Source organism: Streptomyces sp. NBC_00536, from assembly GCF_036346295.1.
Lineage (GTDB): Bacteria > Actinomycetota > Actinomycetes > Streptomycetales > Streptomycetaceae > Streptomyces.
In genome coordinates this window covers 4,745,454-4,801,099 of the sequence record NZ_CP107819.1, presented here as the reverse complement: position 1 = coordinate 4,801,099, position 55,646 = coordinate 4,745,454, and the positions used below count along the sequence as shown (strand labels likewise).

General features: G+C 70.4%; 57 protein-coding genes and 1 pseudogene (2 of these 58 cut by a window edge). 27 read left to right on the top strand and 31 right to left on the bottom strand.

Going from position 1 to position 55,646, the window contains the following annotated elements; genetic code table 11:
• The 8 genes in view from OHS33_RS21215 to OHS33_RS21180 are tightly spaced (each overlapping or abutting the next) and all read right to left on the bottom strand, a layout consistent with a single transcriptional unit that may run on beyond the window.
• Positions 1-1,912, bottom strand: the 5' portion of a protein-coding gene (locus OHS33_RS21215) for an NADH-quinone oxidoreductase subunit 5 family protein (RefSeq protein WP_330331985.1). Its footprint begins 89 nt before the window's first position; 1,912 of the gene's 2,001 nt are visible here — the first part of the coding sequence; the start codon lies at positions 1,910-1,912; the stop codon falls past the left edge of the window.
• The gene (gene nuoK / locus OHS33_RS21210; protein WP_330331984.1) at positions 1,909-2,271 is read right to left on the bottom strand and encodes an NADH-quinone oxidoreductase subunit NuoK; all 363 of its coding nucleotides are present in this window, start codon (positions 2,269-2,271) and stop codon (positions 1,909-1,911) included. Before nuoK (OHS33_RS21210) ends, OHS33_RS21215 begins: the two co-directional genes overlap by 4 nt.
• Positions 2,271-2,894, bottom strand: coding sequence for an NADH-quinone oxidoreductase subunit J family protein (locus OHS33_RS21205; RefSeq protein WP_330331983.1), 624 nt, complete (start codon positions 2,892-2,894; stop codon positions 2,271-2,273). The genes nuoK (OHS33_RS21210) and OHS33_RS21205 overlap by 1 nt, the downstream gene beginning before the upstream one ends.
• Complete coding sequence (locus tag OHS33_RS21200; protein ID WP_330331982.1) at positions 2,891-3,490, bottom strand: NuoI/complex I 23 kDa subunit family protein; 600 nt, start codon at positions 3,488-3,490, stop codon at positions 2,891-2,893. The genes OHS33_RS21205 and OHS33_RS21200 overlap by 4 nt, the downstream gene beginning before the upstream one ends.
• The gene (locus OHS33_RS21195) at positions 3,490-4,458 is read right to left on the bottom strand and encodes a complex I subunit 1/NuoH family protein (protein WP_330331981.1); all 969 of its coding nucleotides are present in this window, start codon (positions 4,456-4,458) and stop codon (positions 3,490-3,492) included. Before OHS33_RS21195 ends, OHS33_RS21200 begins: the two co-directional genes overlap by 1 nt.
• Complete coding sequence (locus OHS33_RS21190; RefSeq protein ID WP_330331980.1) at positions 4,455-6,038, bottom strand: NADH-quinone oxidoreductase subunit C; 1,584 nt, start codon at positions 6,036-6,038, stop codon at positions 4,455-4,457. The genes OHS33_RS21195 and OHS33_RS21190 overlap by 4 nt, the downstream gene beginning before the upstream one ends.
• Complete coding sequence (locus OHS33_RS21185) at positions 6,035-6,670, bottom strand: NADH-quinone oxidoreductase subunit B (RefSeq protein ID WP_443065330.1); 636 nt, start codon at positions 6,668-6,670, stop codon at positions 6,035-6,037. The genes OHS33_RS21190 and OHS33_RS21185 overlap by 4 nt, the downstream gene beginning before the upstream one ends.
• Positions 6,661-7,050 (bottom strand): NADH-quinone oxidoreductase subunit A, encoded by a 390-nt coding sequence (locus OHS33_RS21180; protein WP_330335138.1) that lies wholly within the window; start codon positions 7,048-7,050, stop codon positions 6,661-6,663. The genes OHS33_RS21185 and OHS33_RS21180 overlap by 10 nt, the downstream gene beginning before the upstream one ends.
• A gap of 166 nt (positions 7,051-7,216) precedes the next feature.
• Between OHS33_RS21180 and OHS33_RS21175 the strand changes: the two genes are divergently transcribed.
• The 5 genes from OHS33_RS21175 (at position 7,217) to OHS33_RS21155 (ending at position 14,252) form a co-directional block, all read left to right on the top strand.
• A complete protein-coding gene (locus tag OHS33_RS21175; RefSeq protein WP_330331978.1) occupies positions 7,217-8,419 on the top strand; it encodes a sensor histidine kinase in 1,203 nt (400 codons plus the stop codon).
• Positions 8,420-8,631: 212 nt separating this feature from the next.
• Positions 8,632-9,978 carry a sensor histidine kinase gene (locus OHS33_RS21170; RefSeq protein ID WP_330331977.1) on the top strand — a complete coding sequence of 449 codons (1,347 nt, stop codon included), beginning with the start codon at positions 8,632-8,634 and terminating at the stop codon, positions 9,976-9,978.
• Positions 9,979-10,357: 379 nt separating this feature from the next.
• Positions 10,358-11,017: a response regulator transcription factor gene (locus OHS33_RS21165; protein ID WP_330335137.1), complete on the top strand. Its 660-nt coding sequence runs from the start codon at positions 10,358-10,360 to the stop codon at positions 11,015-11,017.
• A 219-nt stretch (positions 11,018-11,236) separates the two neighbouring features.
• Positions 11,237-13,180, top strand: coding sequence for a 2-oxoacid:acceptor oxidoreductase subunit alpha (locus tag OHS33_RS21160; RefSeq protein ID WP_330331976.1), 1,944 nt, complete (start codon positions 11,237-11,239; stop codon positions 13,178-13,180).
• Positions 13,173-14,252 (top strand): 2-oxoacid:ferredoxin oxidoreductase subunit beta, encoded by a 1,080-nt coding sequence (locus OHS33_RS21155; RefSeq protein WP_330331975.1) that lies wholly within the window; start codon positions 13,173-13,175, stop codon positions 14,250-14,252. Before OHS33_RS21160 ends, OHS33_RS21155 begins: the two co-directional genes overlap by 8 nt.
• 42 nt (positions 14,253-14,294) lie before the next feature.
• Here the strand turns inward: OHS33_RS21155 and OHS33_RS21150 are convergent, their stop codons facing one another.
• Positions 14,295-14,693, bottom strand: coding sequence for a winged helix-turn-helix transcriptional regulator (locus tag OHS33_RS21150; RefSeq protein ID WP_330331974.1), 399 nt, complete (start codon positions 14,691-14,693; stop codon positions 14,295-14,297).
• Between the two features lie 103 nt (positions 14,694-14,796).
• Here OHS33_RS21150 and OHS33_RS21145 point away from each other — a divergent pair, with 103 nt between their 5' ends.
• The 3 genes from OHS33_RS21145 to OHS33_RS21135 all read left to right on the top strand — a co-directional run bounded on the left by OHS33_RS21145 (position 14,797) and on the right by OHS33_RS21135 (position 18,307).
• A complete protein-coding gene (locus OHS33_RS21145) occupies positions 14,797-15,651 on the top strand; it encodes an SDR family oxidoreductase (RefSeq protein ID WP_330331973.1) in 855 nt (284 codons plus the stop codon).
• 134 nt (positions 15,652-15,785) lie between these two features.
• Positions 15,786-16,778 (top strand): EamA family transporter RarD, encoded by a 993-nt coding sequence (rarD, locus tag OHS33_RS21140; protein WP_330331972.1) that lies wholly within the window; start codon positions 15,786-15,788, stop codon positions 16,776-16,778.
• 212 nt (positions 16,779-16,990) lie between these two features.
• Entirely contained in the window at positions 16,991-18,307 is a 1,317-nt protein-coding gene (locus OHS33_RS21135) for a M28 family metallopeptidase (protein ID WP_330331971.1), read from the top strand.
• Between the two features lie 38 nt (positions 18,308-18,345).
• Here OHS33_RS21135 and OHS33_RS21130 read toward each other — a convergent pair whose 3' ends face one another.
• The 4 genes from OHS33_RS21130 to OHS33_RS21115 all read right to left on the bottom strand — a co-directional run bounded on the left by OHS33_RS21130 (position 18,346) and on the right by OHS33_RS21115 (position 21,591).
• On the bottom strand, positions 18,346-18,765 hold the full coding sequence (locus tag OHS33_RS21130; RefSeq protein WP_330331970.1) for a hypothetical protein: 420 nt from the start codon (positions 18,763-18,765) through the stop codon (positions 18,346-18,348).
• A complete protein-coding gene (locus tag OHS33_RS21125; protein WP_239516343.1) occupies positions 18,762-18,965 on the bottom strand; it encodes a ribbon-helix-helix domain-containing protein in 204 nt (67 codons plus the stop codon). Before OHS33_RS21125 ends, OHS33_RS21130 begins: the two co-directional genes overlap by 4 nt.
• 131 nt (positions 18,966-19,096) lie before the next feature.
• Positions 19,097-20,329 (bottom strand): LolA family protein, encoded by a 1,233-nt coding sequence (locus OHS33_RS21120; protein ID WP_330331969.1) that lies wholly within the window; start codon positions 20,327-20,329, stop codon positions 19,097-19,099.
• A gap of 251 nt (positions 20,330-20,580) precedes the next feature.
• Positions 20,581-21,591 carry a polyprenyl synthetase family protein gene (locus OHS33_RS21115; protein ID WP_330331968.1) on the bottom strand — a complete coding sequence of 337 codons (1,011 nt, stop codon included), beginning with the start codon at positions 21,589-21,591 and terminating at the stop codon, positions 20,581-20,583.
• Positions 21,592-21,781: 190 nt separating this feature from the next.
• Here OHS33_RS21115 and OHS33_RS21110 point away from each other — a divergent pair, with 190 nt between their 5' ends.
• On the top strand, positions 21,782-23,302 hold the full coding sequence (locus OHS33_RS21110; protein ID WP_330331967.1) for a peptide MFS transporter: 1,521 nt from the start codon (positions 21,782-21,784) through the stop codon (positions 23,300-23,302).
• A 49-nt stretch (positions 23,303-23,351) separates the two neighbouring features.
• Positions 23,352-25,361 carry a CocE/NonD family hydrolase gene (locus tag OHS33_RS21105; protein WP_330331966.1) on the top strand — a complete coding sequence of 670 codons (2,010 nt, stop codon included), beginning with the start codon at positions 23,352-23,354 and terminating at the stop codon, positions 25,359-25,361.
• A gap of 249 nt (positions 25,362-25,610) precedes the next feature.
• Here the strand turns inward: OHS33_RS21105 and OHS33_RS21100 are convergent, their stop codons facing one another.
• Positions 25,611-26,429, bottom strand: a complete 819-nt coding sequence (locus OHS33_RS21100; RefSeq protein ID WP_330331965.1) for an HAD family hydrolase — start codon at positions 26,427-26,429, stop codon at positions 25,611-25,613.
• 140 nt (positions 26,430-26,569) lie between these two features.
• Here OHS33_RS21100 and fahA point away from each other — a divergent pair, with 140 nt between their 5' ends.
• The 3 genes from fahA to OHS33_RS21085 all read left to right on the top strand — a co-directional run bounded on the left by fahA (position 26,570) and on the right by OHS33_RS21085 (position 29,184).
• Positions 26,570-27,832, top strand: a complete 1,263-nt coding sequence (fahA, locus tag OHS33_RS21095) for a fumarylacetoacetase (RefSeq protein ID WP_330331964.1) — start codon at positions 26,570-26,572, stop codon at positions 27,830-27,832.
• Between the two features lie 98 nt (positions 27,833-27,930).
• The gene (locus tag OHS33_RS21090) at positions 27,931-28,500 is read left to right on the top strand and encodes a hypothetical protein (protein WP_330331963.1); all 570 of its coding nucleotides are present in this window, start codon (positions 27,931-27,933) and stop codon (positions 28,498-28,500) included.
• 84 nt (positions 28,501-28,584) lie between these two features.
• The gene (locus tag OHS33_RS21085; RefSeq protein WP_330331962.1) at positions 28,585-29,184 is read left to right on the top strand and encodes a hypothetical protein; all 600 of its coding nucleotides are present in this window, start codon (positions 28,585-28,587) and stop codon (positions 29,182-29,184) included.
• A gap of 66 nt (positions 29,185-29,250) precedes the next feature.
• Here OHS33_RS21085 and nuoN read toward each other — a convergent pair whose 3' ends face one another.
• From nuoN to OHS33_RS21015, 14 genes are read right to left on the bottom strand one after another with little or no spacing between them, the layout of a single operon-like run.
• Positions 29,251-30,894 (bottom strand): NADH-quinone oxidoreductase subunit NuoN, encoded by a 1,644-nt coding sequence (nuoN, locus tag OHS33_RS21080; protein WP_330331961.1) that lies wholly within the window; start codon positions 30,892-30,894, stop codon positions 29,251-29,253.
• Positions 30,891-32,480, bottom strand: coding sequence for an NADH-quinone oxidoreductase subunit M (locus OHS33_RS21075; RefSeq protein WP_330331960.1), 1,590 nt, complete (start codon positions 32,478-32,480; stop codon positions 30,891-30,893). The genes nuoN and OHS33_RS21075 overlap by 4 nt, the downstream gene beginning before the upstream one ends.
• Before the next feature lies 1 nt (position 32,481).
• Positions 32,482-34,377 carry an NADH-quinone oxidoreductase subunit L gene (gene nuoL, locus OHS33_RS21070; RefSeq protein WP_330331959.1) on the bottom strand — a complete coding sequence of 632 codons (1,896 nt, stop codon included), beginning with the start codon at positions 34,375-34,377 and terminating at the stop codon, positions 32,482-32,484.
• Between the two features lie 12 nt (positions 34,378-34,389).
• Positions 34,390-34,689: an NADH-quinone oxidoreductase subunit NuoK gene (gene nuoK, locus OHS33_RS21065; RefSeq protein ID WP_007265827.1), complete on the bottom strand. Its 300-nt coding sequence runs from the start codon at positions 34,687-34,689 to the stop codon at positions 34,390-34,392.
• On the bottom strand, positions 34,686-35,531 hold the full coding sequence (locus tag OHS33_RS21060; protein ID WP_330335136.1) for an NADH-quinone oxidoreductase subunit J: 846 nt from the start codon (positions 35,529-35,531) through the stop codon (positions 34,686-34,688). Before OHS33_RS21060 ends, nuoK (OHS33_RS21065) begins: the two co-directional genes overlap by 4 nt.
• A gap of 5 nt (positions 35,532-35,536) precedes the next feature.
• Positions 35,537-36,157, bottom strand: a complete 621-nt coding sequence (gene nuoI / locus OHS33_RS21055) for an NADH-quinone oxidoreductase subunit NuoI (protein WP_330331958.1) — start codon at positions 36,155-36,157, stop codon at positions 35,537-35,539.
• Positions 36,150-37,499: an NADH-quinone oxidoreductase subunit NuoH gene (gene nuoH, locus OHS33_RS21050; RefSeq protein WP_330335135.1), complete on the bottom strand. Its 1,350-nt coding sequence runs from the start codon at positions 37,497-37,499 to the stop codon at positions 36,150-36,152. Before nuoH ends, nuoI begins: the two co-directional genes overlap by 8 nt.
• Before the next feature lie 20 nt (positions 37,500-37,519).
• A complete protein-coding gene (locus tag OHS33_RS21045; RefSeq protein WP_330331957.1) occupies positions 37,520-39,985 on the bottom strand; it encodes an NADH-quinone oxidoreductase subunit G in 2,466 nt (821 codons plus the stop codon).
• Complete coding sequence (gene nuoF, locus OHS33_RS21040) at positions 39,982-41,340, bottom strand: NADH-quinone oxidoreductase subunit NuoF (RefSeq protein WP_330331956.1); 1,359 nt, start codon at positions 41,338-41,340, stop codon at positions 39,982-39,984. The genes OHS33_RS21045 and nuoF overlap by 4 nt, the downstream gene beginning before the upstream one ends.
• Entirely contained in the window at positions 41,340-42,092 is a 753-nt protein-coding gene (gene nuoE, locus OHS33_RS21035) for an NADH-quinone oxidoreductase subunit NuoE (protein WP_330331955.1), read from the bottom strand. The genes nuoF and nuoE overlap by 1 nt, the downstream gene beginning before the upstream one ends.
• Positions 42,089-43,435 carry an NADH-quinone oxidoreductase subunit D gene (locus tag OHS33_RS21030; RefSeq protein ID WP_330331954.1) on the bottom strand — a complete coding sequence of 449 codons (1,347 nt, stop codon included), beginning with the start codon at positions 43,433-43,435 and terminating at the stop codon, positions 42,089-42,091. Before OHS33_RS21030 ends, nuoE begins: the two co-directional genes overlap by 4 nt.
• Complete coding sequence (locus OHS33_RS21025; RefSeq protein ID WP_330331953.1) at positions 43,435-44,202, bottom strand: NADH-quinone oxidoreductase subunit C; 768 nt, start codon at positions 44,200-44,202, stop codon at positions 43,435-43,437. Before OHS33_RS21025 ends, OHS33_RS21030 begins: the two co-directional genes overlap by 1 nt.
• A complete protein-coding gene (locus OHS33_RS21020; RefSeq protein ID WP_330331952.1) occupies positions 44,199-44,753 on the bottom strand; it encodes a NuoB/complex I 20 kDa subunit family protein in 555 nt (184 codons plus the stop codon). Before OHS33_RS21020 ends, OHS33_RS21025 begins: the two co-directional genes overlap by 4 nt.
• A 15-nt stretch (positions 44,754-44,768) precedes the next feature.
• On the bottom strand, positions 44,769-45,128 hold the full coding sequence (locus tag OHS33_RS21015) for an NADH-quinone oxidoreductase subunit A (protein ID WP_283452259.1): 360 nt from the start codon (positions 45,126-45,128) through the stop codon (positions 44,769-44,771).
• A gap of 756 nt (positions 45,129-45,884) precedes the next feature.
• Here OHS33_RS21015 and OHS33_RS21010 point away from each other — a divergent pair.
• The 3 genes from OHS33_RS21010 (at position 45,885) to OHS33_RS21000 (ending at position 47,598) form a co-directional block, all read left to right on the top strand.
• On the top strand, positions 45,885-46,736 hold the full coding sequence (locus OHS33_RS21010; protein ID WP_330331951.1) for a C40 family peptidase: 852 nt from the start codon (positions 45,885-45,887) through the stop codon (positions 46,734-46,736).
• Positions 46,737-47,009: 273 nt separating this feature from the next.
• A complete protein-coding gene (locus OHS33_RS21005; protein ID WP_330331950.1) occupies positions 47,010-47,387 on the top strand; it encodes a hypothetical protein in 378 nt (125 codons plus the stop codon).
• 25 nt (positions 47,388-47,412) lie between these two features.
• The gene (locus OHS33_RS21000) at positions 47,413-47,598 is read left to right on the top strand and encodes a hypothetical protein (RefSeq protein ID WP_330331949.1); all 186 of its coding nucleotides are present in this window, start codon (positions 47,413-47,415) and stop codon (positions 47,596-47,598) included.
• Between the two features lie 13 nt (positions 47,599-47,611).
• On the opposite strand, the gene OHS33_RS20995 is transcribed toward OHS33_RS21000, so the two are convergent.
• Entirely contained in the window at positions 47,612-48,073 is a 462-nt protein-coding gene (locus OHS33_RS20995) for an ATP-binding protein (RefSeq protein ID WP_330331948.1), read from the bottom strand.
• 257 nt (positions 48,074-48,330) lie between these two features.
• Here OHS33_RS20995 and OHS33_RS20990 point away from each other — a divergent pair, with 257 nt between their 5' ends.
• The 9 genes from OHS33_RS20990 (at position 48,331) to OHS33_RS20950 (ending at position 53,774) form a co-directional block, all read left to right on the top strand.
• A complete protein-coding gene (locus OHS33_RS20990) occupies positions 48,331-49,185 on the top strand; it encodes a helix-turn-helix domain-containing protein (protein ID WP_330331947.1) in 855 nt (284 codons plus the stop codon).
• 11 nt (positions 49,186-49,196) lie between these two features.
• On the top strand, positions 49,197-49,397 hold the full coding sequence (locus tag OHS33_RS20985) for a DUF397 domain-containing protein (RefSeq protein WP_330331946.1): 201 nt from the start codon (positions 49,197-49,199) through the stop codon (positions 49,395-49,397).
• A gap of 379 nt (positions 49,398-49,776) precedes the next feature.
• Positions 49,777-50,148 (top strand): hypothetical protein, encoded by a 372-nt coding sequence (locus tag OHS33_RS20980; RefSeq protein WP_330331945.1) that lies wholly within the window; start codon positions 49,777-49,779, stop codon positions 50,146-50,148.
• On the top strand, positions 50,145-51,002 hold the full coding sequence (locus OHS33_RS20975) for a hypothetical protein (protein WP_330331944.1): 858 nt from the start codon (positions 50,145-50,147) through the stop codon (positions 51,000-51,002). Before OHS33_RS20980 ends, OHS33_RS20975 begins: the two co-directional genes overlap by 4 nt.
• Positions 50,999-51,295, top strand: coding sequence for a putative ATP-grasp-modified RiPP (gene tgmA, locus OHS33_RS20970; protein WP_330331943.1), 297 nt, complete (start codon positions 50,999-51,001; stop codon positions 51,293-51,295). The genes OHS33_RS20975 and tgmA overlap by 4 nt, the downstream gene beginning before the upstream one ends.
• Positions 51,296-51,300: 5 nt before the next feature.
• The gene (locus OHS33_RS20965) at positions 51,301-51,537 is read left to right on the top strand and encodes a hypothetical protein (RefSeq protein ID WP_330331942.1); all 237 of its coding nucleotides are present in this window, start codon (positions 51,301-51,303) and stop codon (positions 51,535-51,537) included.
• Positions 51,538-52,219: 682 nt separating this feature from the next.
• The gene (locus tag OHS33_RS20960) at positions 52,220-52,366 is read left to right on the top strand and encodes a hypothetical protein (protein WP_330331941.1); all 147 of its coding nucleotides are present in this window, start codon (positions 52,220-52,222) and stop codon (positions 52,364-52,366) included.
• A 61-nt stretch (positions 52,367-52,427) separates the two neighbouring features.
• A complete protein-coding gene (locus OHS33_RS20955) occupies positions 52,428-52,847 on the top strand; it encodes a hypothetical protein (protein WP_330331940.1) in 420 nt (139 codons plus the stop codon).
• A 222-nt stretch (positions 52,848-53,069) separates the two neighbouring features.
• Positions 53,070-53,774 carry a hypothetical protein gene (locus OHS33_RS20950; protein WP_330331939.1) on the top strand — a complete coding sequence of 235 codons (705 nt, stop codon included), beginning with the start codon at positions 53,070-53,072 and terminating at the stop codon, positions 53,772-53,774.
• Positions 53,775-53,829: 55 nt separating this feature from the next.
• Here the strand turns inward: OHS33_RS20950 and OHS33_RS20945 are convergent.
• A pseudogene (locus tag OHS33_RS20945) lies at positions 53,830-53,991 on the bottom strand (transposase); the annotation flags it as partial.
• Positions 53,992-54,071: 80 nt separating this feature from the next.
• On the opposite strand from OHS33_RS20945, the gene OHS33_RS20940 reads away from it, so the two are divergent.
• Both OHS33_RS20940 and OHS33_RS20935 read left to right on the top strand, forming a co-directional pair.
• Positions 54,072-54,224 (top strand): winged helix-turn-helix domain-containing protein, encoded by a 153-nt coding sequence (locus tag OHS33_RS20940; protein ID WP_330331938.1) that lies wholly within the window; start codon positions 54,072-54,074, stop codon positions 54,222-54,224.
• 287 nt (positions 54,225-54,511) lie between these two features.
• Positions 54,512-54,958, top strand: a complete 447-nt coding sequence (locus OHS33_RS20935) for a hypothetical protein (RefSeq protein ID WP_330331937.1) — start codon at positions 54,512-54,514, stop codon at positions 54,956-54,958.
• 55 nt (positions 54,959-55,013) lie between these two features.
• Here the strand turns inward: OHS33_RS20935 and OHS33_RS20930 are convergent, their stop codons facing one another.
• Positions 55,014-55,646, bottom strand: the 3' portion of a protein-coding gene (locus OHS33_RS20930) for a geranylgeranyl reductase family protein (RefSeq protein WP_330331936.1). Its footprint extends 651 nt past the window's final position; the window shows 633 of its 1,284 coding nt (coding positions 652-1,284); its start codon lies off the right edge, out of view — the gene reads right to left on this strand; its stop codon occupies positions 55,014-55,016.

Here is a 55,646-nt window from a genome sequence, read left to right as displayed (position 1 = left end):
CGTTGCCGGTCTGGGCGCGGCGTACGAGGGTGCCGAGCAGCCGGGGGGCGCCGCCCGCGCCCCGGACGTAGGTGTCGACGACCTCGCGGTCCAGGAAGCGGACGAGGCTCGCGGCGCCCCGGACGGGGCGGACGAAGAGCACCTCGTAGACGGCGTCCAGGTGGAATCCGGCGGCCGCGTGACGGTGCAGGGGGCCGAGCAGCGCCTTGCCGGGGTCGGCGGCGGGACCGGCGGGGACGACGGGGTGGTCGTGGGTGACCTCGGCGACCTCGGGGGCCTCGGCGGCCGACTCCGCGGCGGCGGCAGCGGCGGGTACGCCCGCCCCGGCCAGGCCGGCGGCGGCCCTCGCGGTGGCGCGCTGCCACAGGCCGTAGGTGAGCAGGGCGCCGATGGCGGCCGCGCCGGTGCCGAGGATGGAGGTCGCCAGCGTCGGGGCGAGTTCCCCGCCGTCGAACCAGTCGGCGATCGGTCCGGCGGCGAGGCCGAAGCCGACCGACGGGACCGCCAGCAGCCACAGCACGCCGGTCATGGCGAACGGTTCCCGGCCGTGGTCGGGGGCGGCGGCGCCGCGGCCGCGGAAGGCCATCAGCCACAGGCGGGTGGCGTAGGCGGCGGTGAGCAGGGCGGTCAGCACACCGGCGATCAGCACGAGCCAGCCGGCGGCGCCGGGCGCCGACTCCGCGTGGCCGCGGGCGGCGCGTTCGGCGGCGACCAGCACCGTCTCCTTGGAGAAGAACCCGGCGAAGGGCGGGACGGCGGCGAGCGCGAGGAGCGCGATCGTCATCGTCCAGAAGGCGTCCGGGATGCGCTTGGCCAGGCCGTCCATCCCGGCCATCGCGGCCAGGGAGTTCGTACCGGCGGCGTGGATGATCACGCCCGCGCCGAGGAACAGCAGCGCCTTGAAGGCGCCGTGCGAGAGGAGGTGGAAGACGGCGGCCCCGCGGTCGCCGACGGCCAGGGCTCCGGTCATGTAGCCGAGCTGGCCGATCGTGGAGTAGGCCAGCACCCGCTTGATGTCGTCCTGCGCGAGGGCGGCCAGCGCGGAGCCGACCATCGTCAGGGCCGCCATCACGGCCATGACCACCAGCGCGGCCCGGGAGGCCGTGAAGACGGGCAGGAGGCGCGCGATGAAGTAGATGCCGGCGGCGACCATCGTCGCGGCGTGGATCAGCGCGGAGACGGGGGTGGGACCCGCCATCGCGTCGGGCAGCCACGTGTGCAGCGGGAACTGCGCGGACTTGCCCGCGACTCCGGCGAGCAGGAGCAGCGCGATCAGGGTCGGGTGGTCGAGTCCGCCCGCCGCGACGGCCCCGAGGATCTTGGTGATCCGGAAGGAGCCGGCGTCGGCGGCGAGCGCGAACAGGCCGATCAGGAAGGGCACGTCACCCAGCTTGGTGACGAGGAAGGCCTTGAGGGACGCGGCCCGGGCGGCCTCGGTCTCCCAGTAGTGGCCGACCAGGAAGTACGAGCAGATGCCCATGACCTCCCAGCCCACCAGCAGCACCATCAGGTCGCCGGAGTAGACGACGAGCAGCATCGCGGAGGTGAACAGCGAGACCAGGGCCGCGTAGGACGCGTAGCGCGGGTCCGTGCGCAGGTAGGCGGTGGAGAAGAGCTGGACGCAGGTGGCGACGACGCCGACGAGGACGGCCGTCAGGACGGCGAAGCCGTCCAGGTGGAGCGCCAGGTCGATCGGCACGGAGCCGGTCGGGGTCAGTTCCGTCGAGGCGTCGATGGCCTGCCCGCCGCCGTGCCGCACGGCGACGAGGACGGCCAGTACGGCGGCGGCCAGCGTCGGCAGGACGGCGAGCGGGCGGACGAATCCGGGGGCCTTGCGGCCGAAGAGCAGTCCGGCCAGCGCGCCCAGGAAGGGCAGCAGCGGGACGAGGACGGCGAGGGTCGTGGTGCTCACGCGGTGACCTCGCTCGGGTTGCTCGGGTTGTTCGGGGTGCGGGGGGTGTCCGCGGGCTCCGCGGTGTCGCGGAGCTTGTCGACGTCCGCCGTGCCGCGGTTGCGGTAGACCATCAGCACGATGGCCAGGCCGATGCCGATCTCGGCGGCCGCGACGGCGATGGTGAAGAGGGTGAGGGCCTGCCCGGCGTGCAGGGTGTCGCGCAGCCAGACGTCGAAGGCCACCAGGTTGAGGTTGACCGCGTTGAGCATCAGCTCGACGGACATCAGGACCAGGATGGCGTTGCGGCGGGCCAGTACTCCGTACAGGCCCGTGCAGAAGAGGAGCGCCGCCAGTACGGCGGGATAGGCGAGGTGCATCAGCGCTGCCGCTCCTTGTCTTCGCTGCCGGTGCCGGCGGCCGGGTCGGAGGTGCGGGACGGGTCGGACTTGCGGGACAGCACGATCGCGCCGACCAGGGCCGCCAGCAGCAGCACCGACAGCGCTTCGAAGGGCAGCACCCAGTGCTGGAAGAGGAACTCGCCCGACACCTTGGTGGAGCCCTGGGCCGGACCGTCGAGGTCGATCCAGGTGGTGCGGAAGGCGTCGACGACCACCCACACGAGGGACGCGGCGGCGGCCACGGCGACCGCGAGCGCGACCCAGCGGTTGCCGGAGTCGGCGTCCGGGGAGCGCCCGATGGGGGCCTTGGTGAGCATCAGCCCGAAGAGCAGGAGGACGACCACGGAACCGACGTAGATCAGGACCTGGACCCAGGCGATGAACTCGGCGGTCAGCAGCAGGTACTCGATCGCGACCCCGCCGAGGGCGACGACCAGCCACAGGGCGGCGTGCACCAGCTGCTTCGTGGTGACCGTGATGAGGGCCGCGCCGAGGGTGGCGAGGCCGACCAGGACGAAGGCGATCTCGACGCCGGTCGGGGAGAGGAAACCGGGTCCGGCCGTGGTGGCGGTGGCGGCGGCCAGGGTGGCGGCGGGGCTCACGCGTCTGCCTCCGTGCTGTTCCCGGGGGCGGTCCCGGTGGCGGTCTCAGCGGCCGCTGCCGTGGCTGCCGCGGCAGCGGCTTCGGCCTTCTCGACGGCCTTGCGGGCGGCGGCGATCTCCTTGGGCTCCTCGGCGGCCGGGTCGAGCGCGGGCGGGGCCGGCACGGTCCACATCCACTCGCGCAGCTTGTCGCGCTCGTGGGTGAGTTCGAGGATGTCCGTTTCCGCGTACTCGAACTCCGGCGACCAGAACAGGGCGTCGAAGGGGCACACCTCGATGCAGATGCCGCAGTACATGCAGAGCGAGAAGTCGATCGCGAAGCGGTCGAGGACATTGCGGCTGCGCTCGCGCCCGCCGGGGGCGGCCGCGGGGACCGTCTCCTTGTGCGAGTCGATGTAGATGCACCAGTCGGGGCACTCGCGCGCGCACAGCATGCAGACGGTGCAGTTCTCCTCGAACAGTCCGATGACCCCGCGCGAGCGCGGCGGCAGTTCGGGCTGGGCGTCGGGGTACTGGGCCGTGTGCGCGCGCTTGACCATCGTGCGCAGCGTGACGGCGAGGCCCTTGGCGAGGCCGGAGCCGGGGACGGGAGGCATTACTGGATCGCCACCTTCACGATGCCGGTGAGCGCGATCTGGGCGAGCGCGAGCGGGATGAGTACGGTCCAGGCGAGCTTCTGGAGCTGGTCCTCGCGCAGCCGCGGGTAGGTCACGCGCAGCCAGATCACGACGAAGGCGAGGACGGCGACCTTGAGCAGGGTCCAGACCCAGCCGAGGCCGTCACCGCCGAAGGGGCCGTGCCAGCCGCCGAGGAAGAGGACGGTGGTCAGACCGCACAGGACGACGATGCCCGCGTACTCGGAGAGCAGGAACAGCGCGAAACGCAGTCCCGTGTACTCCGTGTACGCGCCGAAGATGATCTCGGAGTCGGCGACGGGCATGTCGAACGGCGGCCGCTGGAGTTCGGCGAGGCCGGCGGTGAAGAACACCACGGCGCCGACGATCTGCCAGGGCAGCCACCACCACTCGAAGGCCCCGACGATCCCCGTCAGGGACACCGTCCCGGCGGCCATCGCGACGGAGGCGGCGGCGAGCAGCATCGGCAGCTCGTAGGCGAGCAGCTGGGCGGCCGTCCGCAGACCGCCGAGCAGCGAGAACTTGTTGGCGGAGGCCCAGCCGGCCATGAGGCTGCCGAGTACGCCGATGCCCATGACGGCGAGCGCGAAGAAGATCCCCGCGTCGATGACCTGGCCGACCGCGCCGTGGCCCGGGCCGATGGGGATGACGAGGAGGACGAGGAGGTACGGGAGCAGCGCGACGGCGGGTGCGAGCTGGAAGATCCGCCGGTCGGCGTTGGCCGGGACGATGTCCTCCTTCTGCGCGAACTTCACGCCGTCGGCGACGAGCTGGGCCCAGCCGTGGAAGCCGCCCGCGTACATGGGGCCGAGGCGGCCCTGCATGTGCGCCATCACCTTGTGCTCGGCCTGGCCGACGACGAGGGGCAGGACGAGGAAGCAGACGAAGACGACGATGAGTCGCAGGGCGACGTCGAGGACGTCGTTCATGCGGGGCCTCCTGCGGAGGGCTCGGTGGGGGGCGCGTCCGGGGTCGGCTTCCCCGAGGAGGGCTCCGCCCGGGCGGGGTCCTGCTCCGCCGGGTCGCCTGCGGCGGGCTCGGTGGGGGCCTGGGCCGGGGTCGGCTTCCCCGGGGCGGGCTCCGCCCGGGCCGGGTCGCCTGCGGCGGGCCCGGCGGGGGTCGGGTCCGGGTTCGGCCCCGCCGACGTGGGTGCCGGGGTCGGCTCCGCCGGGGCAGGTGCCGAGGTCGGCTCCGCCGGGGCAGGTGCCGGGGTCGGCTCCGCCGGGGCAGGTGCCGAGGTCGGCTCCGCCGGGGTGGGCTCCGGCTCGGCCTTGGCCGGGGTCGGCCCCGCCGACGTGGGTGCCGAGGTCGGCTCCGCCGGGGCAGGTGCCGGGTTCGGCTCCGCCGGGGTGGGCTCCGGCTCGGCCTTGGCCGGGGTCGGCTCCGCCGACGTGGGTGCCGGGGTCGGCTCCGCCGGGGCGGGGTCGAAGGCGGGCTTCGGGGTGTGCCAGGGGGCATCCGGACTGCGCGGGGCCGTGCGGCGGGGCGCGGGGGTCTCCGTGCCCTCCGCGTCCGGGGTCGCCTGGCTCGCGGAGCCGTCCGCTACCGAGCGGCTACGGCGGGCCGGGCGCGCGGGGGCTCCGGGGGTGGTCGCGTCCGCGGGGGCGGCCTCGGAGGTCTCCGTACCCAGCGGGGTCGCGGGGCTCTCCGTACCCGCGGGCGCCTGGCTCGCGGAGCCGTCCGCTACGGAGCGGCTACGGCGGGCCGGGCGCGGCGGGGTTTCGGAGGCTTCGGGCAGCGCGTCCGTGGCCTCCGCGTCCGGGGTGGCCTGGCTCGCCGAGCCGGCCGATACCGAGCGGGCGCGGCGGGCCGGGGCACCCTCGCGGGTCGCACCCGCACCGGCACCGGCACCGGCACCCGCCGCGCGGGCGGTACCCGCGCCCGCGCCCGCCGCGCGGGGGGTGCGGGTCGGGCGGGTGGGGGCCGGGGGGAGTTGGCCCTTGAGGGGGCCCCATTCGTTCGGGTCGGGGACGCCCGGGGGAAGCATCTGGCGGCGCTTCGGGCCGTCCGGGTCCGCGCCCTCGCCCGGTTCCTTGGCCCCGGGCCACGCCTTGGCGACCCGCGCGGCCAGGACGAAGTCCTTGCGCAGCGGGTGGCCCTCGAAGTTCTCGGGGAGGAGCAGGGGGACCAGGTTCGGGTGGTCGGTGAAGGTCACGCCGAACATCTCGAAGGTCTCGCGTTCGTGCCACGCCGCCCCCGCGTACACCGCGATCGCGGAGGGGAGGGAGGGCGCCGCGTGCGGGACCGTGGTGCGCAGGAGGAGACGGCGTACCTGGTGGTGCTCCAGCGCCACGACGTGCGCGCAGATCCGGAAGCCGGTGCCCGGCTCGTCGACCGCGCTCAGCCAGTCGAAGTACGTGCAGCCCAGTTTGTCGCGCGCGATCTCCAGCGAGGAGATCCAGCTGCCGACGGGGACGTCGACCGTCAGGACGTTGTACGCGTACGAGCCGAGCGCCTCCTCGCCGAAGATCTGCGGGGCGCCGTCGGGAAGGGATTCGTAGAGGTTCATGCGCGGGTCCCGTCCACCGGGCCGGCCGGCGGCGGCGTGACCAGGCCGCTCGTCAGCTGCGCCACCGACGGCCCGTTCGCATACCGCTCCGCGAGCGATTCGCGGGCGATCTTCTCCTGGAGCTTGAGGATGCCCTGGAGGAGCGCCTCGGGGCGGGGCGGGCAGCCGGGTACGTAGACGTCGACCGGAATGATCTGGTCCACGCCCTTCGTCACCGAGTACGAGTCCCAGTACGGGCCGCCGCAGTTGGAGCAGGCGCCGAAGGAGATGACGTACTTCGGCTCCGGCATCTGCTCGTAGAGCCGCTTGACGGCCGGGGCCATCTTGTCCGTCACCGTGCCCGATACGATCATCAGGTCGGCCTGGCGCGGACCGGGCGCGAAGGGGATCACGCCCAGCCGGATGAAGTCGTGCCGCGCCATGGACGCGGCGATGAACTCGATCGCGCAGCAGGCCAGTCCGAAGTTGAAGACCCACAGGCTGTAGCGGCGGCCCCAGTTCAGGACCACCTTCATCGGCTCGGGGGCCAGGCGGGAGAGCACTCCCAGCCGCTTCGGCTCCGGCAGCGGCACGGGCTCACGGGTCCCGGCCGGTGTCACGTCCACCGGTGTCGGTGTCGGTGTCACGTCCATTCGAGGACGCCCTTCTTGTACGCGTAGAGCAGGCCGACGGCCAGGAAGCCCAGGAAGACGAACATCTCCACGAGCGTGGTGGCGCCGTAGCCCGCGGCGGCGAACACGGTCGCCCAGGGGAAGAGGAAGATCGAGTCGACGGCGAAGATGACGTAGAGGAACGCGTAGACGTAGTAGCGGACCTGGGTGTGCGCCCAGCCCTCGCCGACGGGGTCCACGCCGCACTCGTACGTCAGCAGCTTCTCCGGGGTCGGGACCGACGGACGCAGCAGCCGGCCCGCGCCGAAGGCGACGGCCACGAAGAGCACGCCCAGGGCGGCGAGCACGCCGACGACCGAATAACTCCGGAAATAGTCGGCTGCGAGCACGGTCACGGCCATCGGTACCGCGGGTTCGGGCACGTCCGCTCCTCGCTCCCGGTCAACTGTCGATGATCTGTTACGCACGGGAGTCTAGGGCCTGGCTTCTCAGGGTGGGGTTATCCCCCGTTCACTCCCCCCGGTCCCCCCATGGCACCGGCGGGCCGCGCTTGACAGGCTGTGGGGCATGACCGTGAACATCCCAGCCACTCAAGCCTCTGACGGACAAGCCTCCGGCGAAGACCGCCTTCCGCCCGTCCGACCCGTGTTCGGGCGCGAGACCTGGAAGGAGATCGCCCACCTCCTGCTGAATCTGCCGTTGGCGATCATCGGATTTGTTTACACGGTGTTCATGGTGTCGCTGGGCGGCGGTCTGGCCGTCACCGCGATGGGACTGCCGCTGCTCGCCTGCGGCCTGTTCGTGGCGCGCGGGCTGGGGCGGATCGAACGCGCCCGGGCGCGGGCCCTGCTGGGCGTGCGCGTGGACGAACCGACGCCGATCCCCGGCCCGAAGCGGGCCGGCGGGTTCTTCCCCTGGCTGTGGACGAGCCTCAAGGACCCGGTGGCCTGGCGGACCTCGCTCTACGGGCTGATCCGGCTGCCGTGGGGGGTGCTGACCTTCACGGTCGCGCTGGTCGGCCTCTTCGTCCTGTGGCCCGTGCTCCCGTACCTGACGCGCGGTCTGACCCATGTGGACCGCGCGATGGTACGGGGCCTGCTCTCCCCCGTCGACGAGCTGGAGCGGCGCATCGCCGAGCTGGAGTCGGACCGCGGGGTGGTCGTCGACACCGCCGCGGCGGACCTGCGGCGCATCGAACGGGACCTGCACGACGGGGCGCAGGCCCGGCTGGTCGCGCTGGCGATGGGGCTGGGCCTGGCCAAGGAGAAGCTCCTGGAGGACCCGGAGGCGGCGGCCGCGATGGTGGACGAGGCGCACGGCGAGGTGAAGATCGCGCTCCAGGAGCTGCGGGACCTCGCGCGCGGCATCCACCCGGCGGTCCTCACCGACCGCGGACTCGACGCGGCCCTCTCGTCGGTGGCCTCGCGCTGCCTGGTGCCGGTGAAGGTGGACGTGGACCTTCCGGCCCGCCCGGCCGAGGCGATCGAGGGGATCGCGTACTTCACGGTCTCCGAGCTGCTCCAGAACGTCAGCAAGCACGCGCAGGCGCGGATCGCGAGCGTGGAGGTGTGGCGGGCCGCCGACCGGCTGCTGATCCGCGTCTCGGACGACGGGCGCGGCGGGGCGAAGGTCGCCGGAGGCGGCGGGACCGGCATGGCCGGGCTCGCGGAGCGGCTGGGGGCCGTGGACGGACTGTTCGTCGTCGAGTCCCCGGAGGGCGGCGGGACCGTGGTGACGGCGGAGCTGCCGTGGCGGTCCCGGGGCATCTGAGAACCGTCCGGCTGAACCATGGGTACGGGGCCTTCCGCTGCGGCGGGAGGCCCCGTAGCCGTGTCCGGCGCCGGCCGGGGCGGGGTCGGGGCCCGGCCGGGGTGGGGATAACCCCCCGGTGGGGACGCCGACGGACCGGATGGCCCGGGAAAGCGGGACGCGACAGGGTTGAGGCAGTGGAGCACGGCATAGGAACAGGACGGGGCGGGATCATGGCGATCGGCTACGGCACGGGCTACGGCACGGGCAGGGACAGCGCGGGGAGGGACGGCGCGGGACGGCGGGCGCCCTCGGTGCTCACGGCGCCCTTCGCGGGACGGACCTGGCGCGAATTCGGGCACCTGCTGATCGGGCTGCCGCTGAGCACCCTGTACTTCTCGCTCGCCATCACCGGCGTGAGCCTGGGCGCCGGGCTGCTGGTCACCTTCCTCGGCGTGCCCGTACTGGCGGGCGTACTGGGCATGGCCCGCGGCTTCGGGCACCTGGAGCGGGCCCGCGCGCGGACCCTGCTCGGGATGGACATCGGCGACCCGGAGCCGGTGCGGGCCGCGAAGAGCGGTGCGCTGGCCGCCATGGGCGCGATGCTCAAGAGCGGGAGCGCCTGGCGGCACGTCCTCTACTCGGTGATCCACTTCCCGTGGGCGGTCTTCAGCTTCACGCTGTCGCTGACCCTGTGGACCTACGGCTGGTCGATGCTGCTCTACCCGCTCTGGTTCTGGGTCTTCCCCGCCTTCACCGACCAGCCCGGGCTGCAGCTGTTCCAGAACGGCGACCACTACAGCTTCTACCTGGACTCGCCGCTGCTGATCGTCCTCACCTCGGTGATCGGGCTGGGCTTCACGCTGGCCGTGCCGTGGGTGATCCACGGCCTGGCGACGGTCGACCGGGTGCTGATCGGCGGGCTGCTCGGCCCGTCCCGCCTCGCCCACCGGGTCACCGAGCTGGAGTCGGACCGCGGGGTGGTCGTCGACACCGCCGCCGCCGACCTGCGGCGCATCGAGCGCGACCTGCACGACGGCGCGCAGGCCCGGCTGGTCTCCCTCGCCATGGACCTGGGCCTGGCCAAGGAGAAGCTCGCCGAGGACCCGCAGGTCGCCGCCCGCATGGTGGACGAGGCGCACGGCGAGGTGAAGATCGCGCTCCAGGAGCTGCGGGACCTCGCGCGCGGCATCCACCCGGCGGTCCTCACCGACCGCGGACTCGACGCGGCCCTCTCGTCGGTGGCCTCGCGCTGCACCGTCCCGGTCCGCGTGCAGGTGGAACTGCCGGGGCGGCCGGTGGCCGCGATCGAGGGGATCGCGTACTTCACGGTCTCCGAGCTGCTGCAGAACGTGAGCAAGCACTCCGGGGGCGGTGTGGCCAGCGTGGACGTGTGGAAGTCCGGGGACCGGCTGCTGATCCAGGTCGCCGACGACGGCCGCGGCGGGGCGAGCACCGGCGCGGGCGGCGGGCTCGCGGGCCTGGCGGAGCGGCTGGACGCGGTGGACGGCGTCCTGGTCGTCGACTCCCCCGACGGCGGCGGGACGACGGTGACCGCGGAGCTGCCCTGGCGGGTCTGAGCCGCGGGGCCTTCACCCGCTGGCCCGCCATTTCAGCCTCGCCACCCGCTGGGCCGCCATTTCAGCCTCGCCGGCGTTTGAGGCGCGGGGTCTGGGGCGGAGCCCCAGGAACCCGGCTCCGCCGGGCACCGGGCTCCGCCCGGACCCGCGCCTCAAACGCCGGCGAGGCTGGATATGGCCGGCCGCGAAGAAGGCGGGTCTTCGGACCCGCCTTTCGGCGTGCTCGGGCCCCCGCGGCGCGAGCCGACCTCGCAAAGTGGGCCCGTACACGCACTCGTTGGCCCGGACTTGCCTTGACCCGGCCCCGAGGCTGGGATGCTTGGCTGTGCCAGGGATCGACAACGAGTGATGCGGGAGCTGCTGAGTCGTGGAAGACAGGGTGCGGGTGGTCATCGCCGAGGATTCAGTGCTGCTGCGTGAGGGCCTGACCCGGTTGCTGACCGACCGGGGGCATGACGTCGTGGCCGGCGTCGGGGACGCGGAAGCCCTGATCAAGACGGTGGCGGAGCTGGCGGCGGAGGACGCGCTGCCGGATGTGGTGGTGGCGGACGTACGGATGCCGCCGACCCACACCGACGAGGGGGTACGAGCCGCCGTACGGCTGCGCAAGGACTACCCCGGGATCGGGGTGCTCGTGCTGTCGCAGTACGTCGAGGAGCAGTACGCCACCGAACTGCTGGCCGGTTCCAGCACCGGGGTGGGGTATCTGCTCAAGGACCGGGTGGCCGAGGTGCGAGAGTTCCTCGACGCGGTGGTCCGGGTGGCCCGGGGCGGTACGGCCCTGGACCCCGAGGTGGTCGCCCAGCTGCTGGGCCGCAGCCGCAAGCAGGACGTGCTGGCGGGGCTGACGCCGCGCGAGCGCGAAGTGCTGGGGCTGATGGCCGAGGGGCGGACGAACTCCGCGGTGGCCAAGCAGCTGGTGGTCAGCGACGGAGCGGTGGAGAAGCACGTCAGCAACATCTTCATGAAGCTCGGGCTGTCGCCGAGTGACGGGGATCACCGGCGCGTGCTCGCCGTCCTCACCTACCTGAGATCCTGATCAACTGACACCCTGTCAGCTATTGACGCGACGGGGGTGCCGGAACATCCGACGGCGGAGTGTCTCCTCAAGGAGGAATTACCGGCGGGAGACACTCCGGACCAGACCGTCCCACGGGACGCACGGGACGGTCCAGCATATGAGCGGCCCAAGGAAGGACACCCTTACAGACGTAGGGTTGGCCTTGCGAACGCCACGCCTCGAAGGAGGTCCAGTTCTGTGACCAGCCAGGTCAGTAGCCCAGCCGAGCAGGCCGACGGGGCCGGGGGTGCTGTTGTCGGAGGACAGCGCACGCCCACGGGTCCCGGCGGGAAGGAAGTCCGTCGGCTCGACCGTGTGATCATCCGTTTCGCGGGTGACTCGGGTGACGGCATGCAGCTCACCGGTGACCGTTTCACGTCCGAGACGGCTTCCTTCGGCAACGATCTCTCGACGCTGCCGAACTTCCCCGCCGAGATCCGGGCGCCTGCCGGAACCCTGCCGGGCGTGTCCTCGTTCCAGCTGCACTTCGCCGACCACGACATCCTCACCCCGGGTGACGCGCCGAACGTCCTGGTCGCGATGAACCCGGCCGCCCTGAAGGCGAACATCGGGGACGTCCCGCGGGGCGCGGAGATCATCGTCAACACCGACGAGTTCACCAAGCGCCCGATGGCGAAGGTCGGCTACGAGGTGTCACCGCTGGAGGACGGGTCGCTCCAGGCGTACAACGTCCACCCGGTGCCGCTCACGACGCTGACGGTGGAGGCGCTCAAGGAGTACGGCCTCTCGCGGAAGGAGGCCGAGCGGAGCAAGAACATGTTCGCGCTGGGCCTGCTGTCGTGGATGTACCACCGGCCGACCGAGGGCACCGAAGCGTTCCTGCGGTCCAAGTTCGCGAAGAAGCCGCAGATCGCGGAGGCGAACGTGACGGCCTTCCGGGCGGGCTGGAACTTCGGTGAGACCACCGAGGACTTCGCGGTGTCCTACGAGGTCGCCCCGGCCACGAAGGCGTTCCCGACCGGCACCTACCGCAACATCTCCGGGAACCTGGCCCTGTCCTACGGGCTGATCGCGGCCGGCCGGCAGGCGGATCTGCCGCTGTACCTGGGCTCGTACCCGATCACCCCGGCCTCCGACATCCTGCACGAGCTGTCCAAGCACAAGAACTTCGGCGTGCGGACCTTCCAGGCCGAGGACGAGATCGCCGGGATCGGCGCCGCGCTCGGCGCCGCCTTCGGCGGGTCCCTCGCGGTGACCACCACCTCCGGACCCGGTGTGGCCCTGAAGTCGGAGACCATCGGGCTGGCGGTCTCCCTGGAGCTGCCGCTGCTGGTCGTCGACATCCAGCGCGGCGGGCCCTCCACCGGCCTGCCGACCAAGACGGAGCAGGCCGACCTGCTCCAGGCGATGTACGGGCGCAACGGCGAGGCCCCGGTCCCGATCGTGGCCCCCCGCACCCCGGCCGACTGCTTCGACGCCGCACTCGACGCCGCCCGGATCGCCCTCACGTACCGGACCCCGGTGTTCCTGCTCTCCGACGGCTACCTCGCCAACGGCTCCGAGCCCTGGCGGATCCCCGACGTCGAGGACCTCCCCGACCTGCGGGTCCAGTTCCAGTCCGGGCCCAACCACCAGCTCGCGGACGGGACGGAGGTGTTCTGGCCCTACAAGCGGGACCCGGAAACCCTCGCCCGCCCCTGGGCCGTGCCCGGCACCCCGGGCCTGGAACACCGCATCGGCGGCATCGAGAAGCAGGACGGCACCGGGAACATCTCCTACGACCCGGCCAACCACGACTTCATGGTCCGCACCCGCCAGGCCAAGATCGACGGCATCCGGGTCCCGGACCTCGACGTGGACGACCCCGACGGGGCCACCACCCTCGTCCTGGGCTGGGGCTCCACCTACGGCCCCATCACCGCCGCCGTCCGCCGCCTGCGCCAGGCCGGCCAGCCCATCGCCCAGGCCCACCTGCGCCACCTCAACCCCTTCCCGCGGAATCTGGGAGAGGTCCTGGGGCGTTACGAGAAGGTAGTGGTGCCCGAGATGAACCTCGGCCAGCTGGCCACCCTGATCCGGGCGAAGTACCTGGTCGACGCCCGCTCGTACACGCAGGTCAACGGCATGCCCTTCAAGGCGGAACAGCTCGCCACGGTCCTCCAGGAGGCCATCAATGACTGAGGTCACCGACGCCCCCGCCCAGGCACCCAAGCTGCTGTCGCTGGTCCCCAAGGCCGAGGCGAAGCAGTCGATGAAGGACTTCAAGTCCGACCAGGAAGTCCGCTGGTGCCCCGGCTGCGGCGACTACGCCGTCCTGGCCGCCGTCCAGGGCTTCATGCCCGAACTCGGCCTCGCCAAAGAGAACATCGTCTTCGTCTCCGGCATCGGCTGCTCCTCCCGCTTCCCGTACTACATGAACACCTACGGGATGCACTCCATCCACGGCCGCGCCCCGGCCATCGCCACCGGCCTGGCCACCTCCCGGCGCGACCTGTCCGTCTGGGTCGTCACCGGCGACGGCGACGCCCTCTCCATCGGCGGCAACCACCTCATCCACGCCCTGCGCCGCAACGTCAACCTCAAGATCCTGCTCTTCAACAACCGGATCTACGGACTGACCAAGGGCCAGTACTCGCCCACCAGCGAGGTCGGGAAGCTCACCAAGTCCTCGCCCATGGGCTCCCTCGACGCCCCCTTCAACCCGGTCTCCCTGGCCATCGGCGCCGAAGCGAGCTTCGTCGCCCGGACCGTCGACTCCGACCGCAAACACCTCACCGAGGTGCTGCGCGCCGCCGCCGACCACCAGGGCACCGCGCTCGTCGAGATCTACCAGAACTGCAACATCTTCAACGACGGCGCCTTCGAGGTCCTCAAGGACCAGGAACAGGCCCAGGAAGCCGTCATCCGGCTCGAACACGGCAAGCCGATCCGCTTCGGCATCGACCTGGCCAAGGGCGTCATCCGCGACCGCGCCACCGGCGACCTCCAGGTCGTCCAGGTGACCCCCGAGAACGAAGCCGACATCCTGGTCCACGACGCGCACACCACGTCACCGACCAACGCCTTCGCGCTCTCCCGCCTCGCCGACCCCGACACCCTGCACCACACCCCCATCGGTGTGTTCCGCAGCGTCGAACGCCCCGTCTACGACACCCAGATGGCCGACCAGCTCGACACCGCCATCGAACAGCACGGCAAGGGCGACCTCGGCACCCTCCTCACCGGCAACGACAACTGGACCGTCGTCGGCTGAGCGGAACCGAACATTCGACCAGGCCCGGATCCCCCGTAGGTACTACGGGGTCCGGGCCTCGTCGTACGCCGCGCGCGCCTCGTCGTACGCCGCCCGGGCTTCCTGCACCGCGCCCGTACGGCGTTCCGTCCAGCGGGCCAGCGCCCACACCTGTTCGGCGGCCTCGCGCCCCAGCGGGGTGAGGGAGTAGTCGACGTGCGGCGGGATCACCGGCCGCGCGACCCGCAGGACGAAGCCGTCCCGCTCCAGCGTCTGGAGGGTCTGGGCCAGCATCTTCTCGCTGACGCCGCCCACCTCCCGGCGCAGTTCGCTGAACCGGTACGACCGCTCCACCAGCGAGGCCAGGACGAGGACCCCCCAGCGGCTGGTGACGTGCTCCAGGACGCCGCGGGAGGGACACATCGGAGCCTTCACGCTCACTGCCTGCACACTTACTTCCATACCAGTACCTTACTCCAAAGTGGGTACTTACGAATGGTTAGCGCACTCCATAAGGTGGTGTCATCACCCCGAAGGACCCCGAAGGACACTGAAGGAGCACGTCATGAGCATCGTCGTCACCGGAGCCACCGGAGCCCTCGGCCGCCTCGTCCTGGAGGACCTGCTGGCCACCGTCCCCGCCTCGGAGATCGCCGCCGTCGTCCGGAACAAGGAGAAGGCCGCCGACCTGGCCGAGCGCGGCATCGAGGTGCGCGTCGCGGACTACAGCGACCCCGCGAGCCTGGACGGCGTCTTCCGCGCCGGGGACCGGGTCCTGATGATCTCCGGCAGCGAGGTCGGCCACCGCGTGCCGCAGCACACCGCCGTGATCGAGGCCGCGAAGGCCGCCGGGGTGGCCCAGCTCGCCTACACCGGGATCCTCGGCGGCCCCGAGGCCGACTTCGACCTCGCCGCCGAGCACCGCGTCACCGAGCAGCTCATCCTCGACTCCGGGCTGCCCCACACCTTCCTGCGCAACGGCTGGTACCACGAGAACTACACCGCGCAGCTGGGGAACGTACTGGAGCACGGCGCGGTGGTCTCCAGCGCGGGCGAGGGCCGCATCGCGTCCGCGGCCCGCGCCGACTACGCCGCCGCGGCGGCCGCCGTGGTCAGCGGCGAGGGCCACCTGAACCGGGTCTACGAGCTGAGCGGCGACACCGCCTGGAGCCTGGCGGAGTACGCGGCCGAGGTCGCGGCGCAGTCCGGCCGCGAGATCACCTACGCGTCGGTCCCGGCGGACGCGCACCTGGACGTGCTGACCGGCGCCGGGGTCCCGGCCGCCTTCGCGGCGATCCTGGTCGATGTGGACGCGGCCATCGCGCGCGGGCGGCTCGCGGGCACCAGCGGGGACCTGGCCCGGCTGATCGGCCGCCCGACCACTCCGATCGCCGCCGCGATCGCCGCCGCGCTGGCCTGAGCCACGGTGGAGGCCCGGCCCGAGCCGCGGTGGAGGCACCCGGATGTCATGACTGTCACCTGTTAATGGGCATGACATCCGGCGGCGTCGGCGCTACCTTCGTGAGGTTGGCTTGAAGTGACCCAGGAGGGCCCGTGAAGGCAGACGACGAGCAGCGCACGGGTTTGCTCTACGGATTCGGCGCTTACGGCATGTGGGGGCTGGTGCCCCTCTTCTGGCCGCTGCTCAAGCCCGCGGGCGCGATCGAGATCCTCGCCCACCGCATGGTGTGGTCCCTGGCCGCCGTCGGCCTCGCCCTGCTGGTGATGCGCCGCTGGGGCTGGATACGCGCCCTCGCCGGCCAGCCGCGCAAGCTCGGGCTGACCGCGCTGGCGGCCGCCGTGATCTCGGTGAACTGGGGCCTGTACATCTGGGCCGTGAACAACGGCCGGGTCGTCGAGGCCAGCCTCGGCTACTTCATCAACCCGCTGGTCACCATCGCCATCGGCGTCTTCGTCCTCGGCGAGCGGCTGCGCCGCGCCCAGTGGGCCGCCGTCGCGATCGGCGCCGCGGCCGTCGTGGTGCTGGCGGTCGGATACGGGCGGCCGCCGTGGATCTCCCTGGTGCTGGCCTTCTCCTTCGCCACCTACGGCCTGCTGAAGAAGAAGATCAACCTGCACGGCCTGGACTCACTGGCCGCCGAGACCGCGCTGCTCTTCCCGCCCGCCCTCGGCTACCTGCTGTGGCTGACGGCCCAGGGCCAGTCCACCTTCACCGCCCAGGGCGCCGGGCACACGGCGCTGCTGGCGGCCACCGGCCTGGTCACCGCGATCCCGCTGGTCTGCTTCGGTGCCGCCGCGATCCGGGTCCCGCTCTCCACCCTCGGGCTGCTCCAGTACCTGGCCCCGGTCTTCCAGTTCGGCCTCGGCGTCCTCTACTTCCACGAGGCGATGCCGCCCGAGCGCTGGGCCGGGTTCGCGCTGGTCTGGGCCGCGCTCGCCCTGCTCACCTGGGACGCGCTCGGGACCGCCCGGCGCTCGCGCGCGGCCCTCGCGGCGGCCGCCGCGGCCGCCGCGAGCACGGACACGGCCACGGCCACCACCGCGGCGGACGGCGCCCCCGTCGCCCCGGCGCGCGAACCGGCCTAGCCGCGGGCGCGGCCGCGCATCATCCACCCCCGGTCCCCGGTACGGAACATCCGTACCGGGGACCGTCCGTTTTCCGAACCCCGCTGACCGGATCATGACCTTGACGGACAGTCATACTCTCGCTGAACATCAGGCTCGAACTGACGCACCAACGCTCACCCGCTCTATCCCCACAGTTCCGTCACATCCCCGCGGAATCCCGGAGCCCCCACATGAGCCTGTCCGTCTCCCGGCGCCTGGCCGCCGTCACCGCGCTCGCGGTGGCCGGTCTGTTCGCCTCCACCGCCCCCGCGGCACTGGCCTCCCCCACGGCGGCCACGGCCGCGCCGACGCCGCCCGACATCCCCATCGCCAACGTCAAGGCGCACCTGACCCAGCTCCAGTCGATCGCCACCGCCAACGGCGGCAACCGCGCGCACGGCAAGGCCGGCTACAAGGCCTCGATCGACTACGTGAAGGCCAAGCTGGACGCGGCCGGCTACACGACCACGCTCCAGACCTTCACCTCCAGCGGCTCCACCGGCTACAACCTGATCGCCGACTGGCCCGGCGGTGACCCCAACTCGGTCCTGATGTCCGGCTCGCACTTGGACTCGGTCAACGCGGGTCCCGGCATCAACGACAACGGCTCCGGCTCGGCGGCCATCCTCGAAACCGCCCTCGCCGTCTCCCGGGCCGGCCTCCAGTCCACCAAGCACCTGCGCTTCGGCTGGTGGGGCGCGGAGGAGCTGGGCATGGTCGGGTCGACGTACTACGTCAACAACCTGCCGAGCGCGGAGAAGTCGAAGATCTCCGGCTATCTGAACTTCGACATGGTCGGCTCGCCGAACCCGGGCTACTTCGTCTATGACGACGACCCCACGATCGAGCAGACCTTCAAGACGTACTTCGCGGGCGTCGGCATCCCCACGGAGATCGAGACCGAGGGCGACGGACGCTCCGACCACGCCCCGTTCAAGGACGCGGGCATCCCGGTCGGCGGCCTCTTCAGCGGCGCCGACTACATCAAGACCGCGGCGCAGGCCCAGAAGTGGGGCGGCACCTCCGGCAAGGCCTTCGACGCCTGCTACCACCGGTCGTGCGACACCTCGGCGAACATCGATGACGCCGCCCTGGACAAGAACAGCGACGCGATCGCCTACGCGGTCTGGACGCTCGGCGCCGCCGCCACGGTGCCGTCCGGCCCGTCCTTCGAGAACACGACGGACGTCAGCATCCCGGACTCCCCGGCGGCCGGGGTCAGTTCACCGATCACCGTCTCGGGCGTCACGGGCAACGCCCCGGCCACCACGAAGGTGGACGTGAACATCGTCCACACCTACCGCGGCGACCTCCAGATCGACCTGATCGCCCCGGACGGAACGGCGTACCGGCTGAAGAACTCCGGCTCGGACTCGGCCGACAACGTCATCGCCTCGTACACGGTGAACGCGTCGAGCGAGGTCGCCAACGGCGTCTGGAAACTCCAGGTCAAGGACGTGGCCGCACAGGACGTGGGCTACATCAACAGCTGGAAGATCACCTTCTAGGAATCACCCTCTGGCTCCGGCGAGGTGCGACGTCGGTGCTACGCGCCCTCGGCGCGTAGCACCGACGTCGATTCCGGGACAGGTTCCTGTATCCGGGCGCGCAGTTCCTCGGCGACCGCCGCGATGTCGGCCCGGCCCAGTTTCGCGGCCTCGACCAGGTCGCCGAGCGCTTCGGGCGAGGGGAGCTGCTTCGCTCCGGCCACGCGCAGGTACGAGCGGGTGGCGGCGGCCGCGTAGAACTCGTTCATCGGGGATTCCAGCGCCGGGCACACCGCGAGCGTGTGCAGGAACGCGGCGGCCCGCCAGGCGGTGTCGGGGGCGGGCTGCTCCGGGACCAGCACCAGGTCGTTCTGGTGGCGGGCCACCGCGGCGGCCACCCCGGAGGGGTCCCAGACGGCGGGATCGGACGGGAGATGGTGGGCCAGAGCGGTCCAGGCCCACTCCATGGTGATCTTCAATGGCCGAACCGCTCCTGGAAGTAGCCCCAGTGGTCGGCGAACTCCTCGATGCCGGAGAGGAAGTTCTTGCGGTCCTCGTCCAGTTCGCGTTCGGTGACCTCGGTGATCAGCGCGGTGACCGTCGTCCCCAGCGCCGCCGCGCGCGCTTTGAGGCGCTCGTGGAACTCTTCTTCCAGGCGGATGGTGACGTGTCTCGACATGGCATTCACGGTACAGCGGGCCCGCTGTACAGAGGAGGGTTACGCCACAAGGGTGGCCCGGGACACAAGTCCCGGGCCACCCTTGGTGCACCTGTGCCCACACCCGCATCGCGCGAGCCGCGGGCCGCGGGCTACTTCCCGGCGTTGGCCGTCTTCACCAGGGCGTCCTTGGTGACCGCACCCACATAGACCTTGCCGTCGTCCGTGATCAGCGCGTTGAACACGCGGGTCGAGAAGACCCGGCCGGAGCCGAACTTGCCGGTGACCTTGTCCCCGAGGCTGTCGAGGAACTGCTTGGCCTCCTTGGGGGCGCCCTTCTCGTTCGCCTTGCCCTCGAAGTCCTTGAGGCCCTTGCCCGAGCCCGAGTCGATCCGGGCGACCGAGGCCCAGCCCTCGCCGAGGACCGTGGTCGCGCCCTTGCCCGCGCCGCCGGTCACACCGTCCAGGCCGGGGATCGGGAGGGAGCCCAGGCCGCCGTGCGACTTGTCCTGGAGCCTCTTGTCGATCTTGCCGTCGACCGGGGCGTCCGAGCCCTCCTTCACCTTGGCGCCCTTGGGCGGGGTGAAGGTGAAGGTGTCGGCGGCCGGCTTGCCGAAGTCGACCTTGTTGAAGCCCGCGTCCAGGATCGGCTTGCCGCCCGCGCTGGAGAGCACCTGGAAGCGCAGCGGCACACCGGTCTTGGCGTCCACGGCGATCTGCACGGACCCGATCGTGGAACCGGAGGCCTTCGGCTTGAGGACCAGCTGGTAGGCGTCGCGCCCGGCCACCTGGGCCGTGTCGCCGACGCTGACGTCGGTGGTGGGTCCGGCGGCCTTCAGGGCCTCGTCGGCGAGCTGCGCGGGCGAGGAGGCGAGGCGGTCGGCCGTCTTGTGCTCCTTGCCCTTCTCCCCCGCCCTGGTGCCCGCGTTCTTCTCATGGAAGACCTCATTGGACTTGCTGTCGTAGCCCCAGACCTCTTCACCGTTGTGGATGAGGCTGTACTCGTCCTTGCCGTCCAGGAAGGTGATCCGCTGGCGGTCCGGGCCGTCGGCCGCGACCTTGAAGGTGTGCGTGCCCGTGGCGAGCTGCGTGAGCTTGTCCTGCGGGTCCGCGGAGCCGCCGGAGACGCTTCCGCCGCCGAGCATGCCGGTCGCCAGCTTCGGCAGGCCGAGGTCGGTGGTGATCTTCGCGGTGCCGGACAGCTGCTGCGTGTCCGATGCGGCGATCTTCTCGATGAGCTGCTGCGCCGTCACCTTGGGAAGGTCCGGTCCGCTCGCGTTGGCGAAGGCCGGAACCAGTCCGACGGTCGCCACGGCCACTCCCACGACCACGACCGGTACCGCGTACCGCGAGGCCTTGCGAGAAGTCTTTGCGTTCGCTGCCATGTCTCTGCCCTACCTCTGTGTGTAGGCGGCGACCTACCCATCCCGGCTTTACAACGTCCACCCCGCGCCGCCACTCTCACCCGATCTGGTGGGGATGTGCCTCTATCTGACCAAACGGAAGGGCCCTGAGGCATCACTCCTCGGAGCCAACTCCATGTACACCGGAGGGATGACACGACGAAGGCCCCCCGTCCCCATCCCGTAGGGGGTCGGAGGGCCTCGCCTCTGCCGAAGGTAATTAACCAGTGGGCCTAACCGGCCCGGTGCACCACCGCGTCGCACAGCTCTTCCAGGGCCGACTTCGCGAAGCACTCGGGCAGCGGGGCCAGCGTGGCCCGCGCGTCCTCGGCGTAGCGGATGGTGTCGCGCCGCGCCTGCTCCAGCGCCGGGTGCACCCGCAGCCGGGACAGCACCTCGGCGTGCCGGGCGTCGTCCGTCAGGTCGCCGTCCAGGAGGCGTACGAGCTCCAGGTCGTCCTCCCGCCCGTCCCGCGCGGCCATCTCCCGCAGCCGGAGCACCGGCAGCGTCGGGATGCCCTCGCGCAGGTCCGTACCCGGGGTCTTGCCGGACTCGTGCGAGTCGGAGGCGATGTCCAGGACGTCGTCCGCGAGCTGGAAGGCGGTGCCGAGGCGCTCGCCGTACTGCGTGAGGATGTCGACGACCGATTCGTCGGCGCCGGACATCAGCGCGCCGAAGCGGCCGGAGACCGCGATCAGCGAGCCGGTCTTGCCCGCGATGACGTCGAGGTAGTGGGCGATGGGGTCGCGGCCGTCGCGCGGCCCGGCCGTCTCCAGGATCTGACCCGTCACCAGCCGCTCGAAGGCCTCGGCCTGGATCCGTACGGCCTCGGGTCCGAGGTCGGCCAGGATGTGCGAGGCGCGGGCGAACAGGAAATCACCCGTCAGGACGGCCACGGAGTTGCCCCAGCGGGTGTTCGCGCTGTCCACCCCGCGCCGGACGTCCGCCTCGTCCATGACGTCGTCGTGGTAGAGCGTCGCGAGGTGGGTGAGTTCGACGACCACCGCTGACGGCACGATGCCGGGCGCGTAGGGATCGCCGAAGCGTGACGCGAGCATCACCAGCAGCGGCCTGAACCGCTTGCCTCCGGCCTTCACCAAATGCTGTGCGGCCTCGGTGATGAAGGGGACTTCGCTCTTGGTCGCTTCCAGCAGACCCGCCTCGACTGCGGCCAGTCCGGCCTGGACATCGCTCTCAAGAGCCTGGTCCCGCACGCTCAGTCCGAACGGCCCGACGACGGTCACGAGGGGTACTCCTGTCTGCTGACGATCACGGTGACGATCACCTGGATTGTCGATGTGTCGCTGCCATCACTCAAGCCAGCGTATCCGGTCTGTTTTCGATCACCGTGAGCGCCCGCCCGGTCGCCACCCGCGCACTGCCCGAACCGCACCGGTATGTTCGTGAGGAGCCCATACGACCGGAGAATACGTTTTGTCCAGAACTGCACCCGATATCGACGAACCGGTGGACCCGGAGGCCGACCAGCCGCCGCCCCGCGACGACCACGCCTTCCTCGGCCACCCCAGGGGTCTGGCGACGCTCTCCGGGCTGGAGGTCTGGGAGCGCTTCTCGTTCCTGGGCATGCAGGCCATCCTGGTTCTCTACTTCGCGGACACCGTAGTCAACGGCGGCCTCGGAATGAACCCGGGAACCGCCGCGTCCGTATCGGCTGCCTACGGAACCATGGTCTACCTCGTCTCCGTGGCCGGCGGCTGGCTCGCCGACCGGATCCTCGGCTCCTACCGCGCCGTCCTGTGGGGCGGCGTCCTGATCGCCTGCGGCCACTACGCGATGGCCGTGCCGACCGCCGCCATGACCTGGGCCGGACTCGGCCTGATCAGCGCGGGCACCGGCCTGCTCAAGCCCAATGTGGCCAGCATGGTCGGCAAGCTCTACCGCACCGACGACCAGCGCCGCGACGCCGGATTCGCCCTCTACTACATGGGCATCAACATCGGCGCGTTCGCCGGACCGCTCATCACCGGCTGGCTCGGCGAGCACAAGGGCTGGCACTGGGGCTTCTCCGCCGCCGCCATCGGCATGACGGCCGGCCTGGTCCAATACGTCCTCGGACGCCGCCATCTGGCCGGACGAAAGCACTCTGCCGAGTACGCCCTCGCCCCCGCCGCGATGCGCCGCGCCGTGCGGACGATCATCGGCGGACTGCTCGCCGTGGCCGTCCTCGCCACCCTGCTGGCCTCCCTCGGCTGGCTCACCATGGGCCGGTTCGTCGACCTGCTCACCCTGATCTCGGTGATCGCGCCGGTCGTCTACTTCGCCGTCATGTTCCGCAGCCCCCGGGTCACCACGGAGGAACGCGGCCGGCTGCGCCCGTACGTGGTGCTCTTCCTCGCCTCCGTCGCCTTCAACTTCATCCTCTTCCAGGCCTACTCGACGATGATGCTGCTGGCCTCGACGAACGCGCAGACCTCGATCCTCGGCTTCCACTTCCCCGCGAGCTGGTACGCCTCCGCGCTCGGCGCGTTCGAGGTGGCGCTGGCCCCGGTCGTCGCCGCCGTCTGGGTCCGGATGGGCCGCCGCCAGCCGCACTCCTCGAACAAGATCGCGATCGGGGTGATCCTGGGCGGGCTGTCGTTCCTGCTGATGGTCATCCCGACCTCCGGGCACGGCGGCGACGACACCTTCAAGATGGCCGCCTGGTGGATCGTCGGCTCCTACCTGCTGCTCGGCCTCGGCGACATCCTGCTGGAGACCTCGGGCATGTCGGCCACCACCAAACTCGCCCCGAAGGCCTACGCCAGCCAGACCATGGCCCTGTGGTTCCTCTCGCTGGCCCTCGCCAACGGCATCCAGGCCCAGGTGGTCAAGCTCTACGGCAAGGTCTCCGTCCCCGCCTACTTCGGCGTCAACGGCGCGATCGCGGTGGCCGCGGGCCTGGCCGTGATCGCCCTCGCCCCGTGGCTGCGGCGCACGATGCACCCCGTCCACTGACGTCCCGTCCGTTGCTGCTGTCCGTTCCTGTGAGGGGCTGAGGCCACGCATGATCATCCGCACCGACTTCCCGTACGGGACCACCCATGAGGATGTCCGGATTCCGCTCCCGGACGGGGTGGAGCTGTACGCCCGCGTCTGGCGGCCGGTGACCGGCGATCCCGTACCCGCCCTGCTGGAGTACCTCCCGTACCGGCTCAGCGACTGGACCGCGCCCCGCGACCACCAGCGCCACCCCTGGTACGCCGGGCACGGCTACGCCTCGGTGCGCGTCGACGTACGCGGCCACGGCAACAGCGGCGGCCACCCCGGCGACGAGTACGACGCCCGGGAACTCGCCGACGGGGTCGCCGTCGTCGAATGGCTCGCTGCGCAGCCCTGGTGCACCGGCGCGGTCGGCATGTTCGGCATCTCCTGGGGCGGCTTCAACTCCCTCCAGATCGCCGCCCTCGCGCCCGAACCGCTCAAAGCCGTCGTCACCGTCTGCTCCACCGACGACCGCTACGACAACGACGTCCACTACATGGGCGGCTCCGTCCTCGCCGTCGACATGCACGCCTGGGCCGCCACCATGCTCGCCTTCGCCTCCCGACCGCCGGACCCGCTCTACGCGGGCGACGGCTGGAAGGAACAGTGGCTGGACCGGCTGGAGGCCGTCGAACCGCTCGTCCACACCTGGCTCTCCCACCAGACCCGCGACGGCTACTGGAAGCACGGCAGCGTCTGCGAGGACTACTCCGCGATCGGCGCCGCCGTCCTCGCCGTCGGCGGCTGGCACGACCCCTACCGGGACACCGTCCTGCGGCTGGTCGAACACCTCCCCGCCGACCGGGTGCGCGGCCTGATCGGCCCCTGGTCCCACCAGTACCCCGACCGCGGCCTGCCGCCGGGACCCGCGATCGGCTTCCTCCAGGAGACCCTGCGCTGGTGGGACCACTGGCTCAAGGGCGTGGACAACGGGGTCATGGACGAACCGCTGCTGCGCTCCTGGATCAGCGAGTCGCACCCCCCGGCGACCGTCTACGAGCGCATGGAGGGCCGCTGGGTCGGCGACCCCGCCTGGCCCTCCCCCGCGGTGGCGCCGCACTCGTACGGGCTCCAGGGCGACCCGGTCCTCGTCGCGTCCCCGCAGCACACCGGCCTCGACGCGGGCCGCTTCTTCCCCTTCGGCAACGACGGCGACCTGCCGCCGGACCAGCGCGAGGAGGACGCCAAATCGGCCTGCTTCGAATTCCCGGTGGGCACCGGCGGACGGCTGGAGGTCCTCGGGCGGCCCCGGGTCACCCTGCGGCTGCGGATGGACGTGCCGTACGGGCAGGTCGTGGCCCGGGTCTGCGACGTCGCGCCCGACGGGTCCTCGACGCTCGTCACCCGGGGCGCGCTCAACCTGTCCGCGCGGCGCGGGCGGGACCAGGCCGTGCCGTGGCCCGTGGGCGCGTACGAGGACGTCACCTTCGAACTCAACGCCATCGGGCACGCCTTCCCGCCCGGGCACCGGATCCGGCTCGCGGTGTCCTCCGCCTACTGGCCGTGGATCTGGCCGCGCGCCGGATCGGAGGCGGGCTGGACGCTGGAACCGGCGGGGAGCGCGCTGACCCTGCCGGTACGGGACCCCTCCGCGGGGGCGGCCGGGCCGGAGATCAGCTTCGGGCCGCCCGAGCAGTCCGAGGGCCTCGGCGTGGTGTACCCCGCCACCCTGGACGCACCGCGCCCCGAACGCCTCGTCGTACGGGACGTCGCGCGCGGGCTCTGGCGGCTGGAGGTGGACCCCCGGTACGGGGGCACGCGGCTGTACCCGGACGGGCTGGAGTTCACCGAGGACGCGGAGGAGGTGTACGAGATCGAGGACGGCGACCCGCTGTCCGCCCGGACCCTCTCCCGGTGGCGGATCCGGCTGCACCGGCCCGAGCTGGGCTGGGACGCGAGGGTGGAGACCCGGTCGGAGATCTCGTGCGACGAGGGCGGCTTCGTGACGTCGAACGAGGTCGTGTGCCGTGAGGGTGACGAGGTCCTCTTCCACCGCACCTGGGAACGCCGCCTCCCCCGCGCGGCGGGCTGATCCGACGCCCTCAAACGCCGGGCGGGCTGGATGTGCCCAGCGAGCCAGATTTGCCGGGGCAGCGCCACCCCGCGAATCCAGCCCCGCCGGCGTTTGAGGCGCCCCCGGAGGGCAGGAGCGCCGCACGGCCCCACCGTCCGCACCCCAGAACCGCCACCGGCCGGTGGGGCCTCCGGCGGGCCCTCAAACGCCGGGCGGGCTGGATTTGCCGGGCCGGAGGCGCCCCCGGAGGGAAAGGGCGGGCGCGCGCTATGCGTACAGGCCCTCCAGGACCACCGCGATCCCGTCCGCCTCGTTCGACAGGGTCACCTCGTCCGCCACCGCGACCAGCTCCCGGTGCGCGTTCGCCATGGCGACACCGTGCGCGGCCCACGTGAACATGGGGATGTCGTTCGGCATGTCGCCGAAGGCGATCGTCGAGGACGCTTCCAGGCCGAGGACACCGGCCGCCCACGCGAGGCCGCTCGCCTTGTCGATGCCCGGCGGCTGGAGTTCCACCGTGTGCTCCCCGGCCATCGTGACGTTCACGAGGTCACCGACGACTCCCCGCGCGACCCGGGTCAGTTCGTCGTCGTCCAGCTCGGGGTGCTGGAGCAGCACCTTGTTGATCGGGGCCGACCACAGGTCGGCGCGGCGCGGGACGCGGACCGTCGGCAGGTGCGGGTGCCACATCCGGTAGCCCGGCCCTATCAGCATCTCGGCGTCCACCCCCTCCCGGTTGACGGCCGCGAACACCTCGCCGATCTCCGCTTCGATCTTGCCTAGGGCGACCTCCGCGAGGTCCCGGTCCAGGGGGACGGAGTGCAGCATGCGCCCGGCCGCCGCGTCGTACACCTGCGCGCCCTGCGCGCACACCGCGAGCCCCGTGTAGCCGAGGTCCTCCAGTACGTGCCGGACCTGCGGGACGGGGCGCCCGGTGACGACGATGTGCCGGGCGCCCGCCGCGCGCGCCGTCGCGAGCGCCGCGTACGAACGGGCGGAAACTGTGTCACCTGCGCGCAGCAGCGTCCCGTCCAGGTCAGTGGCGATCAGGGCATACGGAAGGGCGCGCGGGGGGGCGGAAGTCACGGGTTCAAGGATACGGACCTCGTTGGACAAGTCCTACAAATAGAGCCCGAATCCGGCCTCCCGCAGGCCCCACCAGGCACGTAACGTGTCAACAAGACCCGGGACACCCCCGGACCGCCCGGAAAGCGAGGCAGTATCCCATGCCCCTGCAGAGCCCCCTCGACGTTCCCGAGGGCGACCCGTTCGGGCCGCACAACCTCCCGTACGGCGTGTTCTCCACCGCCGAGGACACGGGCGGCGACGCGGAGCCCCAGCGGCGCATCGGCGTGCGGATCGGCGGGTACGTGCTGGACGCGGGCGCCGTCGCCCTCGCGCTCGGGTCCCCGTACGCCGGACTGCTCGGCCGCCCCACCCTCAACCCGCTGCTGGCCGCGGGCCGCACCGCCTGGCACGACGTGCGCCGCGCGCTGACCGCGTGGGTGACCGACCCGGGCCACCGGCCCGCCGTCGAGCCGCACCTGGTGCCGCTCGAAGCCGTCACGATGCACCTGCCGTACGAGGTCGCGGACTACGTCGACTTCTACGCCAGCGAGCACCACGCCACCAACGTCGGTCAGATCTTCCGCCCGGACGGTGACGCGCTCACCCCCAACTGGAAGCACCTGCCCATCGGTTACCACGGCCGCGCGGGCACCCTCGTCGTCTCCGGCACGGACGTCGTACGGCCCTGCGGGCAGCGCAAGGCGCCCGCCGACCCGGCGCCCGTCTTCGGCCCGAGCATCAAGCTCGACATCGAGGCGGAGGTCGGCTTCGTCGTCGGCACCCCGTCCGAACTGGGCACGGCCGTACCGCTCGGCGACTTCCGCGAGCACGTCTTCGGGCTGTTCCTGCTGAACGACTGGTCGGCGCGCGACATCCAGGCCTGGGAGTACGTGCCGCTCGGCCCGTTCCTCGGCAAGTCCTTCGCGACCTCCGTCTCCGCCTGGGTCACCCCGCTGGAGGCCCTGGACGCGGCCCGCGTCGCGCCCCCCGCCCGGGACTTCCCCCTGCTGCCGTACCTCGACGACAGCGACGCGGGCGCCGACGAGCAGGGCGGCTTCGACCTGCACATCACGGTCTCCATCAACGGCCACGAGGTGGCGCACCCGCCGTTCTCCTCGATGTACTGGACCGCCGCCCAGCAGCTCGCCCACATGACGGTCAACGGCGCCTCCCTGCGCACCGGTGACGTCTACGGCTCGGGCACGGTCTCCGGCCCCGAGACCGGCCAGCGCGGCTCGCTCCTGGAGCTGACCTGGAACGGCCGCGACGCCCTGGAACTCCCCGACGGCAAGCGGACCTTCCTGGAGGACGGCGACACCGTCACCCTCACCGCCTGGGCCCCCGGCCCCGACGGCACCAAGGTCGGCCTCGGCGAGGTCACCGGCACCATCGCGGCGGCCCGCACGGCGGGCGGCCGGTAGCTCCTTTCGTCCTCCTGGCCCGCCCACGTGGCGGGCCGGGGGCGGCCGGGCGAAGCTGCTGGAGCGCACGCCCCCCGCCGCCCCGAAGGAGTTCCCGCATGGCCCCTCGCACCGGCAGGACCCTCCCCCTGACCGCCCTGGCCCTGGCAGCCGCCACCGCACTCACCCTGTCCCCGACGACGGCCACGGCAACGACAGCCACCACGCCCACGGCGGACCTGGCGCGGGCCTCCCTGGCGAGCCGCCGGTACCTGCGCGAGCAGGAGGCGCTCACCGCCGGATATCCGTCCGACACGTACTGCATCGCGAACAAGGCCGGTCCCGGCGCCCTGGGCTACCCGCACTTCAACCACGCGAACGACGGCTCCCTCGACCCGGAGCGGCCCGCGGCCCTCTTCTACGAGGACGACGGACACGGCGGCCGCCGCCTGGTCGCGCTGGAGTGGATGGTCAAGGACCGCGACGGGAAGATGGAGACGGACGACGACCGCCCGAGCATGTTCGGCCAGCCCTTCGAGGGCCCGCTGCCGAGCCGGTTCCCGGGGCAGGGGGTCCACTACTCCCTGCACCTGTGGCTGTGGAAGGCCAACCCGGACGGGAGGTTCGCGACGCACAACCCGAGGGTGCGCTGCCTGCCGGGCACCACCCGCCCCCCGAAGACCCCCTGACCCCCCATTGGATGCGCACCACGTGCGCCCGCGCACACTCCCGGACAGGGTGGACACACGTCCCCCACCCCGCCAGGAGCCCCGATGCCCGCACGCCCCCTGAAGGCCGTCCTGACCTGCGCGGCCGCCGCGTCCCTCGCCCTGGCCGCCGTCCCCGCGGCCCACGCGGTGGACGGTCCGGCGCCCGACCCCCGCAACCGGCAGGCGATGCTCGACCTGGCCACGGCGATGGCGGTGACCGCCAAGTACGTGGACGAGCGCGAGGCGATCAAGGACGGGTACGTCCCGCACGGCCAGGAGTGCATGACCAACCCGTTCGGGGTGGGCTCCATGGGCTACCACTACGTCAAGCAGGCCTACTGGGGCTCCCTGGACCCCAGCAAGCCGACCGCGCTCCTGTACAGCACCGAGAAGGACGAGCACGGCCGCCGCAAGCTCCAGACGGTGGAGTGGATGGCCACCGACGGCGACCAGGACCTGAAGACCAGCAACGACCGCCCGAGCATGTTCGGCCTGCCCTTCGACGGCCCCATGCCCGGCCACTGGCCGGGCATGCCCAAGCACTACGACCTCCACCTGTGGGCGTACGAAAAGAACCCGGCGGGCCGCTTCCACAACTGGAACCCGGCCCTGACCTGCCCGAAGAACTCCACCACCCCGGCCGCCCCGCCCCACCCGCACTGAGCCCGTACGCACCAGGGCCCGGCCCCCTTACGAAGGGAGCCGGGCCCTGCCACATGTGCGGACCGGTCAGCGGACGAACGTGCTCGCGTGGCCGGCCAGTTCGAGGAAGTACTGGGGTGCCACGCCCAGGACCACCGTCACCGCGACGCCCACCGCGATCGTGGTCATCGTCAGGAACGAGGGGACGGCCACGGTCGGGCCGTCGGCCTTCGGCTCGCTGAAGAACATCAGCACGATGACCCGGATGTAGAAGAACGCCGCGATCGCCGAGGAGATCACACCGACCACGACCAGCGCGCCCGCGCCGCCCTCCGCCGCCGCCTTGAAGACCGCGAACTTACCGGCGAAGCCGGAGGTCAGCGGGATGCCGGCGAAGGCGAGCAGGAACACCGCGAAGACGGCCGCCGTCAGCGGGGAACGGCGGCCCAGGCCCGCCCACTTGGACAGGTGCGTGGCCTCGCCGCCCGCGTCGCGCACCAGCGTGACCACGGCGAAGGCGCCGATCGTCACGAAGGAGTACGCCGCCAGGTAGAAGAGGACGGAGGAGACGCCCTCCTTCGAGGTGGCGATCACACCGGCCAGGATGAAGCCCGCGTGCGCGATCGAGGAGTAGGCCAGCAGCCGCTTCACGTCGGTCTGGGTGATCGCGATGACCGCGCCCGCCAGCATCGTGACGATCGCGACGCCCCACATCACCGGGCGCCAGTCCCACCGCAGGCCCGGCAGGACCACGTACAGCAGGCGCAGCAGCGCGCCGAAGGCCGCGACCTTCGTCGCCGCCGCCATGAAGCCGGTGACCGGGGTCGGGGCGCCCTGGTAGACGTCCGGGGTCCACATGTGGAAGGGGACCGCGCCGACCTTGAACAGCAGGCCCATCAGGATCAGCGCGCCGCCGATCAGCAGCAGCGCGTCGTTGCCCATGGTGCCCGCGAGGGCCGGGTCGATCTTCTGGACGGTGCCGTCCACCACGTCCGCGATCACGGAGTACGAGACGGAGCCCGCGTAGCCGTAGACGAGCGCGATGCCGAACAGGAGGAAGGCGGAGGAGAAGGCGCCCAGCAGGAAGTACTTGACCGCGGCCTCCTGCGACATCAGCCGCTGGCGGCGGGCGAGGGCGCAGAGCAGGTAGAGCGGGAGGGAGAAGACCTCCAGCGCCACGAACAGGGTCAGCAGGTCGTCGGCCGCCGGGAAGATCAGCATCCCGGAGACCGCGAACAGCATCAGCGGGAACACCTCGGTGGTGGCGAACCCGGCCTTGACGGCGGCCTTTTCGCTGTCGCTGCCCGGGACGGACGCCGCCTGCGCGGCGAAGGAGTCCACCCGGTTGCCGTGGGCCTCCGGGTCCAGGCGCCGCTCGGCGAAGGTGAAGACGGCGACGACGGACGCCAGCAGGATGGTGCCCTGCAGGAACAGCGCCGGTCCGTCCACGGCGATGGCGCCCATCGCGGCGACGTGCGCCTTGGCGGTGCCGTACCCGCCCGCGGCGAGCGCCACCACCGCCGCGAAGGCCGAGGCCAGCGCGGCGACGGTGAGGAACACCTGGGCGTAGTAGCGGGCCTTGCGCGGTACGAACGCCTCGACGAGGACGCCGATCAGCGCCGCGCCCAGCACGATCAGCGTGGGCGAGAGCTGCGTGTACTCGATGTGCGGGGCCGGGATCTTGTCGATCGGATCGGCGGCCAGGGCCCAGAGGCCCACGGTGGTGCTCACTTGGCGGCCTCCACGCTCGGTACCGGCACGGTGGGCTTGGGGTCGTGCTGCTTGACGTCGGACATGGTGTGCTTCACCGCCGGGTTGACGATCTCGGTCAGCGGCTTCGGGTAGACGCCGAGCCCGATGAGCAGGGCGATCAGCGGGGCGACCACCAGCACCTCCCGCAGGCGCAGGTCGGGCATGGTGGCGGCGACCTCCTCCTTGATCGGGCCGGTCATGGTGCGCTGGTAGAGGACCAGCGTGTAGAGCGCGGCCAGCACGATCCCGAAGGTGGCGATGATGCCGACGGCCGGATAGCGGGCGAAGGTGCCCACCAGGACCAGGAATTCGCTGACGAAGGGCGCGAGGCCCGGCAGCGAGAGGGTGGCCAGGCCGCCGATCAGGAAGGTCCCGGCGAGCACCGGGGCGACCTTCTGCACGCCGCCGTAGTCGGCCATGAGCCGGGAGCCGCGGCGCGAGATCAGGAATCCGGCGACCAGCATCAGCGCCGCCGTCGACAGGCCGTGGTTGACCATGTAGAGGGTGGCGCCGGACTGGCCCTGGGAGGTCATCGCGAAGATGCCCAGGATGATGAAGCCGAAGTGCGAGATCGAGGCGTAGGCGACCAGCCGCTTGATGTCGCGCTGGCCGACCGCGAGCAGCGCGCCGTAGACGATGCTGATCAGGGCCAGGACCAGGACGACCGGCGTGGCCCACTTGCTGGCCTCGGGGAAGAGGCCGAGGCAGAAGCGGAGCATCGCGAAGGTGCCGACCTTGTCGACCACCGCGGTGATCAGGACGGCGACCGGTGCGGTGGCCTCGCCCATCGCGTTGGGCAGCCAGGTGTGCAGCGGCCACAGCGGGGCCTTGACCGCGAAGGCGAAGAAGAAACCGAGGAACAGCAGGCGTTCGGTGCCCTGGGACATGTCCAGGGTGCCGGCGGCGCGGGCCTCGATGATCTCCTGGAGGGAGAAGTTCCCCGCGACCACATACAGCCCGACGACCGCGGCCAGCATGATGAGCCCGCCGGCCAGGTTGTAGAGGAGGAACTTGACCGCCGCGTACGAGCGCTGCGCGGCCGCGTTCTCATCGGACCCGGAGTGTGCCCGGTCCCCGAAGCCGCCGATGAGGAAGTACATCGGGATCAGCATGGCTTCGAAGAAGATGTAGAAGAGGAAGACGTCGGTGGCCTCGAAGGAGACGATCACCATCGCCTCGACCAGCAGGATCAGGGCGAAGAAACCCTGGGTCGGCCGCCAGCGCGATGAATGCGTCTCCAGGGGGTCGGCGTCGTGCCAGCCCGCCGCGATCACGAACGGGATCAGCAGGGCGGTGAGCGCGATCAGCGCCACCCCGATGCCGTCCACGCCCAGTTCGTAGCGGACCCCGAAGTCCTTGATCCAGGAGTGGGATTCGGTGAGCTGGAAGCGGTCGCCGCTCGGTTCGAAGCGGACCGCGACGAGGGCGGCCAGCGCCAGCGTCGCCAGCGAGACCAGCAGCGCGAGCCACTTGGCGGCGGTCCTGCGGGCGGCCGGTACGGCCGCCGTCAGGATCGCGCCGACCGCGGGCAGCGCCGCCGTCGCCGTCAGAAGCGGGAAACTCATCTCACACCGCCCTCATCAGCAGGGTCGCGGCGATCAGGATCGCCGTGCCCCCGAACATCGAGACCGCGTAGCTGCGGGCGTAGCCGTTCTGGAGCTTGCGCAGCCGGCCCGACAGCCCGCCGACCGCGGCGGCCGTTCCGTTGACCACACCGTCGACGAGGCTGTGGTCGACGTAGACGAGCGAGCGGGTCAGGTGCTCGCCGCCGCGCACCAGCACGACGTGGTTGAAGTCGTCCTGGAGCAGGTCGCGCCGGGCGGCCCGGGTCAGCAGGGAGCCGCGCGGGGCGACCACCGGGACGGGCCCCCGCCCATACATCGCCCAGGCGATGCCGACGCCGAGGACCAGGACCGCCATGGTGGACAGGGTCACCGTCAGGGCGCTGACCGGCGGGTTCCCGTGCTCGTGCTGGGTGACGGGCTCCAGCCACTTGAGGAACCGGTCGCCGATCCCGAAGAAGCCGCCCGCGAACACCGACCCGAAGGCCAGCACGATCATCGGGATGGTCATGGACTTCGGGGACTCGTGCGGGTGCGGGGCGTGGCCATCGGCGTCCGGCTGCCAGCGCTTCTCGCCGAAGAACGTCAGCAGCATCACGCGGGTCATGTAGAACGCGGTGATCGCGGCGCCCAGCAGGGCGACGCCGCCGAGGATCCAGCCCTCGGTGCCGCCCTTGGCGAAGGCCGCCTCGATGATCTTGTCCTTGGAGAAGAAGCCCGACAGGCCCGGGAAGCCGATGATAGCGAGGTACCCGAGACCGAACGTCACGAAGGTGACCGGCATGTACGTGCGCAGGCCGCCGTACTTGCGCATGTCGACCTCGTCGTTCATCCCGTGCATCACGGAACCGGCGCCGAGGAAGAGGCCGGCCTTGAAGAAGCCGTGCGTCACCAGGTGCATGATCGCGAAGACATAGCCGATGGGGCCGAGGCCCGCGGCCAGGATCATGTAGCCGATCTGCGACATCGTCGACCCGGCGAGGGCCTTCTTGATGTCGTCCTTCGCGCAACCGACGATCGCACCGAAGAGGAGCGTCACCGCGCCGACCACGACGACCGCGGTCTGCGCGTCCGGTGCCTCGTTGAAGATGGCGCCCGAGCGGACGATCAGGTAGACGCCCGCGGTCACCATCGTCGCCGCGTGGATCAGGGCCGAGACCGGGGTCGGGCCCTCCATCGCGTCGCCGAGCCAGGACTGGAGCGGCACCTGGGCCGACTTGCCGCAGGCGGCGAGCAGCAGCATCAGGCCGATGGCCGTCAGCTTGCCCTCGGAGGTGCTGCCGGCGGCGCCGAGGACCGGGCCGAAGGCGAAGGTCCCGAAGGTGGTGAACATCAGCATGATGGCGATCGAGAGGCCCATGTCGCCGACCCGGTTGACCAGGAAGGCCTTCTTCGCGGCGGTGGCCGCGCTGGGCTTGTGCTGCCAGAAGCCGATGAGCAGGTACGACGCCAGGCCGACGCCCTCCCACCCGACGTACAGCAGCAGGTAGTTGTCGGCGATGACCAGGATCAGCATCGCCGCGAGGAAGAGGTTGAGGTAGCCGAAGAAGCGGCGGCGGCGCTCATCGTGCTCCATGTACCCGATCGAGTACACGTGGATGAGCGTGCCGACGCCGGTGATCAGCAGGACGAAGGTCATCGACAGCTGGTCGAGCTGGAAGCCGAGGTCGGCCTGGAAGCCCTCCACCGGGATCCAGCTGAACAGCCGCTGGTGGATGGCCCGGTCCTCGGCGGCGCGGCCGAGCATGTCGGTGAACAGCACCACGCCGATCCCGAAGGACACGGCGGCGAGCAGGGTGCCGAGCAGGTGCCCGGCCTTGTCGAGCCGGCGGCCGCCGCAGAGCAGCACCGCCGCTCCGAGCAGGGGCGCCGCGACGAGCAGCGCGATCAGGTTCTCCACTGTGTGCGCCCCTTACAGCTTCATCAGGCTGGCGTCGTCGACCGAGGCCGAGTGGCGGGTCCGGAACAGCGACACGATGATCGCGAGGCCCACCACGACCTCCGCGGCGGCGACGACCATCGTGAAGAAGGCGATGATCTGGCCGTCGAGATTGCCGTGCATCCGGGAGAAGGTGACGAAGGCCAGGTTGCAGGCGTTGAGCATCAGCTCGACGCACATGAACAGGACGATCGCGTTCTTGCGGATGAGCACGCCCGCCGCGCCGATGGTGAACAGCAGGGCGGCGAGGTAGAGGTAGTTGACGGGATTCACTTCGATGCCTCCTCACGGCCGAGCCGCCCGGACTCACGGCCGAGCTGGTCCGGCTCACGGCCGAGCCGCTCGGACGAGGCCTGCTCCAGCGCCTTCAGGTCCTCCAGCGCCTTGCCGGACACGTCCCGGATCTGGCCCCGGGAGCGCAGGGTCTTGTTGACGGTCAGCTCGGACGGGGTGCCGTCCGGCAGCAGACCGGCGACGTCCACCGCGTTGTGCCGGGCGTAGACGCCGGGGGCGGGCAGCGGCGGGAGCTGGACGCCCTCGCGCACGCGCTTCTCGGCGAGTTCGCGCTGGGTCGCGGCGCGTTCGGTGCGCTCGCGGTGGGTGAGCACCATCGCGCCGACGGCCGCGGTGATGAGCAGCGCGCCGGTGATCTCGAAGGCGAACACGTACTTGGTGAAGATCAGCGTGGCCAGGCCCTCGACGTGGCCCGCGGAGTTGACCTTGCCCAGTCCGTTGAAGTGGGTCAGGGAGGCGTTGCGGAGCCCGGCGATCAGCAGGATGCCGAAGCCGAGGCCGCACAGCAGCGCCAGCCAGCGCTGGCCCTTGATGGTCTCCTTCAGCGAGTCCGCGGCGGTGACGCCGACGAGCATGACCACGAAGAGGAAGAGCATCATGATCGCGCCGGTGTAGACGATGACCTGGACGACGCCCAGGAAGTACGCCCCGTTGGCGAGGTAGAAGACCGCCAGGATGATCATCGTCCCGGCCAGGCACAGCGCACTGTGCACGGCCTTCTTCATCAGGATCGTGCAGAGCGCGCCGATCACGGCGACGGTGCCGAGCACCCAGAACTGCACGGCCTCACCGGTGGAGGTGAGCGTGGAGGCGGCGGCCATGGCGTTCACGCGCCGACCTCCTCGGTGGCGTTCCCGTCGGCGCTCTCGCCCTCGGGGACCTCGCCCTTGGAGACGGCGACCTGGCGGACCGTGCCCGGAGCGGCCTCCGTGACCAGCCCGCGGTAGTAGTCCTGGTCGTCGGTGCCCGGGAAGATGGAGTGCGGGGCCTCGACCATGCCCTCCGTCAGCCCGGCGAGGAGCTGCTCCTTGGTGTAGATGAGCGCCTCGCGGCTGGAGTCGGCCAGTTCGAACTCGTTCGTCATGGTCAGCGCCCGGGTCGGGCACGCCTCGACGCACAGCCCGCACAGGATGCAGCGGGCGTAGTTGATCTGGTAGACGCGGCCGTAGCGCTCGCCCGGGGAGTAGCGCTCCTCCTCGGTGTTGTCCGCGCCCTCCACGTAGATCGCGTCGGCGGGGCAGGCCCAGGCGCACAGTTCGCACCCGATGCACTTCTCCAGGCCGTCCGGGTGGCGGTTGAGCTGGTGCCGTCCGTGGAAGCGCGGAGCGGTGGTCTTGTGCTGCTCCGGGTACTGCTCGGTGAGCCGCTTCTTGAACATGGCCTTGAAGGTCACGCCGAAGCCGGCCACCGGGTTCTGCCACTTCTCGTTCTCGTCGGTGTCAGACATCCTCAGCACCCTCCTCTCGGTCACTGTCGTTGTTCGGCCCGCCACTGACGATCAGCTCCCGCTCGGTGCGGGGCCGCCTGCGCGGTACGGGTGCCAGGTGCTGGCCGGGCTTCGGCGGAACCGGGAAACCGCCCGCCATCGGATCGAAGGGCGCGGCGTCGTTCAGTTCGGCCGCGGCGGCCGCCTTGCCCTTGCGGTCCCGGAAGACGTCCGCGACCAGGGACAGCAGCAGGACCGCCACGACGCCCCCGCCGACGTACAGCACGATCTCGGAGAAGTCGTACCGCTCGTTGCGCAGCGCCCGTACGGTCGCCACGAGCATCAGCCAGACGACGGAGACCGGGATGAGGACCTTCCAGCCGAGCTTCATCAGCTGGTCGTAGCGCACGCGGGGCAGCGTGCCGCGCAGCCAGATGAAGAAGAAGAGCAGCAGCTGGACCTTGAGGACGAACCAGAGCATCGGCCACCAGCCGTGGTTCGCGCCCTCCCAGTACGTCGAGATCGGCGCCGGGGCCCGCCAGCCGCCCAGGAACAGGGTGGTCGCGACCGAGGAGACGGTGACCATGTTGACGTACTCGGCCAGCATGAACAGCGCGAACTTGATGGAGGAGTACTCGGTGTTGAAGCCGCCGACCAGGTCGCCTTCGGACTCCGGCATGTCGAAGGGGGCGCGGTTGGTCTCGCCCACCATCGTGACGACGTAGATGATGAAGGACACCGGCAGCAGCACGATGAACCAGCGGTCGCCCTGCGCCTCCACGATCTTCGAGGTCGACATCGACCCGGAGTAGAGGAAGACCGAGGCGAAGGCCGCCCCCATCGCGATCTCGTAGGAGATCATCTGCGCGCAGGAGCGCAGGCCGCCGAGCAGCGGGTACGTCGAGCCCGAGGACCAGCCCGCGAGGACGATGCCGTAGATCCCGACCGAGGCGACCGCGAGCACGTACAGCATCGCGATCGGCAGGTCGGTGAGCTGCATCGTGGTGCGCTGGCCGAAGATCGAGACCTCGTTGTCGGAGGGCCCGAAGGGGATCACCGCGATGGCCATGAAGGCCGGCACCGCCGCGATGATCGGGGCCAGGATGTACACCACCTTGTCGGCCCGCTTGACGACGATGTCTTCCTTCAGCATCAGCTTGACGCCGTCGGCGAGCGACTGGAGGAAGCCCCAGGGGCCGTGCCGGTTGGGGCCGATGCGCAGCTGCATCCAGGCGACGACCTTGCGCTCCCACACGATGGAGAAGAGCACGGTCACCATCAGGAAGGCGAAGCAGAACACCGCCTTGATGAGCACCAGCCACCAGACGTCCTTGCCGAACAGCGACAGGTCCTCGGCCGCCATCTGTACGCCTTGTACGCCGTTCACGCGTCCACCTCCGAAGTGGCGTCGCCGGTCTCGGCCCGCCGGGTCGCGGGGCCGATGCGGACCAGGGCGCCCGGGCGGGCGCCGGTGTCCGCGAGGACGCCGGAGCCGGTGGAGTTCAGCGGGAGCCAGACCACCCGGTCGGGCATCTCGGTGATCCGCAGCGGCAGTTCCACCGACCCGGCCGGTCCGGTGACGGCGAGGACGTCACCGTTCTTGACCCCGGTCTCGGCGGCGGTCGCCGCCGACAGCCGGGCGCTGGCCTCGTGCCGGGTCCCGGCCAGGGCCTCGTCCCCGTCCTGGAGCCGCCCCTGGTCGAGGAGCAGCCGGTGGCCCGCGAGGACCGCCTCGCCGGTGGCGGGGCGCGGCAGGGGCGCGCGGTCCGCGCTCTGCGCGCCCGCGTACTCCCCTTCCCAGGGCCCGAGCCGGTCGAGCTCCCGGCGTACGGCGTGTACGTCGGCCAGCGCGATCGGCCGGTCGGCGGCGTCGGCCAGCATGTGCAGCACGCGGGCGTCGGCCGGGGCCAGCCTGCGGGTCATCTGGTCGGGCTTGAGGGCGGCCTCGAACGGGCGCAGGCGGCCCTCCCAGTTGATGAAGGCACCCGCCTTCTCGGCGACGGCCGCCACCGGGAAGACCACGTCCGCGTGATCGGTGACCTCGCTCGGCCGCAGCTCCAGGGAGACCACGAAGGCCTCCTTGAGGGCTTCGCGGGCCCGCGCCGGGTCCGGCAGGTCGGCGACCTCGACGCCCGCGACGAGCAGCGCGCCCAGTTCGCGGCCCGCCGCGGCCTCGACGATCTGACCGGTGTCGCGCCCGTAGCGGTGCGGGAGTTCGTCCAGGCCCCAGGCCGCGGCGACCTCATCGCGGGCCCGCGGGTCGGTGGCCGGGCGGGCCCCCGGCAGCAGGGACGGCAGCGCGCCCGCCTCGACGGCGGCCCGCTCACCGGCCCGGCGCGGGATCCACACCAGGCGGGCGCCGGTCGCGGTGGCCGCCCGTACGGCCGCGGTCAGCGCGCCGGGGACGGCGGCGAGCCGCTCGCCGACGACGATGACCGCGCCCGGCAGCCGCAGCGCCTCGGCGGCGGCGTGGCCGCCTTCTTCCAGGCCGGTCTGGGAGGCCAGCGCGTCGAGCCACTCGGGTTCGGTGCCGGGGGCCGCGGCCAGCAGGGTGCCGCCCGCCTTCTGCAGTCCGCGGGTGGCGAACGGCGCGAGGCCGAAGGTGCGCTGCTTGCGCCCCCGATGGGCCTTGCGCAGCCGCAGGAAGACGCCGGGGGCCTCCTCCTCGGACTCGATGCCGACGAGCAGGACGGCGGGCGCCGCCTCCAGCGAGGTGTAGGTGACACCGCTGCCGTCGAGGTCCTTGCCGCGGCCGGCGACCGAGGAGGCCAGGAAGTCGGTCTCCTCCGCGCTGTGCACCCGGGCCCGGAAGTCGATGTCGTTGGTGTCCAGCACCACCCGCGCGAACTTCGCGTAGGCGTAGGCGTCCTCGACGGTCAGCCGGCCGCCGGTGAGCACCCCCGCCCGGCCGCGCGCCGCGGCCAGTCCGGCGGCCGCGGCCGCCAGCGCCTCGGGCCAGCTCGCCGGGGCGAGCACCCCGTCCGTGCCCCGCACCAGCGGGGTGGTCAGCCGGTCGGGGCGCTGCGCGTAGCGGAACCCGAAGCGGCCCTTGTCGCAGAGCCACTCCTCGTTGACCTCGGGGTCCTCGGCCGCCAGGCGGCGCAGCACCTTGCCGCGGCGGTGGTCGGTGCGGGTCGCGCAGCCGCCCGCGCAGTGCTCGCACACGCTCGGGGAGGACACCAGGTCGAAGGGGCGCGATTGGAACCGGTAGGCGGCCGAGGTGAGCGCGCCGACCGGGCAGATCTGGATGGTGTTGCCGGAGAAGTACGACTCGAAGGGGTCGTCCTCACCGGTGCCGACCTGCTGGAGCGCGCCGCGCTCCAGCAGCTCGATCATCGGGTCTCCGGCGATCTCGTTGGAGAAGCGGGTGCAGCGCGCGCACAGCACGCACCGCTCGCGGTCCAGCAGCACCTGCGTGGAGATCGGGACCGGCTTCTCGTAGGTGCGCTTGCGCCCCTCGAAGCGGGACTCGGCGTTGCCGTGCGACATCGCCTGGTTCTGCAGCGGGCACTCGCCGCCCTTGTCGCAGACCGGGCAGTCCAGCGGGTGGTTGATGAGCAGCAGCTCCATCACCCCGCGCTGGGCCTTGTCGGCGACGGGCGAGGTCAGCTGCGTCTTGACGACCATGCCGTCGGTGCAGGTGATGGTGCAGGAGGCCATCGGCTTGCGCTGGCCCTCGACCTCGACGATGCACTGGCGGCAGGCACCGGCCGGGGAGAGGAGCGGGTGGTCGCAGAACCGGGGGATCTCGACGCCGATCTGTTCGGCGGCCCGGATGACCAGGGTCCCCTTGGGCACCGACAGTTCGATGCCGTCGATGGTCAGGGAGACCGTGTCTTCGGCGGTCACGCGTTCACCTCCGTGTCAGCCGTGTCAGCCCAGAGGGTCGACTTCCTGGGGTCGAAGGGGCAGCCCTTGCCCGTGATGTGCTGCTCGTACTCCGCGCGGAAGTACTTCAGCGAGGAGAAGATGGGGCTGGCCGCGCCGTCGCCGAGCGCGCAGAACGACTTGCCGTTGATGTTGTCGGCGATGTCGTTCAGCTTGTCGAGGTCGGACATGACTCCCATGCCGGCCTCGATGTCGCGCAGCAGCTGGACGAGCCAGTAGGTGCCCTCGCGGCACGGGGTGCACTTGCCGCAGGACTCGTGCGCATAGAACTCGGTCCAGCGGGTGACGGCCCGCACCACGCAGGTCGTCTCGTCGAAGCACTGGAGGGCCTTGGTGCCCAGCATGGAACCGGCGGCGCCCACGCCCTCGTAGTCGAGGGGCACGTCGAGGTGCTCCTCGGTGAACATGGGGGTGGAGGAGCCGCCGGGGGTCCAGAACTTCAGCCGGTGTCCGGGGCGGATGCCGCCGCTCATGTCGAGGAGCTGGCGCAGGGTGATGCCGAGCGGGGCCTCGTACTGCCCGGGTCCCACGACGTGCCCGCTGAGCGAATACAGCGTGAAACCGGGGGACTTCTCGGTTCCCATCGACTTGAACCAGTCCTTGCCCCGGTTCAGGATCGCGGGAACCGACGCGATGGACTCGACGTTGTTCACCACGGTGGGGCACGCGTAGAGCCCCTCGACGGCCGGGAAGGGGGGACGCAGCCTGGGCTGGCCACGCCTGCCTTCGAGCGAGTCGAGGAGCGCGGTCTCCTCACCGCAGATGTACGCGCCCGCGCCCGCGTGGACCGTCAGTTCCAGGTCCATGCCGCTGCCGAGGACGTCCTTGCCGAGGTAGCCCGCCGCGTACGCCTCCCGCACGGCCTCGTGCAGGCGGCGCAGTACGGGGACGGTCTCGCCGCGCAGGTAGATGAAGGCGTGCTGCGAGCGGATCGCGTAACAGGCGATCACGATGCCCTCGATGAGGGAGTGCGGGTTGGCGAAGAGCAGCGGGATGTCCTTGCAGGTCCCCGGCTCCGACTCGTCCGCGTTCACGACCAGGTAGTGCGGCTTGCCGTCGCCCTGCGGAATGAACTGCCACTTCATTCCGGTGGGGAAACCGGCGCCGCCGCGCCCGCGCAGCCCCGAGTCCTTCACGTAGGCGATCAGGTCGTCCGGGGTCATCGCGAGCGCCTTGCGCAGGCCCTCGTAGCCGTCGTGCCGCCGGTAGGTCTCCAGCGTCCACGAATTCGGCTCGTCCCAGAACGCCGACAGCACGGGCGCCAGCAGCTTCTCGGGGCTGGTGCCGTTCTCGTTCAGTTCGGTGGTCACCGTCATCACTCCCCCTCCTCGGCGCTCGCCTCGGCGCGCGGGGCGACGACCTTGCCGCTCTGGTGCGGGACCTCGCCGCGGGCGATCCGCAGCCCGATCAGCGAGGCGGGCCCGGCGCCGCCGCTCGCCTCGACGGCGCCGGGGCGCTCGTCGGGGAACCCGGCCAGGATCCTGGCCGTCTCCTTGTACGTGCACAGCGGCGCGCCCCGGGTCGGCCGCACCGGGCGGCCCGCGAGCAGGTCGTCGACCAGGGCCTTGGCGGACTCGGGGGTCTGGTTGTCGAAGAACTCCCAGTTGACCATCACCACGGGGGCGAAGTCGCAGGCCGCGTTGCACTCGATGTGCTCCAGCGTCACCTTGCCGTCGCCGGTGGTCTCGTTGTTGCCGACGCCCAGGTGCTGCTTCAGCTCGTCGAAGATGGCGTCGCCGCCCATGACCGCGCACAGGGTGTTCGTACAGACGCCGACCTGATAGTCGCCCGAGGGCTTGCGCCGGTACATCGTGTAGAAGGTGGCGACCGCGGTGACCTCGGCGGTGGTCAGGTCCAGCATCTCGGCGCAGAACCGGATGGCGGTGCGCGAGACGTACCCCTCCTCCGACTGCGTGAGGTGCAGCAGCGGCAGCAGCGCGGAGCGGCTGTCGGGGTAGCGGGCGATGACTTCCTTCGCGTCCGCTTCGAGCCGGGCGCGCACCTCGGCCGGGTAGTCGGGGGCCGGCAGCTGGGGCATGCCCAGGCTGGTCGACTGGCTGGCGCTCATCGGTCGACGCCTCCCATCACGGGGTCGATGGAGGCGACGGCCACGATGACGTCGGCGACCTGGCCGCCCTCGCACATCGCCGCCATGGCCTGCAGGTTGGTGAAGGACGGGTCGCGGAAGTGGACCCGGTAGGGGCGGGTGCCGCCGTCGGAGACGACGTGGACGCCCAGTTCGCCCTTGGGGGACTCGACGGCGGCGTACACCTGGCCGGCCGGTACCCGGAAGCCCTCGGTCACCAGCTTGAAGTGGTGGATGAGGGCCTCCATGGAGGTGCCCATGATGTTCTTGATGTGGTCGAGCGAGTTGCCGAGGCCGTCCGGTCCCATCGCGAGCTGCGCGGGCCAGGCGATCTTCTTGTCGGCGACCATGACCGGGCCCGGCGCCAGCCGGTCCAGGCACTGCTCGACGATCCGCAGCGACTGCCGCATCTCTTCGAGCCGGATGAGGAAGCGGCCGTACGAGTCGCAGGACTCGGTGGTCGGCACGTCGAACTCGTACTCCTCGTACCCGCAGTACGGGTCCGTCTTGCGCAGGTCGTGCGGCAGGCCCGCCGAGCGCAGGATGGGGCCGGTCGCGCCGAGCGCCATGCAGCCGGTGAGGTCGAGGTAGCCGACGTCCTGCATGCGGGCCTTGAAGATGGGGTTGCCGGTGGCGAGCTTGTCGTACTCCGGCAGGTTCTTCTTCATGGTCTTCACGAAATCGCGCAGCTGGTCCATCGCGCCCGGGGGCAGGTCCTGGGCGAGGCCGCCGGGGCGGATGAACGCGTGGTTCATGCGCAGGCCGGTGATCAGCTCGAACAGGTCGAGGATCAGCTCACGGTCGCGGAAGCCGTAGATCATGATCGTGGTCGCGCCCAGCTCCATGCCGCCGGTGGCGATGCACACCAGGTGGGAGGAGATCCGGTTCAGCTCCATCAGCAGCACGCGGATGGCGGTGGCGCGGTCGGGGATCTGGTCCGTGATGCCGAGGAGCTTCTCGACGCCCAGGCAGTACGCCGTCTCGTTGAAGAACGGCGTCAGGTAGTCCATGCGCGTCACGAAGGTCGTGCCCTGCGTCCAGTTCCGGAATTCGAGGTTCTTCTCGATGCCGGTGTGCAGGTAGCCGATGCCGCAGCGGGCCTCGGTGACCGTCTCGCCGTCGATCTCCAGGATCAGCCGCAGCACGCCGTGCGTGGACGGGTGCTGGGGACCCATGTTGACGATGATCCGCTCGTCGTCGGCGCGGGCGGCCGACTGCACGACCTCGTCCCAGTCGCCGCCGGTGACGGTGTAGACGGTTCCCTCGGTGGTCTCGCGGGGGGAGGCGTGGGACGTCTCGGATGACGTCTCATGTGAAGTGGACATCAGCTGTACGACCTCCGCTGGTCGGGAGCCGGGATCTGGGCACCCTTGTACTCGATGGCGATGCCGCCGAGCGGGTAGTCCTTGCGCTGCGGGAAGCCCTGCCAGTCGTCCGGCATCATGATCCGGGTGAGGGCCGGGTGCCCGTCGAAGACCAGGCCGAAGAAGTCGTACGTCTCGCGCTCGTGCCAGTCGTTGGTCGGGTAGACCGCGACGAGTGACGGGACGTGCGGATCGCGGTCCGGGACCGAGACCTCCAGGCGCACCACCCGGCCGTGGGTGAGCGAGCGCAGGTGGTAGACCGCGTGCAGCTCGCGGCCCTTGTCCTCGGGGAAGTGCACGCCGGAGACCCCGGTGCACAGTTCGAAGCGCAGGGCCGGGTCGTCGCGCAGGGTGGAGGCCACCCGGACGAGGTGCTCGCGCGCGATGTGGAAGGTGAGTTCGCCGCGGTCGACGACCGTCTTCTCGATGGCGTTCTCCGGGAGCAGGTCCTGCTCCTCCAGGGCGCCTTCGAGTTCGTCGGCGACCTCGTCGAAGTACGAACCGTACGGACGGCTGCTCGCGCCCGGGAAGGCCACGGTGCGCACGAGGCCGCCGTAGCCACTGGTGTCGGCGCCGTTCGCGGCCCCGAACATGCCCTTGCGGACGCCGATGACCTCGCCGGCGCCGCCCGCTCCGCCGCGGGGTGCGGGAACGTTCCCGTTGTCCTGCGGCTCGTCCTGCGGCTCGTCGTTGCCCGCGTCGTTCGCCGCGTCGTTCGTCGCGCTCACCGGAGCAGCCCCTTCATCTCGATGGTGGGGAGCGCCTTGAGGGCCGCTTCCTCCGCCTCGCGGGCCGCCTCCTGCTGGTTCACACCGAGCTTGGAGCCCTGGATCTTCTGGTGGAGCTTGAGGATCGCGTCCATCAGCATCTCGGGGCGGGGCGGGCAGCCGGGCAGATAGATGTCCACGGGGACGATGTGGTCGACGCCCTGGACAATTGCATAGTTATTGAACATTCCACCCGATGATGCGCAAACCCCCATGGAGATGACCCACTTGGGAGATGGCATCTGGTCGTACACCTGCCGCAGTACGGGCGCCATCTTCTGGCTCACCCGGCCGGCCACGATCATCAGGTCGGCCTGCCGCGGCGATCCCCGGAAGACCTCCATGCCGAAGCGGGCCAGGTCGTACCGGCCCGCTCCGGTGGTCATCATCTCGATGGCGCAGCACGCGAGGCCGAACGTGGCCGGGAAGACGGATGACTTGCGCACCCAGCCCGCGGCCTGTTCGACGGTGGTCAGCAGAAAGCCGCTCGGCAGCTTCTCTTCCAGTCCCATGGAAAATTCAGCCCCTCAGTCCCATTCCAGGCCGCCCCGCCGCCATACGTACGCGTAGGCGACGAAGACGGTGAGCACGAAGAGCAGCATCTCGACGAGCCCGAAGATCCCCAGGGAGTCGAAGGTGACGGCCCAGGGGTAGAGGAAGACAACCTCGATGTCGAAGACGATGAAGAGCATCGCCGTCAGGTAGTACTTGATCGGGAAGCGCCCGCCGCCGGCCGGTACCGGGGTCGGTTCGATACCGCATTCATAGGCGTCAAGCTTTGCCCGGTTGTACCGCTTTGGGCCGATCAGCGTGGCCATGACCACGGAGAAGATCGCAAACCCTGCGCCGAGGGCGCCGAGCACGAGGATGGGCGCGTACGCATTCACGCTCCTCGCTCCTTCCAGTCGTCCTTGACCGTTGGACCGCTGCACCGGCGCGCTGCCCCGCCTCGGGAAGATCGAGCGCTTGCATGTGAGGCAGTTCACAAGCCGGACTGGTGCGCATCTTATGCCCGGCGGTCTGTGATCTGCGACACGGGTAACAACAACGAGTTTGTGATCTCCACCACCTGACGAACGATCATGAAGTCCGATGAGTGGTGATCTTCGTACGCAAGGCATCCACATGATCACCAAAGGTGACATCCGGGCCCGTCGGCGCAGGTGGAAGGGGTGTCGCCCTATCAAATCGTGGCCACTGCACGCAAATTGGCGACGCGTCGGCGCGGGTGATAAAGGGAAGCCGCGTAGCCCGACCGGGGGACCCTCCGGGGACGGGAGTGGACGCGTGCGGACGCGCACAGGAGGCGCGCGGGACGCGTGCATTCGTTCACGAAGTTCACGACCGCATCACAGGTGGGTCACAACGCCCGCACGGCGTGACGGTTCTGTGACCTGCGCCACAATGTAATTACCCGTCGGAAAAGAGGGCTTGGCCATCTGTACGGGTGGATGGTAGCCACCTGATCAATTCGGACTTATTGCGGATAACCCATGATCACAGGCTTGCGGGCTCGTGTCCGGTTCGCCCGTTACGCCGTCAATAAGGCCCGCGACGCGCCCGGTTAAACCTGTTCTGGCGCAACTGTGGCGCAGACCACGTTTCTTGAAGCGACCCACAACCCCCTGATACCGGTTGTCCCTATGTCCCACACCGCTCACATACCCAGCCACCGGAAGCCCCGCCGCAGCGCCTCGAAGCTCGCGGTCCGCGCCGGAGTTGCCGGTGGCGTACTCAGCACGCTGGCGATGGCCGGCACGGCGAGCGCGTCCCCCGCCGCCGAGCCGCCCACCGAGACGACCCTCGAGATGCCGGTCCTGAACATGGACCTCGGCTCCGAGGTGTCCTCCGCCGTCATCAAGGCCGCGGACAACACCCGTGCCCAGGCTCTCGTGGGCGAACTGACCGCCCAGGAGAACGCCGCCCGCACCGGCGCCGCCAACGAGGCCAAGCTCGCCAAGGCCGACGCCCAGGCGAAGGCCGACGCGGAGAAGAAGGCCACGGACGAGGCCAACCGCAAGGCCGACGCCGACCGCGCCAACCGCAGCTCCGGCCGCACGCAGCTCGCGAGCGCCTCCGCCTCCGGCTCCTCGGCGGGCTCCGACTCGTCCGACGACTCGGGCGTCACCGCCCCGGCCACCGGCTCGGCCTCCGCCATCATCAACTTCGCGCGCAACCAGGTCGGCAAGGCGTACGTCATGGGCGGCACCGGCCCGTACTCGTTCGACTGCTCCGGTCTCGTGCAGGCCGCGTACCGCCAGGTCGGCGTCTCCCTGCCGCGCATGTCGCAGGACCAGTCCTCCGAGGGCACGTCCGTCTCGCTGAGCAACCTCCAGCCGGGCGACGTCCTGTACTGGGGCAGCCGCGGCAACGCCTACCACGTCGCCATCTACTCCGGCGGCGGCAAGTTCATCGGTGCGCAGAACTCCGGCACCGGCATCGTCGAGCGCTCGCTGAGCTACGACCCGCCGACGGGCGCCGTCCGCATCCTCTGATCCCCCGGACCCTCGGGTCCCCCGGATCCTGCCGAAGGCCGGTACTCCCCCGCTCGGGGGGCGAGTACCGGCCTTCGCGCGCCCTCACGCAGGGGCCGCTGACGGCCCGTAGCGCCGCCGAGGAGGTTTCCCTCCGCACACCCGCCCCGGGCGCCCGTACGCCCCGTACGCCCCGTACGCCCGTACGTCGTCCCGCGCAGGGAAGCTCCCCCCGCCCCACGGCTCCGCCCACCCACCCCGGAGCCCTACCATCTTGGGCAGGAGGTGGCCGGATTGAGCACACACCACGAAGGACCTGACGGCATCGGCAGCGGCATCAGCGGCACCGGCACCGGCACCGGGAGCGAGACCCACAACCCCACCGCCCCGGCCATCGACGCGACGGCGATCGCGGCGGCCGTCGGCCTCGGCCTGCTCGCCCTCGGCGGCTGGCTCCTCACCACCACCCGCCCCTGGACCCGCCCCGACGGCCCCGCCGTCCTGGCCCTGTACTGGGGCTCCTCCCTGGCCGTCCTCCTCTCCGGCTTCGTCCTCCTCCGCCGAGGCGTCCACGCCGTCCACGGCCCCACCACCCCCCTGGACGACGCCCCCACCAACCCGGGCACCCCCACCCAATTCCCCCTAATCGCCCCACCGGAGCCCCCGGCGTAGACCCACCAGCGCTACGTTGTGGGGCATGCCCGACCACGCAGACCACCGGGAAACCGAGCGGACCGGCAAGAGCGGCGTCACGTCCGCCGTGGCCGAGGCTCTGAGGAACCGGCTCGCCGGGGCAAGGCTCCGCCAGGTCACGGATGTGGACCGCAAGGCCTTCGGCCCCGTTCCCGCCGAAGCTCGACGACGGGCGGAACAAGAGTGGTGAGCACGTCCCGCCGTCACAAAGCGACCTGGCTCTCGGCCAAGCTGAACCACACCGTCTTGTCTCGCCCGCATCCCGGCATCACGTTCCAGCCTTCGGCGCACGCCGCGATGATCCGCAGCCCTCGCCCGCCCTCCTGAGTCGGCGGCGCCTCGGGCACCTCGCCGGGAAGCGGCATTCTGCTGTCGACCGCGTCGTCCCGTACGAACACGAACACCCGGGCGTCGGTCACCGCGACTTCGACCGCGAGCACGGAGGCACGCGTGTGGACGTGGGCGTTCGTCACGGCCTCCGAGGTGCAGAGCCTGGCCGTCTCCGCGAGCTGCGACCGCCCCAGCAGCTCCAAGAGCGAAGCCACCCAGTCACGGGCAAGCCGGACCGTCCTCGCTTCATTCGGGCCGCTGAACTTGTACCGCCTGTGCGGCACCAGCGGCTGACGCATCGATAAAGCCTGTAGCCGTTCCTCGATGTCACTCATGGCCTCTCCCTCGTCTTCCAACGCGGACGAGCGCTGCGCCGACAGAAACGCGTGGCAATGGCCGCCCCCAGGTGACGGCCCATCAAGGCGCGCGTCAGCGGCTGCACTTCGCGCTGTAGTCATGTGCGACGCGGTGCTGCCAGGACCCTAGGGTAAAAGGTTGGACCGGTACAACCCTGTACCTATAAGAACCCCCTTCCGGGTGGACCCGTGACGCCGCAACCGGCAAACTCAGGTAGGACAAGGGGAAGGGACACATGCCGCCGAGGGACAATCCGACCGCCAGACAGATCCGCTTGGGCTCTGAGCTGCGGAAGCTGCGCGAGCGCGCTGGCATAACCGCACGAGACGCTGGCGGCTTGCTCTCCACCGACGCGGCCAGGATCAGCAACATCGAGGCCGGTCGTCTCGGGATCAGCGACGAACGCATTCGCCGCTTGTTCACGTTCTACCAATCGGACGATGACGCCCTGCTCGGCGCCCTGTGCACCATCGCCGCAGAACGCAGGGGAACTCACTGGTGGGATGAATACCGCGGCATCCTCGCCCCCGGCTTCCTCGACATCGCTGAACTCGAACACCACGCAACAGGCCTGCGATGCCTTCAACCGATGACGTTCCCAGGCGTCTTGCAGACCGAGGACTACGCGCGAGCCCTGTTTTCAGGAGTCATCCCGCAAGTCCCGACGGTAGAAGTGGACGCGCGAGTTGAGCACCGGATGAGGCGTCGCGCGATCTTCGAGCAGGAGACGCCACCGCAGTTCGAGGCGATCGTGCACGAGGCTGCGCTGCGCATGCGGGTGGGCGGTCGGAAGGTTGCCCGCGATCAGCTCGAATACCTGCTGCAAACATCCGAGCAGGAGCGGGTCACGCTGCGTGTGATCCCCTTCGCGGCCGATGACTTCATCGAAGTCACGCAAACCGTGATGTACGCGACTGGCACCGTTCCGCAGCTTGACACTGTCCACATCGACACGCCTTTCGGCGGTCGCTTCCTGGACACAGCCGCAGACCTCGACCGCTATCGAGCCCTGCTCTCGTTTGCCGAGCAGACCTCGCTCGACCCCGACGAGTCGCGAAGTTTCATTCACCACATCGCAAGAGAATTGTGAGAAATTCAGGGATGAACAGCGAACTGAATTGGCAGAAGTCAAGCTTCTCCGGGGGCGGCGGTGAGCAGTGCCTGTACGTCGCCAAGAGTCAGGGCGAGATCCTGCTCTGCGAGAGTGACGATCCGGCAAGCATCATCAGCACGTCGCCCGAGAAGCTCGCCGCGTTCATCGCAGGCGTGAAGGCCGGCGAGTTCGACCACTTCGTCAACTGAGCTGCGCGACGCCCACGGCGCCGCTGGCCAGCGACCCCCCGCCTGACCAGGGCGGGGGGTTTTGCATATGCCAGTCTGCATGTTTGTACCGGTCCACACTTGCAGCTTGATTATGCGTAGCGCTACGGTCTCACTGCGTCACCTCGACAGGCCGGTGAGCTTCCCACACCGCGCTTGACGTGGCATAACTCTGCCCACAACAGGTTCCATTGGGCATGTGTCCCCCCGGGGTTGCACACGTTCACCGTTCCAACACTGGTCCGGTGGAGCGCAACCAACAGACCGCGGTAGGGAGGTACAGATGCAGACAATGCGCCGATCCCCTGGCGCGAACGGTCCAAGGTTGCAGGCTTGGACCGCCCACGATCACGCCGTTCACATGGGCGTGGCGATCGAACGGGTGCGTTACAGCGCCCACGGCGGACCGGTCGAGGTCCGCGCCCCGGTACAGGTGGTCGCCAACCCCCGTGCCGCGGTCCGGGCGCTGCGCGTCGATATCCGCGGCGCCCATGTATTCACGCTCACGCGCCACGAGATAGCGCGAGCCCTGAAGTGGGTCGACGGAAGCGGATGCCTGCAGGCCGTAGCCGCCCTATACCGCGGCGAGCCCACCGGCTTCACGATCATTCTCCGCGACGGGACGTGCGCCGAGTGGCGGGTTCGACCCGTCCGATATCTCTCGCTCACCCCCGCGCACCCCGCAGATTGCGAAGTTCAACCGCAGCAACAGCGACGGGAATTGAGCACATGAGCAGCACGACCATCATCACGGAGCACCCCGGCTGGCACGACACCCCCACGGGCGACCCCGTACGCGTCGTCGAGCACCGCGGCTCCGCATGGCTCGCCCGCTGGGAGACCGAGCGCGAACACCTGCTGCTGCGCGCGCTCGACCGTACCGAAAGCGAACCGCCCCCCGTCGCCTACACGTCCGCGGTCGACCTGCCCACGACGGCCGAAGCCGCGCCGCTCCTCGACGAGTTGGTGCGACTCGGCACGGTGGCACGGCTCACCAACCCGTCCCTCTGGGACGCGATCACGACCGCGCTCCTCCGCCAGGTGGTGACCGCCGCGGAAGCCCGAGAGTGCCACCGCGCCTACTACGCCGCCTACGGCTACACCTTCGACACCCCCGCCGGCCCGCTGCCCCTGGCCCCCGCTCCGGAGATCGTTCTCGAACTCACCGACGACGAGTTCGCCAGCGTCGGCGCCAAGTTCCACCGCAAGGGCCTACGCACCGCCGCCACCGCCTACCTCGACCACGGCGACCACTGGGCCACCCTCGCTCCCGGAAGCCTCATCAAAGAACTCGCCGAGGTCCCGTACATCGGCCCGTGGACGGCGTCAGCAGCCGCGGCCGATTTCACCGGCGACCACTCCCTCTACCCGCACGCCGACCTCGCCGTACGCACCTGGGCCAGCCGAGCCGCCCCCGCCGTCGCCCTGCCGAGCACCAACCGCGACTTCGAGACCCTGTGGCGCCGCTGGGCACCCACCCGAAGCCAGCTCCACGCCCTGACCCTGTTCACCCTCGCCTGGGGCACCGCACCCCGCGCCCATAGGGCGGCTCAGATGCTCTCACCGTTGAAGGGATCACCCACATGAACCGCTCGGCTTCCGCCACCGATGCCTTCCCGCTCGCACCCGAGGGCGGACGTATGCCCCACAGCAGCGAGCCACCGTCCGGGCCGACCACCCGACCATGGGCGCTCCGCTTCGCGCGGACGCCCGACGCCACCAACGCAGTCCGACTCCCGGCTTCGCTGTACGACGAGGAGCGCCAAGTCTCGATCGGGGTCGACACTGATCTGCTGCCCTACATGGCGACCCACACCCCCTCCGTTCCCGACGGCAGTATCACCAACCCCCCGCCGCTCGACGAGGGTCCGAAGGACTGACGACAATGCCGGCGATTCTCGTCATCGCGTCCCTCGAGGGACACCCGGGCATCACCCGCGCCGACAATGACGTGCGCGTCGGCATCCAGTCCGTGTCAAGTGTCCTCGGCGCTGGCCTGCTCCGCGTGCACCGGTCCTGCACCGGTCTGCTCGACGAGATCCCCAGTTTGTCCCTGCTCGCGCAGGCGCAGGTGAACGCCGTTAGCACCGACACGAAGGTGCCCATCCTGCACCCGGATTGAGCCGACGAGGATGTCGCCGCGGAAGAAGTATGGATCCACCCCGAGACCGGGCAGGCCGCGCCGGACCCTGTCGGGAGTTTCCCGCTCGGGGCATGAAAATGGCCCGCACATGCGTGCGGGCCATCCACGAGCCTAGTTGCCTAGGTGCCGAGGCTCTCGGAAGGTGAAGACATCAACATTTGATCAACATTCGAATCAAAAGGCTTTGGCCCCACCACCGTGGATGGTTGCTGGGCTCCGAGCCACTCACATACATGTTGGGCCGCTGGTAGGGAGTGCTCTTGCGTGCATCCCTGGTCGACCCGAAAGAGACCTGTCGCAAAAACCAAGATCAGCGACGCCGCAAACTGTGCGTACTTCGTACGTCGGTCCCAAGCCTGTTGGCGGGCCGATAGGTTGCCGTCGCGGTTCGGTGTTGTGGAAGTGGATGTAAGAGACGCTGCGGCCACAAGCTTGGTGACTAGGTACCGCAGAGGCCGGGCGCCATGCCCAGCGGCCGTATGGATGGCCCTCCGTAGGCGAGACATCAGTCCCTACTCTCTTTTGAGTTGGTCCGACGCCGGGTTGAGCGCCGGTGACTCAACTATGAGACATGCGACCTAGATCACACAACTGTCGCCCCGGGCAAAAACGACGTCCGTTCAGATCAGGCAGGCCGTCAGCATGTCTGTGGGGGTGCTTCTTGCCGATATCTCCCGATCAGGTCAAGTACCTCGGCGCCCACACTGCGGACCTGTACGCCGACGTCGAGCAGCGTCTGCTCGCCCTGTACGCACGCCAGCTCGCCGTCGGCGTCGACCTGGTCGTCGTCAGCAGCTCGCCGCGCTAGTGCCCACTGTGCCGCCCGTGGGAACGTAAGGTGACGCTCCACGGCACACGGGGGCACCTTCATGCCCGCCCGCGGCGCCGCGCAGACCTACCCCGCCAAGGAACGCGCCCAGCCCGTCGCTGAAACCGACGCGCGCACGACGAGCGTCTCGGGCGCCGACTTCCGCGCGAACTACGCCTTCCGCCTGCTGCTCGCCGCCGAGCTGCGCGACGCCGAGTTCGTCTATCACTCCGGCCCCGCCACCGGGGCTCTGGCGATCCAGCTCCAGCAGCCGGACGGCACGTGGGCGCGATCACCGATCGGCGGCGAGCAGACGGTCACGTACGGCGGGTCGCCGTCCCTGTGGCGCACCGTCGAACAGACCTGGTCCTGGTGGACCGAGCACGGCCGCCCCGAGCAGGATCAGTTCGACTACGCCCGCGAGGCGGACGGCAGCGCCTACGTCACCCACCGCGACAGCGGCCGGCGCTGGAACCTCTGACCCTGCCCCAACGGGCAGGGGGCGTCCGTCGACGAGCCCACGACCCGAGAAGCCTGACGTGACCAGGTCGAGCGGTGGCTTCGCATCGTCCGGACCACCTTTTTCGAGCCGGTTCAACCGTTTCGGGTCACATCGGCGCTGACTTTCCCGTTTGGCCCTGGTCCGAAAGCCGGACTGGGATGCTCGACCGTGGCGCATCCGGCCCACCGAAGGGAAGTTCATATGACGATCGAGTACGGCACGTTGGGGGACCCCCAGTACTTCACCGTCCTCTCGCTGTACGGCGACGGCCGGGGCAAGGACATCGGCACGCACGGCTTCAAGGTCTTACGCGAGGCCATGAAGGTGCAGGTGAAGAGCGGGGACCGGGTCTACTGGACTGAATACCGGCTCGGCAACGAGACCACCACCAGCAACCCGGGGTACAGGACCACCCTCATCACCGGGGTCGATGGTGACATCAGCCTCGGCGTCTCGGTGGACCTACGGGTCAAATTCGTCTTCGACATCACCAACCCGAGCAACTGCACCGAGTTGCCCCCGATCACCGTGGCATTCGGACCGGGCGAGACGGAGCAGATCGTCACCATCGACCGGCCGGATCCACACCGTCGGGCGTACGTGGAAAGCTCCGTGGCCAACCCCCGGTGGTCGGGGGCGAACGGGAATCAGCAGTTCCTCCTGGGCATCAGCGAGCGGACCACAGTAGAGCCCCCGCAGCGATCCGCGTACTACGGGGAGGCGCGCACCGAGCCCACCCCTGAGCAGATCAAAGAGTGGGAGGCTCTGACGGCCGGGATGGGAATGGGGCCGGTGGTCCTCGGCCTGAACGATCTGAATCCGGTGATCGGCCGCACGGCTGCCCAGCGAAGCATGGCGGAGGAGGACACCGGCGACGATGGGACCAGCTTCTCGATCGACGGCTGACGGCTGCCCCCGCACAACGCGAGGCCCCTACTCGGCCTGGTCGGGTCCCGTCCGCGGCCCACATCCGCAGGCGGTTGTGGGCGCCCTTCCACGAGCCGAAGTACTCGGATAGGTCCATCCACGGTGTGCCGGTGCGGTACTTGAACACGATCGCGTCGATCCCGCCAGGGCCGGGGCGAGCACCTCGGCGTCCCGGCCCGGTCACGAGCCCGCTCATGCATGAGCCGCGGGTGGTGCCCCGACCGGACCAGGAGCCACTGCGGGTACTGATGATGTGCGACCACCGCCGGAGGGCTGGTGCTCGATCCGTTCCGGCAGACGGTCGAGCGTGACGGCATCGCGCTGCGCCTGACCCCGCGCGAGTTCCCCCTGCTGCACTGCCTGATCCGCCACCGCGACAGCGTGCTGAGCAAACGCCAGATCCTGGAGGACGTCTGGGAGGCGGAATAGCGGGGGCGCTGGAACATCGTCGAGATCTATATCAGCTACCTGCGCAAAGAAGGTGGACACCCCATTCGGGCGCAACAACATCGAGATCGTGCGCGGGCTGGGATCCGGTTGTCGAGCTGAGCGCCGGGACGGGTTTTCGGTAATTGCCGGAGGAGCTGTTCAACTGCGGCCGTCGACGTCCCGGAGCCGGTCGGCTAGCGTAGCGGATCGCCGATCCATCGGGGAGAGCTGTTTTTCACTGGTGGACGGCACTATTGACGGTTCACTTGTCTCGCGAGGGGACACCAATGAGAATCCGCAAGGCCATTTCCTCAGCGGTCGTCGTGGCGACCGCTGCCGTTGGCACGATCACCGCAGTCGGCGGCCCGGCCCAGGCCGCCTGGGTGCCGCCGTTCAGAAAGTGCACGTCATTCGATCAGAATGGATTCAAGGGCAACGTCTGTGTGGACCGGATCGGCTGGGGACCGCAAGAATTCCTCGGCCAGGGCGAGATCCAGTCATTCCCCAGCAAGTGTGCCAAATTCCGGGTCGACGTCGTTGACCCCGATGGCACGGCGGTGCATTCCGTGGACAACATCCCCTGCACCACCGGGACGATTGGTACCGCTCGATATCTCGCCGAGCTGCACGTGAACGGCAGGGCTTATGCCCGCCTGGCCGGCTTCGACAGCGCGGGAAACACGCTGCTGTCGGTCAACTCTGAAATCATCGTCTCCCCGTACGACAACCACTGAGGGGCCGCCGCCCGCCGGCGCGGTAAACGCGCCGGCGGGCGGGTGGGGTGTGCGGTCACGCCTTCGGGGCGACCTTGCTCAGGCCGTTGATGATGCGGTCCATCGCGTCGCCGCCCTGGGGGTCGGTGAGGTTCGCCAGCATCTTCAGGGTGAAGCGCATCAGGACCGGGTGCGTCAGGCCGCGCTGGGCGGCGATCTTCATCACCTTCGGGTTGCCGATCAGCTTCACGAAGGCGCGGCCCAGGGTGTAGTAGCCGCCGTAGGTCTCCTTGAGGACCTTCGGGTAGCTGTGCAGGGCCAGTTCGCGCTGGGCCGGGGTGGCGCGGGCGTGGGCCTGGACGATGACCTCGGCCGCGATCTGGCCGGATTCCATCGCGTACGCGATGCCCTCACCGTTGAACGGGTTGACCAGCCCGCCCGCGTCGCCCACCAGCAGCAGGCCCTTGGTGTAGTGCGGCTGACGGTTGAAGGCCATGGGGAGGGCCGCGCCGCGGATGGGCTGGGTCATGTTCTCGGGGGTGTAGCCCCAGTCCTCCGGCATGGACGCGCACCACGCCTTCAGGACCTCGCGCCAGTCCAGCTCCTTGAAGGCGGACGAGGAGTTGAGGATGCCGAGGCCGACGTTGGACGTGCCGTCGCCCATGCCGAAGATCCAGCCGTAGCCGGGCAGGAGACGGTCCTGGGCGCC

Excerpts from the sequence above, each read along its gene's own strand:
- OHS33_RS20955 (WP_330331940.1), top strand. The coding sequence starts at position 52,428 with ATGCCCGCCCGCGGCGCCGCGCAGACCTACCCCGCCAAGGAACGCGCC.
- OHS33_RS21060 (WP_330335136.1), bottom strand. The coding sequence starts at position 35,531 with ATGGCCGCCGCCTCCACGCTCACCTCCACCGGTGAGGCCGTGCAGTTC.
- OHS33_RS20990 (WP_330331947.1), top strand. The coding sequence starts at position 48,331 with ATGCCGCCGAGGGACAATCCGACCGCCAGACAGATCCGCTTGGGCTCT.
- OHS33_RS21145 (WP_330331973.1), top strand. The coding sequence starts at position 14,797 with ATGAGCATCGTCGTCACCGGAGCCACCGGAGCCCTCGGCCGCCTCGTC.
- nuoK (WP_330331984.1), bottom strand. The coding sequence starts at position 2,271 with ATGCACCTCGCCTATCCCGCCGTACTGGCGGCGCTCCTCTTCTGCACG.
- OHS33_RS21170 (WP_330331977.1), top strand. The coding sequence starts at position 8,632 with ATGGCGATCGGCTACGGCACGGGCTACGGCACGGGCAGGGACAGCGCG.
- OHS33_RS21105 (WP_330331966.1), top strand. The coding sequence starts at position 23,352 with ATGATCATCCGCACCGACTTCCCGTACGGGACCACCCATGAGGATGTC.
- tgmA (WP_330331943.1), top strand. The coding sequence starts at position 50,999 with ATGAACCGCTCGGCTTCCGCCACCGATGCCTTCCCGCTCGCACCCGAG.
- OHS33_RS20985 (WP_330331946.1), top strand. The coding sequence starts at position 49,197 with ATGAACAGCGAACTGAATTGGCAGAAGTCAAGCTTCTCCGGGGGCGGC.
- OHS33_RS21125 (WP_239516343.1), bottom strand. The coding sequence starts at position 18,965 with ATGTCGAGACACGTCACCATCCGCCTGGAAGAAGAGTTCCACGAGCGC.
- nuoE (WP_330331955.1), bottom strand. The coding sequence starts at position 42,092 with ATGAGCGCCAGCCAGTCGACCAGCCTGGGCATGCCCCAGCTGCCGGCC.
- OHS33_RS21135 (WP_330331971.1), top strand. The coding sequence starts at position 16,991 with ATGAGCCTGTCCGTCTCCCGGCGCCTGGCCGCCGTCACCGCGCTCGCG.
- OHS33_RS20935 (WP_330331937.1), top strand. The coding sequence starts at position 54,512 with ATGAGAATCCGCAAGGCCATTTCCTCAGCGGTCGTCGTGGCGACCGCT.
- OHS33_RS20980 (WP_330331945.1), top strand. The coding sequence starts at position 49,777 with ATGGGCGTGGCGATCGAACGGGTGCGTTACAGCGCCCACGGCGGACCG.
- OHS33_RS20995 (WP_330331948.1), bottom strand. The coding sequence starts at position 48,073 with ATGAGTGACATCGAGGAACGGCTACAGGCTTTATCGATGCGTCAGCCG.
- OHS33_RS21120 (WP_330331969.1), bottom strand. The coding sequence starts at position 20,329 with ATGGCAGCGAACGCAAAGACTTCTCGCAAGGCCTCGCGGTACGCGGTA.
- nuoH (WP_330335135.1), bottom strand. The coding sequence starts at position 37,499 with ATGGCGGCCGAGGACCTGTCGCTGTTCGGCAAGGACGTCTGGTGGCTG.
- nuoF (WP_330331956.1), bottom strand. The coding sequence starts at position 41,340 with ATGACGGTGACCACCGAACTGAACGAGAACGGCACCAGCCCCGAGAAG.
- OHS33_RS21195 (WP_330331981.1), bottom strand. The coding sequence starts at position 4,458 with ATGAACGACGTCCTCGACGTCGCCCTGCGACTCATCGTCGTCTTCGTC.
- OHS33_RS21090 (WP_330331963.1), top strand. The coding sequence starts at position 27,931 with ATGGCCCCTCGCACCGGCAGGACCCTCCCCCTGACCGCCCTGGCCCTG.
- OHS33_RS21155 (WP_330331975.1), top strand. The coding sequence starts at position 13,173 with ATGACTGAGGTCACCGACGCCCCCGCCCAGGCACCCAAGCTGCTGTCG.
- OHS33_RS21200 (WP_330331982.1), bottom strand. The coding sequence starts at position 3,490 with ATGCCTCCCGTCCCCGGCTCCGGCCTCGCCAAGGGCCTCGCCGTCACG.
- OHS33_RS20950 (WP_330331939.1), top strand. The coding sequence starts at position 53,070 with ATGACGATCGAGTACGGCACGTTGGGGGACCCCCAGTACTTCACCGTC.
- OHS33_RS21175 (WP_330331978.1), top strand. The coding sequence starts at position 7,217 with ATGACCGTGAACATCCCAGCCACTCAAGCCTCTGACGGACAAGCCTCC.
- nuoI (WP_330331958.1), bottom strand. The coding sequence starts at position 36,157 with ATGTCTGACACCGACGAGAACGAGAAGTGGCAGAACCCGGTGGCCGGC.
- OHS33_RS21000 (WP_330331949.1), top strand. The coding sequence starts at position 47,413 with ATGCCCGACCACGCAGACCACCGGGAAACCGAGCGGACCGGCAAGAGC.
- OHS33_RS20965 (WP_330331942.1), top strand. The coding sequence starts at position 51,301 with ATGCCGGCGATTCTCGTCATCGCGTCCCTCGAGGGACACCCGGGCATC.
- OHS33_RS21030 (WP_330331954.1), bottom strand. The coding sequence starts at position 43,435 with ATGTCCACTTCACATGAGACGTCATCCGAGACGTCCCACGCCTCCCCC.
- OHS33_RS21180 (WP_330335138.1), bottom strand. The coding sequence starts at position 7,050 with ATGGCCGTGACCGTGCTCGCAGCCGACTATTTCCGGAGTTATTCGGTC.
- OHS33_RS21190 (WP_330331980.1), bottom strand. The coding sequence starts at position 6,038 with ATGAACCTCTACGAATCCCTTCCCGACGGCGCCCCGCAGATCTTCGGC.
- OHS33_RS20975 (WP_330331944.1), top strand. The coding sequence starts at position 50,145 with ATGAGCAGCACGACCATCATCACGGAGCACCCCGGCTGGCACGACACC.
- OHS33_RS21150 (WP_330331974.1), bottom strand. The coding sequence starts at position 14,693 with ATGGAAGTAAGTGTGCAGGCAGTGAGCGTGAAGGCTCCGATGTGTCCC.
- OHS33_RS21020 (WP_330331952.1), bottom strand. The coding sequence starts at position 44,753 with ATGGGACTGGAAGAGAAGCTGCCGAGCGGCTTTCTGCTGACCACCGTC.
- OHS33_RS21085 (WP_330331962.1), top strand. The coding sequence starts at position 28,585 with ATGCCCGCACGCCCCCTGAAGGCCGTCCTGACCTGCGCGGCCGCCGCG.
- OHS33_RS21075 (WP_330331960.1), bottom strand. The coding sequence starts at position 32,480 with ATGAGTTTCCCGCTTCTGACGGCGACGGCGGCGCTGCCCGCGGTCGGC.
- OHS33_RS21185 (WP_443065330.1), bottom strand. The coding sequence starts at position 6,670 with ATGGACGTGACACCGACACCGACACCGGTGGACGTGACACCGGCCGGG.
- OHS33_RS21010 (WP_330331951.1), top strand. The coding sequence starts at position 45,885 with ATGTCCCACACCGCTCACATACCCAGCCACCGGAAGCCCCGCCGCAGC.
- fahA (WP_330331964.1), top strand. The coding sequence starts at position 26,570 with ATGCCCCTGCAGAGCCCCCTCGACGTTCCCGAGGGCGACCCGTTCGGG.